General features: G+C 45.3%; 49 protein-coding genes and 1 other annotated feature (2 of these 50 cut by a window edge). Of the genes, 10 read left to right on the forward strand and 39 right to left on the reverse strand.

Annotated elements, in window-relative coordinates:
• The 5 genes from ACFQ0C_RS18440 to ACFQ0C_RS18460 form a co-directional block, all read right to left on the reverse strand.
• A protein-coding gene (locus ACFQ0C_RS18440) for a bifunctional folylpolyglutamate synthase/dihydrofolate synthase (protein ID WP_379368484.1) crosses the window boundary here: on the reverse strand, positions 1–264 show its 5' portion. It extends 1,122 nt beyond the left edge of the window; the window shows 264 of its 1,386 coding nt (coding positions 1–264); the start codon lies at positions 262–264; its stop codon lies off the left edge, out of view.
• 5 nt (positions 265–269) lie between these two features.
• The gene (locus ACFQ0C_RS18445) at positions 270–2,927 is read right to left on the reverse strand and encodes a valine--tRNA ligase (protein WP_379368485.1); all 2,658 of its coding nucleotides are present in this window, start codon (positions 2,925–2,927) and stop codon (positions 270–272) included.
• A 97-nt stretch (positions 2,928–3,024) separates the two neighbouring features.
• Positions 3,025–3,356: a binding site (T-box leader), on the reverse strand.
• A 153-nt stretch (positions 3,357–3,509) separates the two neighbouring features.
• On the reverse strand, positions 3,510–4,586 hold the full coding sequence (locus ACFQ0C_RS18450) for a LysM peptidoglycan-binding domain-containing protein (protein WP_379368486.1): 1,077 nt from the start codon (positions 4,584–4,586) through the stop codon (positions 3,510–3,512).
• Between the two features lie 96 nt (positions 4,587–4,682).
• The gene (locus tag ACFQ0C_RS18455) at positions 4,683–5,561 is read right to left on the reverse strand and encodes an RluA family pseudouridine synthase (RefSeq protein WP_379368487.1); all 879 of its coding nucleotides are present in this window, start codon (positions 5,559–5,561) and stop codon (positions 4,683–4,685) included.
• On the reverse strand, positions 5,562–5,684 hold the full coding sequence (locus ACFQ0C_RS18460) for a hypothetical protein (protein WP_258211235.1): 123 nt from the start codon (positions 5,682–5,684) through the stop codon (positions 5,562–5,564).
• A gap of 238 nt (positions 5,685–5,922) precedes the next feature.
• Here ACFQ0C_RS18460 and ACFQ0C_RS18465 point away from each other — a divergent pair, with 238 nt between their 5' ends.
• Positions 5,923–7,629 (forward strand): phosphodiester glycosidase family protein, encoded by a 1,707-nt coding sequence (locus ACFQ0C_RS18465; RefSeq protein WP_379368488.1) that lies wholly within the window; start codon positions 5,923–5,925, stop codon positions 7,627–7,629.
• A 106-nt stretch (positions 7,630–7,735) separates the two neighbouring features.
• Here the strand turns inward: ACFQ0C_RS18465 and hemL are convergent, their stop codons facing one another.
• The gene (hemL, locus tag ACFQ0C_RS18470) at positions 7,736–9,034 is read right to left on the reverse strand and encodes a glutamate-1-semialdehyde 2,1-aminomutase (protein WP_379368489.1); all 1,299 of its coding nucleotides are present in this window, start codon (positions 9,032–9,034) and stop codon (positions 7,736–7,738) included.
• Between the two features lie 135 nt (positions 9,035–9,169).
• Between hemL and ACFQ0C_RS18475 the strand changes: the two genes are divergently transcribed.
• Entirely contained in the window at positions 9,170–9,832 is a 663-nt protein-coding gene (locus tag ACFQ0C_RS18475) for a Crp/Fnr family transcriptional regulator (RefSeq protein WP_379368490.1), read from the forward strand.
• Between the two features lie 81 nt (positions 9,833–9,913).
• Here ACFQ0C_RS18475 and hemG read toward each other — a convergent pair whose 3' ends face one another.
• The 15 genes from hemG to lonB all read right to left on the reverse strand — a co-directional run bounded on the left by hemG (position 9,914) and on the right by lonB (position 27,752).
• Positions 9,914–11,362, reverse strand: coding sequence for a protoporphyrinogen oxidase (hemG, locus tag ACFQ0C_RS18480; RefSeq protein WP_379368491.1), 1,449 nt, complete (start codon positions 11,360–11,362; stop codon positions 9,914–9,916).
• A 6-nt stretch (positions 11,363–11,368) separates the two neighbouring features.
• Complete coding sequence (gene hemH, locus ACFQ0C_RS18485; protein ID WP_379368492.1) at positions 11,369–12,304, reverse strand: ferrochelatase; 936 nt, start codon at positions 12,302–12,304, stop codon at positions 11,369–11,371.
• Positions 12,305–13,369, reverse strand: a complete 1,065-nt coding sequence (gene hemE, locus ACFQ0C_RS18490) for a uroporphyrinogen decarboxylase (protein WP_258211240.1) — start codon at positions 13,367–13,369, stop codon at positions 12,305–12,307.
• 319 nt (positions 13,370–13,688) lie between these two features.
• Entirely contained in the window at positions 13,689–14,687 is a 999-nt protein-coding gene (gene hemB / locus ACFQ0C_RS18495; RefSeq protein WP_258211241.1) for a porphobilinogen synthase, read from the reverse strand.
• Positions 14,688–14,738: 51 nt separating this feature from the next.
• Positions 14,739–16,271, reverse strand: coding sequence for a uroporphyrinogen-III C-methyltransferase (gene cobA / locus ACFQ0C_RS18500; protein ID WP_379368493.1), 1,533 nt, complete (start codon positions 16,269–16,271; stop codon positions 14,739–14,741).
• 5 nt (positions 16,272–16,276) lie between these two features.
• Positions 16,277–17,215, reverse strand: coding sequence for a hydroxymethylbilane synthase (gene hemC, locus ACFQ0C_RS18505; protein ID WP_379368494.1), 939 nt, complete (start codon positions 17,213–17,215; stop codon positions 16,277–16,279).
• Between the two features lie 35 nt (positions 17,216–17,250).
• Positions 17,251–17,964 (reverse strand): precorrin-2 dehydrogenase/sirohydrochlorin ferrochelatase family protein, encoded by a 714-nt coding sequence (locus ACFQ0C_RS18510; RefSeq protein ID WP_379368495.1) that lies wholly within the window; start codon positions 17,962–17,964, stop codon positions 17,251–17,253.
• Positions 17,965–18,078: 114 nt separating this feature from the next.
• Positions 18,079–18,903 carry a cytochrome c biogenesis protein gene (locus ACFQ0C_RS18515; RefSeq protein ID WP_258211245.1) on the reverse strand — a complete coding sequence of 275 codons (825 nt, stop codon included), beginning with the start codon at positions 18,901–18,903 and terminating at the stop codon, positions 18,079–18,081.
• Between the two features lie 21 nt (positions 18,904–18,924).
• On the reverse strand, positions 18,925–20,319 hold the full coding sequence (hemA, locus tag ACFQ0C_RS18520; RefSeq protein WP_258211691.1) for a glutamyl-tRNA reductase: 1,395 nt from the start codon (positions 20,317–20,319) through the stop codon (positions 18,925–18,927).
• 165 nt (positions 20,320–20,484) lie between these two features.
• Complete coding sequence (locus ACFQ0C_RS18525) at positions 20,485–21,015, reverse strand: S-adenosylmethionine decarboxylase (protein ID WP_379368496.1); 531 nt, start codon at positions 21,013–21,015, stop codon at positions 20,485–20,487.
• Positions 21,016–21,144: 129 nt separating this feature from the next.
• Complete coding sequence (gene speD, locus ACFQ0C_RS18530) at positions 21,145–21,546, reverse strand: adenosylmethionine decarboxylase (RefSeq protein ID WP_258211247.1); 402 nt, start codon at positions 21,544–21,546, stop codon at positions 21,145–21,147.
• A gap of 346 nt (positions 21,547–21,892) precedes the next feature.
• Entirely contained in the window at positions 21,893–22,480 is a 588-nt protein-coding gene (locus ACFQ0C_RS18535) for a non-ribosomal peptide synthetase module (protein ID WP_379368497.1), read from the reverse strand.
• 331 nt (positions 22,481–22,811) lie between these two features.
• Positions 22,812–23,447: a ribosome biogenesis GTP-binding protein YihA/YsxC gene (yihA, locus tag ACFQ0C_RS18540; protein WP_379368498.1), complete on the reverse strand. Its 636-nt coding sequence runs from the start codon at positions 23,445–23,447 to the stop codon at positions 22,812–22,814.
• A 40-nt stretch (positions 23,448–23,487) separates the two neighbouring features.
• Positions 23,488–25,821 carry an endopeptidase La gene (gene lon / locus ACFQ0C_RS18545; protein ID WP_379368499.1) on the reverse strand — a complete coding sequence of 778 codons (2,334 nt, stop codon included), beginning with the start codon at positions 25,819–25,821 and terminating at the stop codon, positions 23,488–23,490.
• A 227-nt stretch (positions 25,822–26,048) separates the two neighbouring features.
• A complete protein-coding gene (gene lonB / locus ACFQ0C_RS18550) occupies positions 26,049–27,752 on the reverse strand; it encodes an ATP-dependent protease LonB (protein WP_258211251.1) in 1,704 nt (567 codons plus the stop codon).
• Positions 27,753–27,981: 229 nt separating this feature from the next.
• On the opposite strand from lonB, the gene ACFQ0C_RS18555 reads away from it, so the two are divergent.
• Complete coding sequence (locus tag ACFQ0C_RS18555) at positions 27,982–28,680, forward strand: N-acetylmuramoyl-L-alanine amidase family protein (protein ID WP_379368500.1); 699 nt, start codon at positions 27,982–27,984, stop codon at positions 28,678–28,680.
• A gap of 38 nt (positions 28,681–28,718) precedes the next feature.
• Here the strand turns inward: ACFQ0C_RS18555 and ACFQ0C_RS18560 are convergent, their stop codons facing one another.
• The 10 genes from ACFQ0C_RS18560 to ACFQ0C_RS18605 form a co-directional block, all read right to left on the reverse strand.
• On the reverse strand, positions 28,719–29,495 hold the full coding sequence (locus ACFQ0C_RS18560) for a divergent polysaccharide deacetylase family protein (RefSeq protein WP_379368501.1): 777 nt from the start codon (positions 29,493–29,495) through the stop codon (positions 28,719–28,721).
• A 202-nt stretch (positions 29,496–29,697) separates the two neighbouring features.
• Positions 29,698–30,813: a flavodoxin-dependent (E)-4-hydroxy-3-methylbut-2-enyl-diphosphate synthase gene (gene ispG, locus ACFQ0C_RS18565; RefSeq protein ID WP_379368595.1), complete on the reverse strand. Its 1,116-nt coding sequence runs from the start codon at positions 30,811–30,813 to the stop codon at positions 29,698–29,700.
• 111 nt (positions 30,814–30,924) lie between these two features.
• Positions 30,925–32,190: an ATP-dependent protease ATP-binding subunit ClpX gene (gene clpX / locus ACFQ0C_RS18570; RefSeq protein ID WP_258211253.1), complete on the reverse strand. Its 1,266-nt coding sequence runs from the start codon at positions 32,188–32,190 to the stop codon at positions 30,925–30,927.
• Between the two features lie 11 nt (positions 32,191–32,201).
• Positions 32,202–32,795 carry an ATP-dependent Clp endopeptidase proteolytic subunit ClpP gene (gene clpP / locus ACFQ0C_RS18575; protein WP_258211254.1) on the reverse strand — a complete coding sequence of 198 codons (594 nt, stop codon included), beginning with the start codon at positions 32,793–32,795 and terminating at the stop codon, positions 32,202–32,204.
• Positions 32,796–33,440: 645 nt separating this feature from the next.
• The gene (gene tig, locus ACFQ0C_RS18580; protein WP_379368502.1) at positions 33,441–34,724 is read right to left on the reverse strand and encodes a trigger factor; all 1,284 of its coding nucleotides are present in this window, start codon (positions 34,722–34,724) and stop codon (positions 33,441–33,443) included.
• A gap of 144 nt (positions 34,725–34,868) precedes the next feature.
• Positions 34,869–35,786 carry a hypothetical protein gene (locus tag ACFQ0C_RS18585; RefSeq protein WP_379368503.1) on the reverse strand — a complete coding sequence of 306 codons (918 nt, stop codon included), beginning with the start codon at positions 35,784–35,786 and terminating at the stop codon, positions 34,869–34,871.
• Between the two features lie 157 nt (positions 35,787–35,943).
• Entirely contained in the window at positions 35,944–37,110 is a 1,167-nt protein-coding gene (locus ACFQ0C_RS18590) for a Ger(x)C family spore germination protein (RefSeq protein WP_379368504.1), read from the reverse strand.
• The gene (locus ACFQ0C_RS18595) at positions 37,107–38,573 is read right to left on the reverse strand and encodes a spore germination protein (RefSeq protein WP_379368505.1); all 1,467 of its coding nucleotides are present in this window, start codon (positions 38,571–38,573) and stop codon (positions 37,107–37,109) included. Before ACFQ0C_RS18595 ends, ACFQ0C_RS18590 begins: the two co-directional genes overlap by 4 nt.
• A complete protein-coding gene (locus tag ACFQ0C_RS18600; protein ID WP_379368506.1) occupies positions 38,557–39,651 on the reverse strand; it encodes a GerAB/ArcD/ProY family transporter in 1,095 nt (364 codons plus the stop codon). Before ACFQ0C_RS18600 ends, ACFQ0C_RS18595 begins: the two co-directional genes overlap by 17 nt.
• Positions 39,652–39,800: 149 nt before the next feature.
• Positions 39,801–40,145: a hypothetical protein gene (locus ACFQ0C_RS18605; RefSeq protein WP_258211260.1), complete on the reverse strand. Its 345-nt coding sequence runs from the start codon at positions 40,143–40,145 to the stop codon at positions 39,801–39,803.
• Positions 40,146–40,536: 391 nt separating this feature from the next.
• On the opposite strand from ACFQ0C_RS18605, the gene asnB reads away from it, so the two are divergent.
• Positions 40,537–42,381 carry an asparagine synthase (glutamine-hydrolyzing) gene (asnB, locus tag ACFQ0C_RS18610; protein ID WP_379368507.1) on the forward strand — a complete coding sequence of 615 codons (1,845 nt, stop codon included), beginning with the start codon at positions 40,537–40,539 and terminating at the stop codon, positions 42,379–42,381.
• 74 nt (positions 42,382–42,455) lie between these two features.
• Here asnB and ACFQ0C_RS18615 read toward each other — a convergent pair whose 3' ends face one another.
• The 3 genes from ACFQ0C_RS18615 to ACFQ0C_RS18625 all read right to left on the reverse strand — a co-directional run bounded on the left by ACFQ0C_RS18615 (position 42,456) and on the right by ACFQ0C_RS18625 (position 45,114).
• Positions 42,456–43,097, reverse strand: coding sequence for an XTP/dITP diphosphatase (locus ACFQ0C_RS18615; protein ID WP_379368508.1), 642 nt, complete (start codon positions 43,095–43,097; stop codon positions 42,456–42,458).
• Positions 43,078–43,842, reverse strand: a complete 765-nt coding sequence (gene rph, locus ACFQ0C_RS18620) for a ribonuclease PH (protein WP_379368509.1) — start codon at positions 43,840–43,842, stop codon at positions 43,078–43,080. The genes ACFQ0C_RS18615 and rph overlap by 20 nt, the downstream gene beginning before the upstream one ends.
• 225 nt (positions 43,843–44,067) lie before the next feature.
• Positions 44,068–45,114 carry a GerMN domain-containing protein gene (locus ACFQ0C_RS18625; RefSeq protein WP_258211264.1) on the reverse strand — a complete coding sequence of 349 codons (1,047 nt, stop codon included), beginning with the start codon at positions 45,112–45,114 and terminating at the stop codon, positions 44,068–44,070.
• A gap of 213 nt (positions 45,115–45,327) precedes the next feature.
• On the opposite strand from ACFQ0C_RS18625, the gene ACFQ0C_RS18630 reads away from it, so the two are divergent.
• Both ACFQ0C_RS18630 and ACFQ0C_RS18635 read left to right on the forward strand, forming a co-directional pair.
• Positions 45,328–46,209 carry a diguanylate cyclase domain-containing protein gene (locus ACFQ0C_RS18630; RefSeq protein WP_379368510.1) on the forward strand — a complete coding sequence of 294 codons (882 nt, stop codon included), beginning with the start codon at positions 45,328–45,330 and terminating at the stop codon, positions 46,207–46,209.
• A 58-nt stretch (positions 46,210–46,267) separates the two neighbouring features.
• Positions 46,268–46,789, forward strand: a complete 522-nt coding sequence (locus tag ACFQ0C_RS18635) for a phosphatidylglycerophosphatase A family protein (protein ID WP_379368511.1) — start codon at positions 46,268–46,270, stop codon at positions 46,787–46,789.
• Positions 46,790–46,958: 169 nt separating this feature from the next.
• Here ACFQ0C_RS18635 and ACFQ0C_RS18640 read toward each other — a convergent pair whose 3' ends face one another.
• A complete protein-coding gene (locus ACFQ0C_RS18640) occupies positions 46,959–47,747 on the reverse strand; it encodes a DUF1836 domain-containing protein (RefSeq protein ID WP_258211267.1) in 789 nt (262 codons plus the stop codon).
• Between the two features lie 261 nt (positions 47,748–48,008).
• Here ACFQ0C_RS18640 and ACFQ0C_RS18645 point away from each other — a divergent pair, with 261 nt between their 5' ends.
• Positions 48,009–49,319 (forward strand): hemolysin family protein, encoded by a 1,311-nt coding sequence (locus tag ACFQ0C_RS18645; RefSeq protein ID WP_379368512.1) that lies wholly within the window; start codon positions 48,009–48,011, stop codon positions 49,317–49,319.
• 80 nt (positions 49,320–49,399) lie between these two features.
• Positions 49,400–50,443 carry a sporulation integral membrane protein YtvI gene (gene ytvI, locus ACFQ0C_RS18650; protein WP_379368513.1) on the forward strand — a complete coding sequence of 348 codons (1,044 nt, stop codon included), beginning with the start codon at positions 49,400–49,402 and terminating at the stop codon, positions 50,441–50,443.
• A 47-nt stretch (positions 50,444–50,490) separates the two neighbouring features.
• Here ytvI and ACFQ0C_RS18655 read toward each other — a convergent pair whose 3' ends face one another.
• From ACFQ0C_RS18655 to ACFQ0C_RS18665, 3 genes are all read right to left on the reverse strand, one after another.
• Positions 50,491–51,429: a Ger(x)C family spore germination protein gene (locus ACFQ0C_RS18655; protein ID WP_379368514.1), complete on the reverse strand. Its 939-nt coding sequence runs from the start codon at positions 51,427–51,429 to the stop codon at positions 50,491–50,493.
• 544 nt (positions 51,430–51,973) lie between these two features.
• Positions 51,974–52,948, reverse strand: a complete 975-nt coding sequence (locus tag ACFQ0C_RS18660; protein ID WP_379368515.1) for an MBL fold metallo-hydrolase — start codon at positions 52,946–52,948, stop codon at positions 51,974–51,976.
• Positions 52,949–52,954: 6 nt separating this feature from the next.
• The gene (locus ACFQ0C_RS18665) at positions 52,955–53,695 is read right to left on the reverse strand and encodes a class I SAM-dependent methyltransferase (RefSeq protein WP_379368516.1); all 741 of its coding nucleotides are present in this window, start codon (positions 53,693–53,695) and stop codon (positions 52,955–52,957) included.
• Between the two features lie 290 nt (positions 53,696–53,985).
• On the opposite strand from ACFQ0C_RS18665, the gene ACFQ0C_RS18670 reads away from it, so the two are divergent.
• Positions 53,986–55,197: an ROK family protein gene (locus ACFQ0C_RS18670; protein ID WP_379368517.1), complete on the forward strand. Its 1,212-nt coding sequence runs from the start codon at positions 53,986–53,988 to the stop codon at positions 55,195–55,197.
• Between the two features lie 90 nt (positions 55,198–55,287).
• On the forward strand, positions 55,288–56,271 hold the full coding sequence (locus tag ACFQ0C_RS18675) for a formylglycine-generating enzyme family protein (protein WP_379368518.1): 984 nt from the start codon (positions 55,288–55,290) through the stop codon (positions 56,269–56,271).
• 240 nt (positions 56,272–56,511) lie between these two features.
• Here ACFQ0C_RS18675 and ACFQ0C_RS18680 read toward each other — a convergent pair whose 3' ends face one another.
• Positions 56,512–57,671: the final stretch of an S-layer homology domain-containing protein gene (locus ACFQ0C_RS18680; RefSeq protein WP_379368519.1), read on the reverse strand. The gene runs 2,113 nt beyond the window's last position; the window shows 1,160 of its 3,273 coding nt (coding positions 2,114–3,273); its start codon lies beyond the right edge, outside the window — the gene reads right to left on this strand; the stop codon is at positions 56,512–56,514.

Here is a 57,671-nt window from a genome sequence, read left to right on the forward strand (position 1 = left end):
AGAGGTGAAAGTTCCAACACCATAACCGCTTTGCTTAAGCACTTCCGTCAAGTAGGCACACACAGATCCCTTGCCGTTCGTGCCTGCAACATGAATGAACTTCAAGCGGCGCTCCGGGTTGCCGAGCAGCTCCATCAGTTTCTCCATCCGCTTCAATCCAGGTCTTACTCCGAATTTAACGAGATTGACAATCCAATCGACCGCGTCCGCCGCGCTTTGAAAAGAGACATTGGACTTCACATTCGGTTCATTGGTTCCGCTCATCTTACTCACCCTCTCAGCTCTGCCAGACGGGCAATCACTTTATCCCGCTTATCAGCGTAGTCAACAAGCTTGGCTTTTTCTTCCTCAATGACTTTGGCAGGGGCTTTCGCTACGAAGCCTTCGTTGGAAAGCTTCTTCTCAATCCTCTCCACTTCACCGTGAAGCGCCTGTAATTCCTTCTCTAAGCGGCCCAGCTCTTGCGAAATATCAATCAACCCCGCGAGCGGCAAATACAGCTCAGCACCGGTCACAATGGCTGTCATCGCTTTATCAGGCGTAGTCAGCTCCAAGCTGATTTCAAGCGTTGACGTATTGCTAAAGCGTTGAATATAGTCCTCATTCCGTTTCAAAACAGCCAAGACTTCAGCGCTCGACGGCTTAACCAGCAATTCTATCTTCTTGCTCATAGGAACATTGACCTCTGCACGGATGTTACGAACGTTGCGAATGATATCCATCAGAAGCTCCATTTCGCGAACAGCGTCTGCTGCTTCAAAGCGGCTCTCATACTCCGGCCATTTAGCCAATATGATGGTCTCGCCTTCATGAGGCAGGTGCTGCCATATTTCCTCGGAAATAAACGGCATGAAAGGATGTATCAATCGCTGTGTTTGGTCCAATACATAAGCAATTACCGATTTGGTAGTTTTCTTGGCTTGATCATCGGTTCCATACAAGGATAATTTACTGAACTCAATATACCAATCGCATAGATCATCCCAAATAAAGTTGTACAGAAGACGGCCGGTTTCTCCGAATTCATAGGAATCCATCAGGCGGGTTACGTCGCGAACCGTCTCGTTCAAACGGTGTAGAATCCAACGGTCTGCCGTATTTAGAGATCCGCTCAAATCAATCTCTTCCACTTTAAAATCGCCTAGATTCATTAAGGCAAAGCGAGAAGCATTCCATATTTTATTGGCAAAATTACGCGCCTGCTCTACTTTCTCCCAACGGAACCGCAAATCCTGCCCAGAGGTTGAGCTGGTAGAAAGCATAAAGCGCATCGCATCCGCCCCGTACTTCTCGATAACTTCCAGTGGATCTACGCCGTTGCCAAGTGATTTGGACATCTTCCTTCCATCCGCATCACGTACCAAGCCATGGATCAGCACGTCCTTGAAAGGAATTTGGCCTGTAAACTCAAGCGCGGTAAAGATCATTCTCGATACCCAGAATGGGATAATATCATAGCCTGTTACCAGTAAGCTGGTTGGATAGAAACGGCTCATATCCTCGGTTTCATTCGGCCAACCAAGTGTCGAGAACGGCCACAGCGCCGAGCTGAACCAGGTGTCCAGCACATCCTCATCCTGGCGAAGGTTCGTACCGCTGCACTTGGAGCAAACAGTTACATTGTCGTGCGCTACATGGATCTCGCCGCAATCCTCGCAATACCAGGCAGGAATCTGGTGCCCCCACCACAGTTGACGGGAAATACACCAGTCACGGACGTTTTCGATCCAATGCAAGTAACTTTTTTCAAAACGGTCTGGGACGAAGTTTGCCCCTTTATTCGAATTCTGGGCTTCAATCGCTTGCTCCGCGAGAGGTTTCATCTTCACAAACCATTGGGTAGACAAGTAAGGCTCTACAACAGCCCCGCTTCTTTCACTATGGCCCACTTGATGCAAATGATCCTCGATTTTTACCAATACACCGGATTCCTTCATATCAGCAACAATCTGTTTACGGCATTCAAAACGGTCCAATCCCTTATAGGATCCTGCATTGTCATTCATTGTACCGGACTCATCCATCACCAATATTTGTGGAAGATCGTGACGTCTGCCCACTTCGAAGTCATTCGGATCATGGGCCGGAGTAATTTTAACTGCACCGCTGCCGAATTCCCGATCAACGTACTCATCGCCAATAATCGGAATTTCACGACCGGTAAATGGCAGTAGAAGCATTTTTCCTATCAAATGCTTATATCGATCATCCTTCGGATGGACGGCAACCGCAGTATCGCCCAGCATCGTTTCCGGACGTGTAGTTGCAACAACTATAAATTCCCCGCTATCCTTGACAGGGTATTGCAAATGGTACAGATGTCCTTGTACTTCCTTATGCTCTACCTCAATATCGGATAATGCCGTACGTGCCGCTGGGTCCCAGTTAATAATGTAGTTGCCGCGATAGATAAGACCTTTTTCATAAAGCTTTACGAATACTTCACGCACCGCTTTGGACAAGCCTTCATCAAGAGTAAACCGCTCACGGGAATAATCCAAAGAGAAGCCCATCTTTGCCCATTGCTCATGAATGGATTCCAAATAAAGCTCTTTCCATTCCCAGACTTTTTCCAGAAATTTTTCACGGCCGAGATCGTAACGGGTTACACCTGACTCGCGCAGCTTTTGTTCAACTCTCGTCTGAGTGGCAATTCCCGCGTGATCGGAACCAGGCAGCCAGAGAGTGTCATATCCCTGCATTCTTTTGGTACGAATCATTATATCTTGAAGCGTGCAATCCAAAGCATGACCGATATGAAGCATTCCCGTCACATTCGGAGGCGGAATTACAACTGTATAGGTCTCCGCATCCGGGCGTTGTCCCGCTTTAAAATATTCACCCTTAAGCCAATAGTCATACCATTTTTTTTCCGCTTCCTTCGGATCATAAGTTGTCGGCATTTGAGTTGTTTTTAATTCTTCCATACTGAATTACCTCCATCATTCTACATATACCTACTCTAGAAGCGAGCAGTGAGTCTTGTTCACCGGACTTCTAATTAACACAAAAAAACCTTTCGCCGCAAAGGACGAAAGGAGCTGCTTCCGTGGTACCACCTTTATTCCGTAATAACCTATCTGCTCTTGTTAGCCGGCTTTATTAAAGCCCCAGCCAGAGTCATGAATCGGCTATCTTACGGCACTTAAACAGATAACGGCTGTAACCGGCAATGTCTATTACATACGGCATGTTTCCATTGGCTGCATAAGAGCACAGGGAACCGTGTACCACAAGTATTTTAACACTGCAACTCCAGGGCGACTTCGGCCAGTTACCTCCTACGGAACCTTTCAGCGTAACAATTCCGCTCTCTGATGGGTTGGCTGCCTACTATTCCCTATCCATGTTGATAAACAGTATAATTATTCCTATGATAAACAACATTAACCAAGGAGTCAATACGATAGCTGTCTACAAAGTGAAGATATGATTCATTGTACCCAAAAAACACCCCGAGCAAACCCACTGGAGTTTGTTCGGGGTGTTCGAATTTCTGAAAACATCCATCATTTAGGGATATAGACTACTTGACCTTCTGTTAGATTGTTCTCTCCCAATCGATTAAACAATGCGATTTCCCGTGGGTTCAATTCATAACGCCGGGCAATGGTCTCAAGCGTCTCTTCCTTTTGAACAATACATAGGCGCACCCGCCGAAATTCTTGCTTCTCATTCATTGTACTCAGCAGCAGCTTTTTCCATTCCAGCTTTTGGCCCGGAGCCGAACTTACAGCTTGTGCCCCTGACTCAAGTTTGTCTTGAGCCCTGCCATCATGCTTGCCCGTTGTGCTGCCTAATAGTGAAGCCAAACCGTTCGCCGTATATGCCTTCTCTTCCTGTGCCTTTTTTCCGGTAAAAGCGATTTTCAGCTCTTTCTTCTCATCCAACAAAGCCAATGACTCATTCGACGACTGGAAGGTTTCAAGCGACTCTGATACCGATTCTTCCTCAATCTCCCCAGATGATTTCAGATTACTTGGAGCATGTTCCTCTGAATGTAATTGCTCGTCTCGTGGAATTTGCCCGGAAAAAGCAGCATTCTCATCCATTACTTGCTCGTTCTCGGGCGAATGTACCGGCTCAGACGCTAACCATTCCTGCTGTGGCTGCTCCTGCTCCTGTTTATTAATGATATCACCATACTCGGTATTGCGAGGAACTTGGTGGACGAACACAACCTCCTCCTCGGTCTCCCCCCATCCCTCAACTTGTGGAGATGGGACGACTTCAAGCCCATTTAGTGATAATACTCCTGTAATATTCAGGCTCCTCGCAGACAGCAGGTCCACATCAAAGTTCTCAATCTCAACTGCGATGTCCTCCACCCTATGAACGCGATTCATAGGCAGCGTAATTTCAACCGGAATAAGATGCTCCAAAGTCCGGTTTATTGCATCCTGCTCATCGACGTAGGTTCCAGACAAGAGCAAATTGCCTCTTAACAGAGCTTGATCCCCGTAAGGCAATACCTGTATGTGAGGTACCAGCTCAACGTCCTCCAGCTCTTTAATTCCTGCAACCCCTTCAGACAAATGCACGCGTTCATAAATATCAAATCGTAATCCACCCTGATGCTCAACCAATGTTATGTCCTCCCTCCGGAAACTAACTTATAAACGTTATGGATGGTTAATTTCATTTGTCTATAAATTTATATGGTTTGCGTGGAAGGAGCATGACTATATTTTTTTCAAAATCGAATACAGTTGTTCGAAATCCGATGGCCAGGGAGCCGCTACCTCAAGCTTTTCACCTGTAAACGGGTGGGCGAATACGAGCTTTTCGCCATGCAGTGCCTGTCGGGAAATAATTCCGGAAATGCCTCCATAAAGCGTATCTCCGTAGATTGGATGACCCAGGTGGCTCATGTGCACACGAATTTGATGAGTTCTACCGGTATCGAGCTGCAATCTTACAAGCGCTGCATCCGCCAGTTGTTCAATTACCTCGTAATGGGTTACAGCATATTCGCCAGTAACGGACACTCTCCTTCGTGCAGCATGATGCCGATCTTTACCTATAGGAGCTTCAATTGTACCTCGGGAAACAGCCAGTCGTCCTTGAACAATAGCGACATAGCTTCGGCCAATTTGCTTCTGTCTCATCGCTTCGTCCAATACAAGCTGCGACCACTCATGTTTTGCGTATAATACAGGGCCCGTTGTATCTTCATCCAATCTATGAATATGACGAACCTTGCATCTTTGTCCAGTAGATTCATAGTGGGAAGCAACGACATCAGCGAGCACCGGATTTCGGATGCCAGGGTCAGAGCCGTCGCCATGGACTTTGAGTCCTGCAGGCTTATTGACAAGCAGGCAGAAATCATCCTCATAGAGCACTTCTAGCGGCATCCATTCCGACATATATTCTACGGATTCATTCGGAAATATATGTAAGCGGATACGCTGGCCTTTAATGGAAATGTCGCCTTTTTGCTGCAATTTCCGCAAGAATCCATCCGAAATGCTCATATAGTTTTTCAATTCTTCTATCGAAGCAAGCGGTTGCGGGAGACGCAGCTCCAGCCACTCCCCTTTTTTCTGCCAAGGTACCATTTATTTAGGCTCCTTTTTTCCATAAAACAAACTGTACAGCACGATCCCCGCGAAGATAACAAAAAATGCAAACATAACTACAATCATTTCAAGAGTAATGCCATAAAAGCTATATCTGTTCATAACGACCGCTCCAATTCATTAAGCAATGATAAAGTTCCCAAGCCCCAACTTCTATTTCTAATATTAGCAAAAAGTAATCCTCATCACAAAAATCCATATCATTCCTAATTCCGGTTAAGGTAGGAAGTCTATCAAAATGGATGATAATATGATAAAATAATTTAGATATTTGTTGATAGATTTTAAGAAATAAATTTAGGGTCGTCATTGCTTAATTGATAACAGGAGTGAACTTAATTTGAGTACAGCCATACAGTTTTTTAAATCGACGAAGAAACAGATGCTGGATTTTAGTTGGATCAAGCGCACGCTTTTAATTATTGCAGTTTTGGCTTTTCTTGCATCAAGCTTCTTATTTTTAACATCTCCTGGTACTACCCTGCGTATCTGGATGGCTGAGACAGTTATTATTACTCAACATCGTGAATGGGCCTGGATTTTCGTCGGTGCGGAGCAGCGCGATGAGATGGTTCGCAACATGCACCAAAATATTGAAAAGAATGCGGAAGAAAAGCAAGATATGGGTCGTATTCAACACAAAGTATATAAAAAGAATCGTTCGATTGATGAACTAATTAAAGTTGAAGATATTTCCGGCCCGCTGTGGAAAGGCAAAAGGATGTACGTCTTCGACCCAAAATCAATCAGAGCTATGACGCCGGTCAAATCCGGAGAGGGTGAACGGATCAGCGCCATGGTAAAACGTACCGGAGCTGTTGCAGGCGTCAACGCCGGAGGCTTTGACGATCCTGAAGGACTTGGCAACGGTTTTGCTGCATTGGGAGTTATCGTGTCTGGAGGAGAAGTTATTTTCACCGACCAGGATGAAACAACCCCGCAGCACATCGTCGGATTCACCAAAGATGGAACTTTGATTATTGGTAAATACAGTATGACCGAGTTAAGAACAATGGGAATTTCGGAGGCTGCTTCCTTCTATCCCCGCGTTATTGCCAATGGTAAGCCGCTGCCAATCAGTGACGGGAGCCGCGCTCCAAGAACTGCAGTTGGTCAAAAGGAAGACGGAACTGTAATTTTCATAGTAGTTGACGGACGTCAGGCTCATAGCGTCGGTGCTACTCTAAAAGAAATTCAGGAGCTGTTCCTAGCTGATGATGTTGTTAACGCCGGTTTCCTTGACGGTGGCGCTTCATCAGAGCTGGTTGTAAACGGTGAATTGGTCACGAAGCCATCCAGCCGGTATGGCGAGCGGCGTTTACCTTCAGCCTTCCTTGTATACGATCATCCGGAGGAAGCTGTTGCGAACCGAGTTTGGGATGGTATTAATAAAATAGACGCAGGCGGATCCTATGACCATCCGGACTTCTTAAGGGAGCAGGCTGAGATTAAGGCAAGACAAAAGAACAATCCGACGCCAGCAACTCCTCCGGCCACACCAACTGCACCTACTACTGTAAACAAGCCAGAAACGGATAAAACTGAGAAAACAGATAAACCTAAATCGACAGAACCAGGTAACGGATCAGGTAATGGGACCAATGCAGGTACTGGAAATGGAAATGGATCAGTCAAACCTAACGATCACACTAAACCTCCTGTGACAGAAGGTAAAGAAACGGATCCCACAAAAAATCCACCATCTACTTCAAGTGGAAACAAAGAGTCAACAACACCTGCTGCACCTACAACTCCGGGCAGTACGCCGTCAGGCAGTACGGGAACCGAGACAGGTAAGCCAGCCGGTGGGACCACAGGAAATAATGGTACAACCGTACCTACTGGCACAACTCCTCAAGGAGGAAATCCAGCCGGTTCAGGAACACCTGCAGCACCTACCACACCAACTACACCAGTTCCTAAAGATACTGCACCAAATTCAACTACAACACAAAGCACGGGCAGCAGCACTAATGTAAATCCTCCTGCCCAAGTAACTCCTTCAACACCTGCGGTACCAACTACACCGGTGAATAAACCAAACTAATTATTTACATGTAAAGAACTAACCTTTATCCCAAACATAAAAGCAACCCATTCCGCTACTCAGCGATATGGGTTGCTTTTATGTTTGGATCAGGTATGCGAAAGACCTATTGTTTCAATGCTTTATAATGCGCAGCTATAGTAGCGGCTATATCTTCATCCGTATGCGCCGTTGATACAAACATACCCTCAAATTGAGATGGCGCTATGCTAACTCCATTATCAAGCAAAGCTGCAAAGTACCGGTTAAACAACTCCAAATCAGTTGTTTTTGCTGTTTCATAATCGGTAACATGCTTATCCGTGAAGAACGGACAAATCATCGAGCCGACTCGATTGATCGTACTGGCAACCCCTAGCTCACGTGCATTTGCTAAGAAGCCTTCCTCCAAGCGAGCCGACTTCCGTTCCAGCTCCTCGTATACTCCCGGTTTACCCAACAGGCTCAGAGTCACATACCCGGCCGCCATCGCAAGCGGATTGCCAGAAAGTGTACCCGCTTGATAGATCGGGCCACTTGGAGCAATCAACTCCATAATCTCACGTTTACCACCATAAGCCCCTACCGGCAAACCTCCGCCGATTACTTTACCTAGACAGGTGAGGTCTGGAGTGATGCCGTACAAGCCCTGTGCACTGTTTAAACCAACGCGGAAGCCGGTCATTACCTCATCAAAAATAAGCAAGCTTCCATATTGGAGCGTTAGATTTCGCAACCCTTGCAAGAAACCGGGCTGTGGAGGGACTACTCCCATGTTCCCCGCAATCGGCTCCACAATAACCGCGGCAATTTCTTCACCGAAGCGTTCAAAGGCTAATCTAACGGAATCAATATCATTATACGGTACAGTGATCGTATTAGCTGCCACACTTTCAGGAACACCCGGGCTATCAGGCAGTCCTAAAGTCGCCACACCAGAGCCTGCTTTAATAAGTAATGCATCAGCATGTCCATGATAACAGCCTTCAAACTTTAATATTTTGGAACGCTTAGTATAACCTCTAGCTAAACGCAACGCACTCATTGTAGCCTCTGTACCGGAATTCACCATACGTACCAGCTCTATCGATGGAATCCGTTCAATGACCAAACGGGCCATTTCCGTTTCCAGTTCGGTCGGTGCCCCGAAGCTTGTACCGGATTCAGCTGTTTTCTTGATGGCTTCCACCACTTCAGGATGTGAATGACCAACAATTAGCGGCCCCCATGAGCCTATGTAGTCAATAAATTCATTCCCATCTATATCAAATACCCGTGAACCCACTCCACGCTCCATAAAAAGCGGTGTCAACCCAACCGACTTAAAAGCTCGAACCGGACTGTTAACACCACCTGGGATTACAAGCTTCGCTTCCGCAAAAGCCTTCGTTGAGCGTGCATCTTCTCTTTTCCTTATATTAGCCAAAACTACCCCTCCTTAGAGCTCTAGTGCTTTGCAAATAATGTCGACTTTTCCCATATATTAACTTGAAAACCAGCGTAAACCGATATATAATTATTCGGACTATGGAACCATCATCCATTGAAACGAGGAGAAACCATGATTGATTTCTTGAGCAAAGTTCCCTTATTTATCAATCTGAATAGTAGCCAGTTAACATCCATTTCTAACATTTGTTCGAAAAAATCATTTCGTTCCGGGACCATTCTGTTTAACGAAAAGGAACTGGGTTCTGTATTTTACATCGTGTTCAATGGCTCTGTAAAAATATACAATACCTCTACTACGGGTGAGGAAAAAATTCTTTCCTTATTCAAAAGTGGGGACAGCTTCGGTGAGCTTTCATTAATCGATGGCAAGCCTCGTTCCGCCTCCGCCCAAACTTTAGAGGACAGCGTCCTTATCGCCCTCGATGCCAAGCACTTTTTGGAGCTGTTAAAAAACAATTTCGATATTTCCCTCTGTATTATGCGAGAGCTGTGCAACAGGCTGCGTGATACGAACCAGCACGTATACGATTTAACTTTCCTCGATGCCAGAACTCGTGTTATCAAGAGCTTGATCAAGCTCGCTAATAAGAACGGAACCCGCAATGGAAATGTTATTACAATAAAAATGATGCTTAATTATGATGAGGTTTCACAAATGGCCGGCGTTCAGAAGCCCATCCTTATGCAAGTTATGCGTGACTTCCAGGAGAGGGAGATTCTGGTGTTTGACGGTCCGACAATGAAGCTTGACCTCGCGAAGCTGCGGGGGTAGTTATTCCCTCTGTCCTTCGGCTTCTGGCCTTATGAATTGAGTGATCCCCATACATGGATAAGCCCGATTATTCGGGCTTATTTATTTGACAGTCAGCTGCGAAACAAGCGCTAGCGCCGTTTCCTTCCCTTGCCGGATACAGTCGGGAAGCCCCACTCCATGAAAAGCAGCTCCGGTAACATGAATGCCTGGCATTTGCTCAGCCAAACCGCTGCGAACACGTTGCACCAGCTTCAAATGCTCAACCGGGTACTGAGGCATGGAACGCGGCATTTTGGTAATTTCCGTAAACAATGGTTCTGCAGTAATACCCAGCAGCTCCTGTAAATCCCGCCGTACCGCTTGGATCATTTCTGCTTCAGACATCTTAAGCCAACGCTCGTCACCGGAACGACCGACATAACAACGCAGCAGAACTTTTCCCTTCGGTGCAGTGTGCAGCCATTTAGAGGAAGTCCACGTACATGCAGTAATAAATCGATTTTCGCTTCGCGGAGCCAACAGCCCGCTTCCATCCAGCTCACGTACCATATCGTTCGCATTGAACGCCAGAATAACGTTGGCAACCGATACGTAATCAATGGTCATCAATTCTTTTGCAGCAGGCACTTCATTAAGCAGAGGAGCAATAGCGTAAGCAGGCAGAGCTATAATAGCACCGTCTATTCGCTCTGTTAGTCCGCCTCCATATACCAATTCATAAGAACGCCCTGATTCATCCTTCGACTTCAGCTTATGGATAGCATTAACCTCGGTGTCCTTCATGAAATGAACATCATCCAGAGCATCTACGAGGCCATTCACTATGGTTTGCAAGCCTTCCTTGAAGGTCAGGAATACCGTGTTTTTCGCCACCTCGGGCAGCGTCTTGCTTTCCTCTCCACCCTGCTTGCGGTTCCGAGTCATCCCAAGAATTAAGCTGCGATGCTTTTGCTCCAGTGCGTGAAACTGAGGAAACGTTGCCTTCACGCTCAATGCATACGTGTCACCTGCATAAATGCCCGCTAACAGCGGTTCGGCAATTTGCGTCAATACTTCCTTGCCCAGTCTGCGTTCCAAAAAGGCGCCTAGTGATTCATCATCCGTACTTTGTCGCTTAGGCAGCAGCAAATCCAACGCAGCACGCGCTTTACCTGCAAATGACAACAAGCCTGTTTTCATAAAAGGGCCAATCTCCGTTGGAATTCCGAGAACGAGCCCTGGAGGCATGCGATGCAACCGATTGCCATGTAAAATGTAAGTTTTTTTGGCATTCGGATTTGTGCCTGTTAGTTGATCCTCAAGCCCAAGCTCCTTGGTTAATTCAATCATAGCAGGCTTACGCGCCAAAAAAGAGTCCGGACCTTTTTCAATAACAAAGCCGTCCTTCTTTAACGTGTGAATGCGGCCCCCGAACGAACCGCTTTTCTCAATCAAGGTTACTTTAACAGCTTCACCCTTTTCAGCCATTGCTTTTTTCAAGTAATAGGCTGCGCTTAAACCTGTAATGCCGCCGCCGATAACGGCCACATGTCTCGGTTCATTCCCCATCTTGCATCATTTCCTCTCGCACTGTGCATATACAACGTCACTCAAAGCGCCCATATACAAGGGATCCGTATTTAAGGAAGGAGTACGCTCCAAGTGGATACCCAGCTCACGTGCCGTCTTTTGCGCTTCAATATCAAGATCGTACAAAACTTCCAAGTGATCGGATACGAAACCTATTGGACAAACCAGTACGTGCTTAAATTGCTTTTCAGAGCTAGTCGTCTGAAGTACATCCAATATATCAGGACCTAACCATGGCGTCCCTGTCTGTCCTGCACTTTGCCACCCGAATTGCCAGTTGCTTATTCCTGTCTGAGCCGCAATAGTACGTGAGGTTTCCAGCAGCTGCTCAGGATACGGGTCTTTCATCTCAAGTATTTTCTCCGGAAGGCTATGTGCTGTAAACACTATGCGAACTTCGTCCCTGGAAGTATCGCCAAAACGTGTTAATGTGTCCGTAATCCGTTGTGAAAGTGCCTCTAGTAATTGTGGATGCAGGTGATAGCTTTTCACAAAATTAATTTGCAGACCCGATTCAGCCGCTTTATCTTGTGCGCGCTTGATATAGCCGCCTACGCTCATTGTTGAATAGTGAGGTGCCAGTACGACACCGACAGCTTGCTCAATACCGTCTTTAACCATCTGCTCTACACCATCCTCGATGTAAGGAACAGCGTGCTTTAAGCCTTGATAGCAAGTAAACGAAATATCCGGGTGATCCGCATTTAGCCGATCTTCCAATGCTTGTACCTGCTTATTTGTGTTCTCTCTTAACGGAAAAAAACCGCCGACAATCGCCTCATATCGATCCGTCAAATCCTTTAGCTGCTCTGGCGTAGGAGGGTGCCCGCGGCGAATATGGGTATAATAGGCTTCCACCTGGTCCAAGCTCTCTGGAGTTCCATAGGACATCACCAGAACACCAATCCGCTGTTTAGACATTTACACACCACTTTCTTGTTTCGATTTAGCTAAAGCTTCCTTGGAATATACATGAATGAATTCCGTCAGCTCCCGCAGTTTATCGAGTGATGCTTCTGGGAACAGTCCATGTCCAAGGTTGAACACATAACCTGGCTGTTCAATACCTTGATCAATAATAGCTTTGGCATGCTCCTTAATAACTGACATTGGTGCTGTCAATACATAGGGATCAAGATTGCCCTGAACCGCGAAACGTGAACCTACTCTTTTACGTCCCTCTGCGATCGAAACACGCCAATCGAGTCCAATCACATCTACCTCCAGTTGTCCCAAAAGCGGGAGCAATTCTCCGGAGCTAACGCCAGGGAAATAAATTTTGGGCTGTTCCAAATGTTTAAGTTCGTCAAAAATACGTGTTATGGTCGGAAGCACAAATACTTTGAAGTCATTAGGTGAAAGCGCGCCTACCCAGCTGTCAAACAGCTGTACAGCTTTTGCCCCTGCAGCAATATGCGATTTCAAGTACGTAATAACCATATCACCCAGTTTATCCATAAGCTGGAACCATACTGCCGGCTCGCTATACATAAGCTGTTTGGTTCGTATGTAGCTTTTGGTTGGTCTTCCTTCGATCAAATAACTGGCGATTGTAAAGGGCGCGCCCGCGAAAGTAATAAGTGGAACCTGAAGCTGTGCTGCCAAAATTTCGATTGTTTTGATAATATGGGATAAGTCCTTCTCTACTTGAATAGGGCGCAATCTTTCCACATCGGCCGTCGAACGGATCGGGTTGTGAATGACAGGGCCCACATCTTTTACAATATCAAAATCAATCCCAAGCGAAGCAACAGGGTTCATAATATCTGAGTAAAGAATTGCCGCATCCACACCTAATTTATGCACAGGCATCATCGTAACTTCAGCTGCCAGCTCCGGCTGCTGACAAATTTCGAGCAAGCTGTATTTTTCCTTAATTTTGCGATAATCCGGATCGTAGCGTCCCGCCTGTCTCATGTACCATACCGGGAGCGTATCCACCGCTTGCTTCTTACATGCTTTAATAAACGTATCGTTATAGCTCATTTAATTTTCCTCACTTCCGTATACTCCTAAAAACTTCCTGTATGGAAAGTTTATTTCGTAAGCATAAACTGATCTACTCATTATTATGCCCTATTTGGCAGCTTGTAACAACTGATTAGCATCCAAGATTCCGACAAAAGTATGACAAGAAACGCTCACGATTTTACCCACTGTAAGCGTTCTCGTATCGATGATGGTCCAGAAAAGAAAGTCCACTCATCAGACAAAAAATAGCCATAAATGCGAGGAAGCCATCCTCTTGTTAAAGGACAGCTTCCCTGACTTCTATTTGCTTTCATTTCGGACATTCATTATCCGCTTATTGACTTTCACGCAGCCAACCAGCAACATCCTTGGCAAAATAAGTGATAATGAGATCTGCTCCTGCACGCTTAAAGCCGATCATCATCTCCGAAACAATGGAGCGTTCATCGATCCAGCCCTGCTTCGCAGCGGCCTTCACCATAGAATACTCAGCACTGACGTTGTAGCAAACAAGCGGCAAATCGAATTGATCACGAAGTGTCCGAATGATGTCCATATAAGCCAAAGCAGGCTTAACCATCAAAAAGTCTGCACCCTCTACAACATCGGCTTCAGCTTCTCTAAGCGCCTCACGAGCATTAGCCGGGTCCATCTGGTAGGTTTTGCGGTCGCCAAACTGCGGAGCGGAATGAGCCGCATCGCGGAATGGACCATAGAAAGAAGAAGAATACTTAACGGCATACGACATGATAGGTACTTGATCGTAACCAGCTGCATCCAATCCTTGGCGGATTGCATAAACAAATCCATCCATCATATTGGAAGGAGCGATTATGTCTGCCCCTGCTTCGGCTTGAGCAACAGCTGTTTTAACAAGCAGTTCGAGTGAAGGATCGTTGAGAACATCTGCGCGCTGCTTAGACTCATCAAAATGTACCACACCACAATGGCCATGGTCGGTAAACTGGCACAAGCATGTATCAGCTATGACGAGCAGTTCAGGATACAGCTTTTTAATACTGCGGGTTGCTTGCTGTACAATTCCATTATGATCATAGGCAGAGGTTCCCAGAGCATCCTTATGTGCAGGAACGCCAAACAGGAGAATGGCTTTAATGCCCAAGGCAACAACCTCATGGATTTCTTCTTCAAGACGGTCCATAGAGAAATGGTATACTCCAGGCATTGATGAAATCTCATCTTTGATTTGCGAGCCATGAGTGACGAATATTGGGTAGATTAGATCATTAACCGTAACGTTGTTCTCTCTAACTAAACTGCGCAGCCCATTTGAACCGCGTAATCTCCGATTACGAACGATAGGAAAGCTCATTGTTGTACCTCCAGAAGTTTTTCGTAGACCCTGTATTAGAGTAAAAACTGCTTACTTGGCTTTATATAAACTGTCCACTAAAGATTCAACGGTTGCTTCTTCAGCCAAATAATCAACTGAGAGTCCAGCTTCTTTAACCGTTTGTGCTGTCATTGGTCCGATGCAGGCAATCTGGCAGGAAGCCAGCAATTCCTTCGGATTAGCTGTTCCAAGCTCCTCAAGAGCGCGAATTAAATTCGTTACAGTAGATGAGCTGGTAAAAGTAATAATATGAATAGCTTTTTTCTGCAGCAGCTCAATAACTTCAGTGCCTCCGTCTGTTTCCAGAACGGTTTCGTAAACATCTACCTCTGTTACATTAAGGCCCTTTTCACGCAGTCTGGCGGGCAAATATTCCTTGGCAATATCCGCTGTTGCTAGTAGTACGCGTTGTCCTGGCTTCAAATCCGCTTCAATTGATGAGAGCAGCTCATCTCCTTGAAACTTCGCTGGAAGCGCCTCAGCCATCAGGCCGCGCATATTTAACGCTTCGGCTGTTTTGGGTCCGACGGCCGCAATACGCGCTTTTCCAAGTGAACGAACATCTATGCGGCTCAGCCGCAGCTGCTCGAAAAATTGCTCTACACCGTTAACGCTTGTAAAAATAACCCAATCGAAATCATACAGTTGGTTTAAAGCCTGGGCCAACGCTTCCTTAGCAGCGGTCTTGGTTGGTGCCTGTGTCCGGATAACCGGAAATTCAACCGCTTCTCCACCGAGCTCTTCAATTAGATTTACCAAATCACTAGCCTGACTGCGGGCTCTTGTAACAAGAATACGCCGTCCAAATAACGGCTTCTTCTCGAACCATGCCAGCTTACTGCGCAGCTTTACAACATCTCCGACAATAATAACGGCGGGAGATTGAAAGTTCGCTGCTCTAACCTTTTCAACGATATCGGTAAGAGTCCCTGTCAGCGTCTCCTGCTCCATCCAGGTTCCCCAACGGATTAATGCAACCGGCGTCGTGACGGACTTACCGCCTTCAATTAATTTGTTCCTTATAAATTCCAGATTCGCAACACCCATCAAAAAGATAAGTGTTCCTGAAGCCTGGGACAAGTTTTCCCAATTTACACTGCTGTAGGTTTTGTTCTGATATTCATGTCCGGTCACGATTGAAAATGAGGAAGTAAAATCACGATGAGTAACCGGAATGCCCGCATAAGTTGGAACTGCAATAGCTGAAGTGATACCAGGGACAATTTCAAATTGGATCTCATTGTCCGCAAGCAGCTCTGCCTCTTCCCCTACCCGTCCAAACACGCTAGGGTCCCCGCCTTTTAAGCGAGTTACGGTCTTTCCTTGGAGAGCCAAGTCAACCAGCAGCTGATTGATCTCTGCTTGCTTAAGCATATGCTTGTCCGGCAGTTTGCCAACAAATATTTTCTCCGCACCCGGCTTCATATGCTTCAGAAGCCTTGGACTTGCCAATCGGTCGTATACAACGACATCAGCGCGCTGAATCGCTTCCAGTCCGCGAACCGTTATAAGCTTAGGGTCGCCCGGACCTGCTCCAACGAGATATACGACACCTTTATTCATCGCACTCATCCCCTCACTGTGGCCAATATATCAGCGGCTCCTCTTGCAATTAATGCATCCGCCAATTCGCTTCCCAACTTGACAGGATCTGTCCCGGTCATTGTGTCCTTAAGCATCTGACCGCCATCTGGCGAACCGACCATCCCGGTCATTGTGATGGTAGTGCTGTCAGCCTCGGTGCTGATAGTTGCATAAGCGCCGATAGGCACTTGGCAGCCACCGTTCAGCTTGCCAAGAAAGCTCCGTTCTGCAGCTACAGCAATAGCTGTAGGCTCGTTATTGTAGTGCTTGAGCAGCCCAAGCACCTCTTCATCTCCGCCCCTGCATTCGATGCAGAGCGCCCCCTGGCCTACGGCAGGCAGACATACCTCCGGCGGCAGGTAAGCACTGATGCGATCCACCCAGCCGACCCGGCGTAAGCCGGCGGCTGCAAGCAGTATCGCATCGAAGCCCTCGGATTCGAGCTTCTTGAGCCTCGAATCAATGTTGCCGCGGATCGACTCAATCTTAAGATCAGGGCGATAATACTGCAATTGGGAAGAACGGCGCAAGCTGCTCGTGCCGACCTTTGCCCCTTGAGGCAGCTCATCAAGGCTCGCAGCCCCACGCGTGATCAAGCAATCCCGTGGATCCTCACGCAGAGGCACAGCTCCGATTACAAGTCCTTCTGGCAGCTCCCAAGGCATATCTTTCATGCTGTGCACAGCCATATCGATCTCGCCGTCCATGAGTGCCTGTTCGATTTCTTTGACGAACAACCCTTTGCCGCCTACCTTGGACAAGGTTACATCTAGAATTTGATCGCCTTTAGTAACGATCTTCTTCAATTCAAACTCGCATTCGATACCATGCTCCCGGCATAATTCGCGCAAGTGATCCACCACTTGTCCCGTCTGCGTCAAAGCCAACGCGCTCTGTCTAGTGCCAACTACAATTTTACGCAATACGCTCAGCCCCTTACTTTTGTAGGTAATAATCTTTATTCAAAAAGCTCTCGGATCCATTTGTCCAGCTTCTTTATTCCAGCCAATGTTGGTTCAGCTTCAATACGTTGCATAAGGTCTTGCTTTGAAGAGGATATGTAGCTTCCAGAACGAATCCAACCAAGCAGGTCCCATTCCAGCATCGATTTAAATATCGCTTGCCTCTCGATCGTATCCTTTACCTTCAATTTTATTAACGAACGAAGCTCCTGAAGAAGTTCCAAATACACCTCATACTCTTCACCATACGTCTTCTCCAGCTCCTGGCGTACCCGCTTAGCCACAGCAGGACTTGCTCCAGTCGTAGATACTGAGATCACGAGCTTACCCCGACGTACAACGGCAGGCACAATAAAACCGCTTCGCTTCGAATCATCCGCTACTGTAACAAGCTTGCCCAATGCCTCCGCTTCCAAACGCACGGCCTCATTGATTTCCGTTTGATCCGTTGCCGCGAATATCAAAAGTGCTTCCCGCAGCTCTGTCATCCCTGTTTGGAAATGCTTCTTTATTATCGAAACATGTCCTTCTAGAGCCCATTCTTCAAGCTGTTCCGTACAAGCAGGACTTATCAAAGTTATCGTGGCGCCCGCTTCAATTAAAGATTCGGCTTTACGCTGCGCTACTACGCCCCCTCCAATGATTACACAAGGTTTCCCAATTATGTCAAGCATCAAAGGATAATAGCTCTTATTCCTTCGCTCCTTCAATTGAAACCTCCTTAGAGCTTCGCTTTGGCGCAACTTTCTTCGTAGTTGAAGTGCCGTTAGTTGCAAAACTATCATTTTGCTTCTGCTAGATTTCACTTCCAATATTGCAAACATTTATGACCATTGATGGAAGGTGGAATAGAAGTTGGCAAATACGATGTTCAGAGCAACGATGAAAAATGCAGCCAAATTCCAAAGCGCAAGCTTATCTCCGGGCGTTTTTAGAAGCAGCCGTTGAAATAAATAAAAGCCATAAGCCAAAAGTACAAACCAGGAATTTATTACTTTAGAGTCGAACAGCAGCTTCATATCTCCCTCTAACACAATCCAAACGATTCCTAACGATAGGCCCAATAATAATAAAGGTGCACCCATAATGACTGAAACATAGGCATATTGATCTGTTCTATCTAAACTAGGCAGCCGCTGCATCAGCTTGGACCACTTTTTCTCCTTAAGCTGGCGATGCAAGAACCAATACATGAATGAAAAAACGGCTGCAATAGCAAATGCGGCATAACTGGCGATCGATAGGCTTATATGGATAAAAAGCAGCTCGTCGCTTATTTTCCACGAAGCTAACGTTGGCGATACTTTCGGATTGCTGAAAAAATTCAAAGCCAACACGGCAAAACCGATCACATTAACAAAAAAAACAAATAGTTCTATACGAAAAAACCGATTTATTATTAATGATACCGTAACAAGCAGCCAAGATAGCATAAATAACGTTTCGAACAATGAATATGCATCCGCTCTATTATGCTCGATCAAACTATAGATTAAGTAGAACGTTTGCAAAAGCCATACAAAAGAAAGCAACCCTGCACCCATCCGTTTTGCACTTCGATTCGAACCAACAAAGTCCGAGAAGTAAAACAGGAGGCTCAGGGCATATATATAAATTATAGCATCATATAACCAGCTTTTCGTAACCATAGACCAATGCACCTCTTCCGATTACGATTTGGCCAAGGCATCGGCAGAATTCATTGGAACTTTCGTTAGTTGTTCTTCCTTCCAACGATCATGGGCACTGTCAGCTGCAAGCTGACGCGCTGTTTGCTCCTCATGCTCCCGCTGCGCCAATTGCTCCTCAAGCGCAAATATTTTGGTGAAATACTCCAAAGCCTCATCACCGTGTTTTTCGGCTGCCATTTCTTTGATGCGGTTAACGGGATCACGAAGCATTTGGTTAACTATGCTTTTCGTTAATTTGCGAATGACTTTCAGCTCTCGCTCTTCCAGATCGGGAAGCTTCTTCATCAAGCTGTCCATCGTTTCCTCATGGATCAAACCGGCTCTTGCTTGCAGTGCTTGAATGACTGGGCTAACACCGAGTGTCTTGGTCCATTGTTCAAATGCCTGCTTCTCCTCGGTGATCATTTCCTCGATGATAACGGCTGCTTTGCGTCGTTCTTGCAAATGGTTATTCACTATCGATTGCAAATTATCAATATCATATAAAAATACGTTCGGCAGCTCTCCGATAGCTGGATCCAGATCCCGCGGAACGGCAATATCTATCATAAAAAGAGGTCTTGAACGGCGCTTTTGCAATACGCCTGCAACTTGCTCACGGGATAACACCAAGTCGGCTGATCCGGTCGAGCTGATTACGATATCCACTTCCTCCAAATATTGAAGCAACTTGTCCATGGAACAGGCCACGCCTCTAAACTTATCCGCAAGCTCTTGGGCTCTGCTTAAAGTCCGGTTTACAACAATAACCTTATCCGCACCGTTAGCATACAAATGCTTGACGGTTAGTTCACTCATTTTACCTGCACCTACAATCATAACCTTCTTATGATCATAACTTCCAAAAATCCGTTTCCCTAATTCTACTGCCGCATAGCTGACCGAAACCGGATTATCGCCGATACCTGTCTCTGTATGTGCACGTTTTGCCATCGTTACAGCCTGCTTGAACAATGTGTTAAACATTATTCCGGTCGTCTTCTCCTGCTGTGCAAGCTGGAGAGCATCTTTGACCTGACCTAATATTTGCGTTTCCCCAATAACCATCGAATCAAGCCCGCTCGCTACATGAAACAAGTGATCAATTGCTTTCTCATTTTCATATATGTACAAATGCTTATTGAATTGATCCCGTGGAATACCAAACCATTTCTCAATAAATCCACGCAAATAATGATCGCAAATATGCTCACGATCGGAAACAACATACAATTCTGTCCGATTACAGGTGCCGACGATGACACACTCCATAACGCATTTCGTTTCTTTAAGCTCCTTCAACGCTTGCGCAAGATCTCCATCGGAAAAAGTAAATTTCTCGCGGACTGCTACCGGCGCTGTTCGGTAATTTAAGCCTGCTACAACGATTTGCATAGGTGTCACCTGCCCCTCCTCTTAAGTTTCTGAAAACAGTATAGCATATATTGACGAACTGCTCCGACAAATTTTTTGAATAATATGTGAAAGCAGTTTTTTATCAATCACTCTATTTTCAGCTTTTTTTAACTTCTTTATACCGAATCTGGATCAGTAAGCAATTTACTGCAGCAGCTTTTTCTTAATCAGCTCTGTCATTGCTTTATCCGTTTTGATTAATCGTTCATTTTGTGAGGAAACTATCTTGTGATCTGTTGACATTAGTTTCCCATAAGCATCATACAAGTCCGCATATTGCTTACGAACTTGCTCCAGAGTCTGTGATTCATCCGCCTTCAAAGGCCGCTGTCCGCCAATCTGAAGACGAACCACATATTGCATTAACTGTGTAAGGCCCTTGAACGGTACCAATTCATCTTCCCCGAATGCCAGAACAAGATGTTCATGAGTAAAATTAGCTGTATAAATAGCTTGACGAAGCATATCCAAGCCTTCTGTACCTTGAGACTGATTAGCATCATGCAAGAAGCTTCCAAGCAGCTCCATCTGGAATAAGGAAACTTGATATAACAGCTTCCCCGCGTCCTGCTTCTCATTATGGCTGCCCATAATTAAGCTATTGATTTGATACAATGACCAACAGCCTGCCAACAACAAAAACACATAGAAGAGCAGCTTTCTTCTGCGTCTCACCTGACATCCCCCCATTGAACACATTAAATAATCCAAGCCTACTTGATTATTGTATGGGGGGATATTATAACAAATAACCACGGATAAGCTCCGTGGTTACCATTACTCATGAACGAGTTAATATTATATTTATTTAGTCAATTGTGCCTGCTTCATAACCGGTGTTTCCACTACGAGCTCGCCCATACCACGTATCAGCTTCTTCGCATGCGTCGTTTCCGGTTTCAACACGGAGACCATGTAATCGATAGCCAACTGAGGATCAACTGTCTCGCCGCAAGTATAACAATCTAATGCAGCAAAACCTTTCTCAGGATAAGTATGAATGGATAGATGACTTTCCGATAATAATACTAACACTGTTGCACCTTGTGGTTCAAATTGTTTGGATTGAACCGACATTACGGTCGCCCCACATGCCTCAGCAGCCTCCACCATTTGCGCTTGTAACCATTCTGCATTGTTGAGAAGATCAAAGTCGACCCCCCAAGTATCTACAGCAACGTGTCTTCCGAAAGTTGAATATTCCATCCTTCGGTTCCCCCTTCCTAGGAATAAAATGTTTGAAAAATTTCATCCGCTAGGACCTACGTCATTCACTTCCCGAGGGAGTTATCTCTCGCAACATTCAATGTCCTGAGTGAATCCTGGTTCCTATTTTGTTTTCAACGAGAATAAAAATAACATCTATTCACCAAAAATGCAACACTTTTTTTAAGAATCTCTCATTTTACCATTACACCTTATCTAAACCACTGTCTAGCATATGTAAACAACGCACCTTAAGTGTATAAAAATTTGGTGGACAGCATAAAGAAATACTCCTCCGCTGCTTGGAAACAACGAGAGGAGCTTGTATTTGAAATAAGATATATAATTAAGCTTCGAGTACGAACAATTCATGTGCCAGCTTCTGCAAGCGGGCATCGATTTGTTCGCGTACGGCAAGTTCTTGAATGTCATTTCTTAAATCAAGTAAATGGTTGATTTGGAGTCTTATTCGTCCAATCTCTTGTTCAACTTCATTTCTAAGGAATAGCTTGTTAAGCTGGCCGATGGTGTCCTTGTATTCATAAATGACTTTATCGGTGCCTTCCTTGTATTCCACAATTTTAACTACCGTTCCGTGTTCATATTCGTAGATCATGGTGTATGTTTCATAAAGTCGATGCACAGTTGCGCTTCCTTTGAAGGAGGAAACAGCTTTTCTCATTAAATTGACTAAATTTTTGTTTGTAATCCTGCATGAGCCTTGGCAAACATAAACGCCTAACTTTCTTTCGAACGAGAGGACAATCTCTTGACCTGCATCGTCCAGCAGTACCACCTCTTGGTTTCCGTTTTCAAGCACTCTTACTTGCAGAGAAGCTTGATGGTCAACAAACATTTGAATAAACATGGCCATTTCGGCTTCCGTCAGTTGTAGGCAGGTTTTGACGTATTCGGTCGCTAACCTCATTGCCATAAAAATCCCTCGATTCTTTATTTACGAACCTTGAAGCCTAACTCTTATTCTACTGTGCTATATACATTATACTACATAAATATTTAATATTCCTGCCAGCTTTTCATTGAATTCCGTTGAATTCCAGAAAAAAACGCTTTTTCCTTGAAAGATTTCAAGATTATATTTAAATCCCTCGCTTTCCCTTATCAAGTTCTGCGAATCCCTGCCATAATCGCAAGATTAGTTTACTTTTTTTATTATTACATCATGAACTAGAATGCGTATGTTTATTCTAATTAATGTATGAAAAAAGCTGTATGGCTCAGGTGGCCATACAGCTGTATAAGGCTTACTCGATTATGTCTGTTGGTGGAGCAGGCTCAGGTTCTTCCTCAATCCCCCAGCCTATTTCCTGCTCAATGACTTGCCATAGCTCGTCCTTTCCCACACCGAGCTCGGACGAAAACAATACAAGTCTCTCATGCTTTTCCATGCGCAGCGTCTCTCTAACAATTTTTACATGCTTTTGCCAATGGCCTTTTGTGATTTTATCGGCTTTCGTTGTAACCACACACATAGGTACTCCGTTATGCTTGAGCCAATCATACATACTCTGGTCATCTTTGGAAGGAGGGTGCCGCAAATCAATTATTAACAATACTAACTTTAAATACTCGTGATGCATTAAATATTGCTCAATAAACTTTCCCCAGATTTCACGTTTGGATTTGGAAACCTGAGCATATCCGTAACCTGGTAAATCGACGAAAAATAAGTCCGAATTTATTTTATAATAATTGAGCTGCTGGGTTTTACCCGGCTTGGAACTGGTTCTCGCAAGATTTTTACGCTGGATCATCCGATTGATCAGTGATGACTTACCGACATTCGAACGCCCTGCCAGAGCAATTTCCGGCAAGGCATCGGGAGGGTACTGGCTCGGACCAACCGCGCTGATAACAAACTCAGCTTGATTAACCTTCATTGTGACCTTCACTCTTTCTTTGGTTGAAACTTTATTCTCATTATACTTGAACCTGCTTAACTAATGCATGCTCAAGAACTTCGTCCATATGGGAAACCGGGATAAAGGTAAGCTCACGACGAACGCTCTCCGGCACTTCTTCTATATCCTTAACATTGTCAAAAGGGATAATGACCCTGCGAATGCCTGCACGATGCGCGGCTAAGCTCTTCTCTTTCAAACCGCCAATCGGCAGCACACGGCCACGTAAGGTAATCTCACCTGTCATCGCAACCTCACGGGAAACCGGAATATTCGTCAATGCCGAAATTAGCGCGGTTCCCATTGTTATGCCGGCTGAAGGTCCATCCTTGGGTATAGCACCTTCGGGTATATGGATGTGAATGTCCACCTTCTCATGGAAATCAGGAGGAATCCGAAGCTGCTCTACGCGAGAACGCGTGTAACTGAACGCTGCCTGTGCAGACTCCTTCATTACATCCCCCAGCTTACCCGTAAGCGTAAGCTTGCCGTTGCCGGGCATTACCGTAACCTCAATGACAAGCGTGTCACCACCAACTTCAGTCCATGCAAGTCCGGTAACCGCCCCGATCTGATCGTATTCCTCAGCCATTCCATAACGGTACTTGGAGGGTCCAAGGAATTCCTTTACATTATCCACTCGAACCTGAACGGAGCTGACTTGGCCCGAAACCAGCTGTTTTGCAGCTTTTCGGCATATAGCAGAAACCTGCTGCTCCAGATTTCTTACGCCTGATTCCCGTGTATATTCTCTAACTATCCGCATTAAAGCCTGCTCTTCTATGTTCAATTGCCCATCCTGCAGACCGTGATCCTTTTGCTGTTTGGGAAGCAAATAGTTGTTGGCAATATGCAGCTTCTCGATCTCAGTATACCCTGGAATGTACAACACTTCCATTCGATCGAGCAATGGCCTAGGGATATTATGCACTGCATTCGCCGTGGTAACAAACATTACATTCGACAAGTCAAATGGCACTTCAATATAATGATCGCTGAATGTACTATTTTGCTCCGGATCCAACACTTCCAGCAGCGCGGCTGAAGGATCTCCACGGAAATCCATCGCCATCTTGTCTATCTCATCCAATAAAAAAACCGGATTAGAGGTTCCTGCACTCTTCATTCCTTGGATGATCCGACCTGGCATGGCTCCCACATAGGTGCGTCGATGTCCGCGAATTTCCGCTTCATCCCGGACGCCTCCTAATGAAATTCGGACAAACTGGCGACCAAGCGACCGAGCAATTGAACGCGCAATCGAAGTTTTACCTACTCCTGGAGGGCCAACGAGGCATAGAATAGGGCCTTTTAGCTTCTTAACCAGCTTCTGTACAGCCAAGTACTCCAAAACTCGTTCCTTCGGCTTTTCCAGCCCGTAGTGATCCTCATTCAAAATTTCTTCCGCTCTATTAATATCCAAGTCATCCTCGGTAAAGGTACTCCAAGGGACACCTAATAACCAATCGATATAATTGCGAATTACGCTTCCCTCAGCTGAGGTTGCCGGCATCTTTTCAAGCCGATCGATTTCCTTTTCAATCTTTTCTTTAACTTTTTCCGGCACTTCCGTACTGAAAAGCTGGGATCTAAGCTCCTCTACCTCACCTGCACGGCCTTCTTTGTCGCCCAGCTCTTTTTGAATAGCCTTCATCTGCTCGCGGAGATAATATTCTTTCTGTGTTTTCTCCATTTGCTTCTTGACGCGTTGGCTGATCTTACGCTCCAGCTCCAAAACTTCACGTTCGTTATTCAAAATGCTGAGCAGCTTCTCCAACCGCAGCTTCACATCTATAGTTTCCAGTATTTCCTGTTTATCCTTAATCTTCAAAGACAAGTGGCTGCAGATAACATCTGCCAATCTTCCCGGTTCATCAATGTCAGAAACCGCCGCTAACGTTTCGGGCGTTACCTTCTTCGACAGATTAATATAGTGCTCAAACTGATTTAGAACCGTTCTCATTAATGCATCAATCTCTGGGTCAGAGGTTTCCTGCTCGGGCAGTTCTTTAATCTGCACTTCATAATACTCATCGTTATTTAAAAATTCGGTAATTTCCGCACGGACGACACCCTCAACCAGTACTCGAATTGTGCCGTTCGGCAGCTTAAGCATTTGCCTAACCTTTGCAATGGTACCTATTCGATATATATCTTCTGTTGATGGCTCTTCAATATTCACTTCCGACTGTGAGCATAGAAGTATCATACTGTCGTCCACCATGGATTTCTCCAGCGCCTTCACCGACTTCTCTCTGCCAACGTCCAGATGCAGCACCATACTCGGATAAACGAGCAACCCGCGCAATGGAAGCAAAGGCACACGCCGCACCTTCATTTTGTTCGATCCCATCTTGGAGCACCCCCTCTAGAACTTTGCTTTAACAAAGTTTACTTCGTAAGCATTTGCCGTAACTTTGCTTTAGCAAAGTTTTACTTCGTAAGCACAAGTTGAGTTATACGAAAAAATAACCCGTTTGCTATAATTTACATTTTATCAAAATTAATTTCAAAACACCAATCGGCTCCTATCGTATATTGACATCATCCATACAATGAGCCGAATAATTGGTTAGAAGCTCATTCAAGTCCATCAGCGTGCAGGACGGTTACAGAAGCTGTAGGAAGCAAATCAGGCTGTACCGTTGATGTAGTCGGAAGCACCGTTAGCTCAACACCCAACGCAATGGCAAGGACTTCTTCAACGGATTCAACCGGTATAACCTCAAGCCCGTTTAAGCCGCTAAATATTTCCTGCCAGTTCTCTTTGGGTATGATTACTTTGGTAGCTCCTGCTTGGAAAGCAGCCTCAACTTTTGCCACCACACCGCCTACAGGCTTCACCTTTCCATGAATACCAACTTCCCCGGTCATGGCTATGTGATTATCGACTGGTATTTGTTTAATGGCAGAGGCAATCGCAGTCGCCATAGACACTCCCGCAGAAGGACCATCGATTGGCGTTCCCCCTGGAAAATTAATATGCAAATCATAATTATACGGATTTATTCCGAGACGTCGCAGCACTGTCAGCACATTTTCAACCGACCCTCTCGCCATGCTCTTGCGACGGATCGTTCTGGAGCCTCCGCCCATCTCTTCCTCATCGACAACTCCCGTAATAGTGAATTTGCCGGTGCCAGCTTGTAAAACAGGTATTGCAGTGACTTCAATCTCAAGCATCGTACCCAAATTAGGACCATATACAGCCAATCCGTTTACAAAACCAACCTCAGGCTTCGTTCCGATTTTCCGTTCAGGCCTTGGAGGAATTTGTGAGCTGTTGACAACCCATTCCACATCAGAAACCGTCATTTCTTTGCGACCATCCGTCAAGGCCATACCCGCTGAAAGCTGAATAATATTTACAGCCTCGCGTCCATTAGTGGCATGCCTTTTAACAACCTCCACTGCCGCCGGATTATCCGGGAATCCAATTTTCACCAAAGCGTTGATAGCGATTTTGCCGATCTCATCAGGCAGCAGTGGACGGAAGAAGATTTCCATGCAACGGGAACGTATAGCTGGCGGTAACTCACTAGGATTACGTGTTGTTGCGCCAACGAGGCGAAAATCCGCGGGCAACCCATTTTGGAAAATATCATGAATGTAGCCTGGTATATTCGTATCCTCTGAATTGTAATACGCACTTTCCAGATACACCTTGCGATCCTCAAGTACCTTTAATAATTTATTCATTTGATGAGGATGCAATTCACCAATCTCATCAATAAATAATATTCCGCCGTGCGCCTTGGTTACAGCACCTGCCTTCGGCTGTGGAATACCTGCTACCCCCATTGCTCCCGCACCTTGATAAATAGGATCGTGAACAGACCCGATTAATGGATCGGCAATACCGCGCTCGTCAAAACGTGCTGTGGTAGCATCGACTTCGGTAAATTTAGCATCCTGACGGAAAGGCGACTCCGCATTCTTCTTAGCTTCCTCCAGCACCACTCGCGCTGCCGCAGTCTTACCGACACCTGGCGGACCATAAATGATAACATGCTGCGGATTGGAGCCGCACAGGGAGGCCTTTAAGGCCCTTAATCCTTCTCTTTGGCCAACGATGTCCATCATAGTACTGGGTCTTGTCTTCTCAGCCAAAGGCTTATTTAAAGAAATGGAGCGCAGCTTCCTAAGCTTTTCAAGCTCCTTTTTCGATTCTTTATCAACCGCCGTTCGATTAGATTGCTGATTGCGCAGCAAATTCCAAAAATACAACCCGATTACAATGGCAAAAAACAATTGGATGATCATCAAAATCACACTGATATTCATAGGTAAAACCTCCTGGAAATTTTAGCGAATAATTACTATACCTGTTCCAACTGAACTTTTATTTAAAAGACAGCTCCACAAGCACAGTTTACAAGTTATATCTTCCTGGTAGTATTCCCCTCTTAAGGTAGCATTAATCCCTTACTGAGAAAGTTTTCAATCATGAATGAGATTAAGCCACTGGAGAACGATATAGTATAGAAAAATCATTGAACGGGGGAATTTGGTCATGCGTCGCAAAATGCTTTTAATCGTTCTAATCTTATTACTTGGTACAGTAAGCATAAGCCAGGTCGTAACTGCAAAGGATGTATCAGCCCCTTATCCGGTCCTTAGAAACCCTTTCGTTACAGATGTGGATGTGTTGATTGATGTAGGACATGGCGGAATTGATAGCGGCACTTTGTATGGAAACATCTATGAAAAAGACATCAATCTGGAAATGGCCCAGCTTACTTATAATCTGCTTCGTGAAAAAGGGCTGACTGTCCTGGTTAACCGAATGAATGACTACGCGCTTAGCGAAGAAAACGGATGGCTGCGGGCTCGTTCAAGGCATCTGAAAGATCTGGCTCAACGAAGCCACCTGGCCAATGAAATTCACCCCAAGGTGCTTATTAGTCTTCATGTCAACTGGTCTAAAAACAGCTCCATAAGAGGTCCACTTGTCCTCTTTCAAAAAACAGCGCCTAGCCAGAGGCTTGCCGAATCTATACAACGTTCGTTGAATAACATGTACGGTACGTCAACTGAAGCTGTTCTTGGAAAACCCTACTTCTTGCTTAAGCATGTCCATGTGCCTGCTGTCATAGTTGAGATGGGGTTCATTTCTAACTCCTTAGACCGGGAACAAATGATGGAGCCTCAGAAGCAGAAAAAATTGGCGGAAGCTATAGTAACCGGTGTTACCAATTATTTGAAAGATTAATGACACCAGCTTCCCACGCATAAAAAAAGCTGCACCCGTTAAGGAGTCAGCTTAGAAATGGTCACAAATTGAGCTAGCTCCTGTATAGCTGGAACTGACTGTTTTAATACGGAAGCCGTGTTTTTCCCTGGCGGGCCTACATGACCGATGACAATGGTTGAATCATTATCTTTTACATGCTTTTGCACCTTTACGGCTTGTTTTGAGATATGATTACGCGTATAAACATCATCCATGAAGATATTGTTTTCTACTATTTTAACTCCCAGCTCAGCGGCTACAGGCTTTACTACACTCTTATGAGTCGTTTTGCTATCCAGATACAATAAATTCTTTTCCTTACAAATCTGCAAAATAATTCGCATTATCCTTGCATCAGCTGTCACCTTGGATCCCATATGATTGTTCATTCCGATTGCAAAAGGGACCTCGTCAATGGCTGCCAAAACTCTTTGGCGTATCTCTTCATCAGATAAATCGGCCGTGATAGCACCAGGCCCAAGCCAGCTTTTTTTCCCATGAACAGGCTCCATCGGCATATGAATAAGCACGTCATGTCCTAATTGGTGAGCCCATTCAGCATCTCTCCGCGTAGTTGGCAGAAATGGCATCACAGCCACAGTAATTGGAACCGGAAGCTCCATCATTTCACGGGTGCCCTGCTGGTCGTTGCCAAAATCGTCGATTACAATAGCTATTCGCTTAGTAGTGAGCATTCCTTCTTCAGCAATCGCTTGCGAAGTACTGTTGTAAGACGTCATTGCCATAAATAGGGTTACTAAAAGCATAACCAGCCATTTCTTTTTCAAGTACATTCCAATCTCCTCCTAATTGCTTTTTGTAGCGACTTCTCTTAATCATGCTCATGCGATTTAGTAAAACTTGTATCGTAAGCGGATGCTTTTCCTTTGTTATTTGTCAATAGCTTGAATCATATTCATCCTTGATGGAAATAAAAAAAAGCAGCGAACCCGATTTGGGGAACGCTGCTTTAAGTTTATAAAATTTCGATATATTTTAAGCTTGCTGGGGTGCGTGATGCTTTCTACCTGGAATCTCGCCAGTGCGGGTAAAATGCTCCACAATGACATCAATTTCTTTCTTCAATTCGTTTAACAGTTCAGCTTCAGGTACTTTACGAATCATTTCCCCATAACGAAACAGCATGCCTTCGCCGCGCGCTCCAGCGATCCCAATATCCGCCTCTCTCGCTTCTCCAGGACCGTTAACCGCACATCCCAATACGGATACTTTGATTGGGACTTTAATTTTGGATATATATTCCTCGACTTCATTAGCAATGGAAAATAAGTCAATATCTAATCGTCCGCAAGTAGGGCAAGAAACTAATGTAGCAGCATTAGTAATAAGTCCGAATGTTTTAAGCAGCTCACGCGCAACCTTGATTTCCTCTACTGGATCAGCACTCAAAGAAATTCGTACCGTCGATCCAAGTCCCATGCTTAGCAAGGCGCCAATACCTGCCGAGCTTTTCACCGAGCCTGTAAAAAGAGTACCGGCTTCAGTAATTCCCAAATGCAGCGGATAGCGGAAAGCAGCCGCGGCTTTGGAATAAGCAGCAATAGCCATCGGTACATCGGAAGCTTTCAAAGAAACAATAATATCCCGGAAATCAAGCTCTTCCAAAATATTAATGTGATATAGCGCGCTTTCCACCATCGCCTCAGGCGTCGGGTAGCCATACTTCTCCAGCAAATGATTCTCAAGCGACCCCGCATTAACACCGATCCGAATCGGTATTCCGCGTTCCTTGCACGCTTTCACAACGGCCTCAACCTTCTCACGACGACCGATATTGCCAGGATTGATCCGTACCTTGTCAATGCCGTTCTCTATGGCTAGAAGAGCCAGCCTGTGATCGAAGTGAATATCGGCTACTAACGGAATGCTGATCTGCTTCTTAATTTCCTTAATAGCTTCAGCAGCTTCCTTATTGTTGACGGTAACACGGACAATCTGGCAGCCGGCATCTTGCAAGCGGTGAATTTCCGCAACGGTAGATTTTACATCCGCCGTTTTCGTGGTGCACATGCTTTGCATGACAACCTCGTTGCTGCCGCCTATAGTCAGATCTCCTACTTTGACAGGAATAGTCTCCGTTCTATGGAACATAGCTTCAATCGCTCCTATAATACCAAACATCCTCCGCTCCGTCATAAAGCCTGGGTGGGCTTAATATTGGATTGGAGGTTGTTATGGTTTAGTTTATTCAATTGAGAGTGCTTAAGCACTCTCTTCTTTTTTCTTAACGGATTTTTCATCCTTCGATGTGATTTCAGGTGCAGTCTTTGCTTGAACCGCTTCCTTGGTCACGACACAATTGGAAACTTCCGTACGAGACGGCGCTTCATACATCACTTCCAGCATGATGCTTTCAATGATAGCACGCAAGCCACGAGCTCCCGTATTACGTTTGATGGCTTCACGGGCAATTTCATCCAAAGCTTCCTGGTTGAAATCAAGCGTTACATTATCCATCTCTAGCATTTTTTGGTACTGTTTGACTAATGCATTCTTCGGCTCTGTCAAAATCCGCACCAAAGCAGCTTCATCTAACGGCTCCAAAGTTGAGATTACTGGCAAACGTCCTACAAACTCGGGAATTAACCCGAATCTTAACAAGTCTTCAGGCAGTACCATGGTCAAGTACTCACCCGGTTTCAAATCAGCTTTCAGACCATCGGTACCGAAACCAATGACTTTCTTGCCGATTCTGCGTTTGATAATTTGCTCCAGCCCATCAAATGCACCGCCGCAAATAAACAAAATGTTGGTTGTGTCGATTTGAATGAACTCTTGATGCGGGTGCTTACGCCCGCCTTGTGGTGGAACGGAAGCAACCGTACCCTCCAAAATTTTCAAAAGGGCTTGCTGCACACCTTCACCGGACACATCACGTGTAATAGACGGATTTTCCGATTTACGTGCTACTTTGTCAATTTCATCAATGTAGATAATACCACGTTCAGCCTTTTCTACATCGTAATCCGCAGCTTGAATCAGCTTCAGCAGAATGTTTTCTACATCCTCGCCCACATAACCCGCTTCAGTTAAAGAAGTGGCATCAGCGATTGCGAACGGAACATTCAAGATTTTGGCTAGCGTTTGAGCAAGCAACGTTTTGCCGCTTCCGGTAGGACCAAGAAGGACAATATTACTTTTTTGAAGCTCAACATCTTCCAGCTTGGATTGCTGGGAATTAATCCGTTTGTAGTGATTGTAAACCGCTACAGAAAGCGATTTTTTGGCTTGATCTTGACCAATGACGTACTGATCCAAAATATTGCGGATTTCTTTCGGTTTAGGAACGTCCTTGAGATCGAGTTCTTCTTCGTGACCCAACTCTTCCTCAACGATTTCCGTACAAAGTTCTATACACTCATCACAAATATAAACACCTGGTCCGGCAACCAGCTTACGAACTTGTTCTTGCGACTTGCCGCAAAAGGAGCATTTGAGTTGACCTTTTTCATCGTTAAATTTAAACATGGGATCACTCCTTATCCATTCAGTTCATTACGAGTGATAACTGCATCAATAAGCCCATATTCTTTGGCTTCTTCCGCACTCATAAAGTTGTCACGATCCGTGTCGCGCTCAATTTTCTCTAGCGGCTGACCCGTACGTTCCACATAGATCTGGTTTAGTTTATTCTTGGTTTTAATAATCCACTCCGCATGGATTTTAATATCCGATGCCTGGCCTCTAACTCCACCCAGCGGCTGATGAATCATCACCTCGCTGTTAGGCAATGAAAAGCGTTTACCTTTGGCTCCGGCTGTCAACAACAACGAACCCATACTAGCTGCCATTCCGACGCAAATCGTTGATACGTCAGGCTTGATGAACTGCATCGTATCGTATATACCCATTCCGGCTGTCACTGAACCACCCGGTGAATTGATGTATAGATGAATATCCTTCTCTGCATCCTGCGCAGATAAAAAGAGTAACTGCGCAATAACGAGGTTGGCAACATCATCGTCAATGCCAGTACCGATAAAAATAATTCTGTCCTTCAAGAGGCGGGAATAAATATCGTACGAACGTTCCCCGCGTCCTTCCTGCTCAACAACCATAGGTATCAGACCCATTGTTCCAACCCCTTTGCTCCAAAATGTATTACGATTTTCATTGTATCACTTTTAAAATCATTTCGCTAACTGGGAGGTCATCCCCCTAAATCCCCCCTTCTCCAAGGGGGGACCCCAAGGGGCTGCGCCCCTGGACCCGCTTAAGGGAGGTCTAAACCCAAGCCTATGTACTTCAATGTTACTTTATGTGGTGAGATCGCGTCTGTCCTGGCCCGACCTACGGTCGAGGCCAGGACACGCTTTACGTTTGTGGCCGGGTTCAAACCCACGCCTATGTACTTCGATGAAACGTTATGTTGTGGAATCGCGTCCGTCCCGGCCCGACCTACGGTCGAGGCCAGGACACGCTTCATGTTTGTTAAACCGTAAAGCGTGTCTGACATAGGCGCCCCCAATAATTGGGGCGCCTCGTCAGACGATAAGCGAGCACCTGCACATAGGTAAAGCGTGTCAGAATGTCAGCCACTCGTAGAGTAGGCTGCATTCTGACAGACGCGTGTACCTGCGCCAAATTTAATCCAACTGCATATGTATTTAATCGTGGTCCAGGGGGCGAAACCTCTGGGGTCCCCTATAAGGGGATTTAGGGGTGACTTCTGTAGCTACAGAGAAGGGCACGTATAATCACGTGCCCCTTCCACTATATTACTTGCTGTTTTCAAGCAAGAAGTCAACTGTTTTCTTAACAATAAGATCATGCGTCAAATCGCCCAGATTGCCATTAGCACTCAGGATAGCACGAAGCTCATGAGCAGGACGTTGGTACATCTTGGACATGTTTTCCAATTCAGCATTGATCTCCTCTTCGGATGCTTCGATGCCTTCAGCTTTAGCGATCGCTTCAAGAACCAAGTTATTACGAACGCGCTTCTCAGCGTCGCCGCGCATTTGGCCTTTCAACAATTCTTCGCTTTGACCAGTAAACTGGAAGTACATTTCAAGATTCATACCTTGAGAGCTCAAGCGGCTTTCGAATTCCTTAACCATTTGTGCGGTCTCGTTATCGATCATAACTTCAGGGATCTCAATTGTTGCAGCTGCAGCGGCTTTTTCAACCACTTCTGCTTCTTTGTTGCGTTGAAGCTCGGATTCTTTGCGAGTTTGCAAGTTTTTGCCCAAATCGCTTTTGAACTCTTCCAATGTTTCAAACTCACTGACGTCTTTTGCAAACTCATCGTCAAGAGCAGGAAGGTTTTTGCGTTTGATGTCATGCAAATGAATTTTGAAAACAGCTTCCTTGCCTTTCAAATCTTCGGAATGATAGTTCTCAGGGAAGCTCACTGTAATATCCTTGTCTTCGCCCTTGTTCAAACCTATAACTTGCTCTTCGAACCCAGGAATAAAGCTGCCTGATCCGATTTCAAGAGAATACTTCTCTGCTTGGCCACCTTCAAAAGCAACGCCATCCACGAATCCTTCGAAGTCGATGGATACAGTATCGCCGTTCTCAACTGCACCTTCTTCTAAAGGAACGAGTTCCGCATGACGCTTTTGCAGCTTATCAAGCTCTTCATTGATTTCCTCTTCAGTAACAGCCGCTTCTTTCGCCTCAAGCTCAATGCCTTTGTATTCGCCCAGTTCAACCTCAGGCTTAACAATAACCTTAGCTTTGAATTTCAAAACTTGGCCTTTACCAAATTGCTCTACATCAACTTCAGGACGGTCAACCGGGTGAATTCCAGTTTCTCCAACTGCTTCTGTGTATGCTTCCGGAACAACGATATCAAGAGCATCTTGATACAAGCTTTCAACGCCAAATTTCGATTCAAAAATGGAACGAGGTACTTTACCTTTACGGAATCCTGGAACATTTACCTTTTGAACTACCTTTTTAAATGCTTTGTCCAGAGCTACTGCTACTTGCTCCGCTTCAACTTCGATTTCAAGAACGCCAACGTTCTTCTCTATTTTTTCCCAGCTTGCTTTCATTTTATGCTTTCCCCTCCAAAAATTATCCATAACTTTTTCACGTTCTGACGATATTGGGAGGATATGTTGTCCCAAATCGTCAATATAACCATTCTATTATAACATACCCTTTTTTGTTTTCAAGTAAAGGAAAAGGAAATATATTCACTCTCCCTGACTTCGTGAAAACGTAGAAGAAGCAAACGACTGCATGACCCGATATGCTTGCTCCCATTGGAAAACAAGATCATTCGTAATCCCATACAGGTCAAGGATTTCTTCTTTATCCCCGCTGTTGAACACTTTCTCAAGCAGAACGAAATGAAAAGCTGCAGCCCAAACATCCACACAGGCCTGCTCTTGTCGGAGCATCTGCCGGTACTGTGCAGTACCATATATGTAAGCTAAAAATTCATTCCATGTTTCTTGAGCAAAATAAGCTAAAGCCGGCTGAACCGTTTGACTCATATCTTGTATTCGCTCAATAATCTCACCGATTGGATCCGGAAAATCGCTAAAAGTAACGGGGGTGTCCTCAACGTCAACAACAATCGTCTCTCCCTGCTTCGACAATTTCAGCGGCCCTGTCACTCCGCGGAGCTTGAGAGTTTGGAGAACCTTATACTGAATGATGGGATGCTGCTCTTGTTTTGTGATGAATTCCCCAAGCTTTTTATTGATTTCAGGATGCTCCAGAAATGCTAATTGATCGAGCGCCAGCAATAAGTTTTCGACAGATTGGGGCTGCTTGAGCAGGTCCAGGAGCCTTTCTGTGTAGCCGCTATCAGCCCGTTCCTTCACAGCCAAATGCTGACGAAACATGTCGGCTTCAGACAATTCTTCCTCTTCCTCACTATCCGGGGTAGGAAATATTTGATCAGGAAACATCGTTTGCAGCCACTGCAGCAGCGCGTGCCACTCGTCCTCTATCCTCTCGTCTTGATTATGGCAAGTAAGCAAAAACTCCAGCATTCGGATGGCTTCGCCATAACGTTCTGTTTCCAGCATTCGGGTCAGCTCAAATTGGTAGTATTCAACAGTTTTAGGAAAAAGAATGACATTATCGTTCGGCTTCTCGGTCAAAAACACACCGCCTCCCCTAAGAGTTTCGCTTAAAGCGAAACTAACTTCGTAAGCATTTGCTGTCACTTCACAAGCTTGCTCTTTGAAAGCAGTGTACCCGATTCGAGGTCGGAAAGCAAAACCAGCGGCTATTCTCCCCTATCCTGTTGCTAAAGTGCTAATCCTTGTACATACGATATGTATACTTACCTGCCGTAGTTATCTCTACCTGTACCTTCACATTACCCAAAGAGTTTGACTCCAAAACGAATTGATCTTTATCCTTATCGTACTCCCGGAAACGTTTCGCCCCTCGAACATACAGATGCTTTTGAAGTTCAAGCAGATCTACTTTCAGCTTCAGTCCATTTTCATAGGTCTCCCGAATTTCCTTTTCGATTATTTTTTCAGCCTGCCTGCAAAGAGTTTGCTCGGAAACCTGCTCGTTCAAATCCGTGATAGCTCCATCCACTTTTACATGAAGATCGAACACAGGCTTGCTGTTCTCCTCCCTGATCTTAACCGAGTAATGCGGCCTCCTCATCCGCAGATTAGCGAGCTCCTTTCCTTTTTCGATTACCGAAACCGGTGCTCTGTTAGTATTTTTCTCGACCCATCTTAGCCCTTTTACCTGTTCCAAAGGCATAAAGCCTTCGCTTTTATTTTGCCTAAAAGGGAAAATTCCCTCAAAGCGCATCGATCCCAACGGTTCGTCATTTCTGCGCCAAACCTCTTTACTGACGGAAACAGCTGGCAACAATAGTGTTTGTACAGGCTCATAATATGTGGCAATGAAATCATTGAGACGCATCGGGGTTATGTACGAGCGCTGTTTAAAGTTGTCTATAGGCTTATGGATCAGCATATTCAATCGGGATTGTTCAAAGTTCGGGGTTGCGATAAAAAGCTCATTCAGCTTGCCGCGTGTTCCATAGACCCACATTGTATATCGGAGCTCATAAAATCTGAAAAAGGTTTGCAGCACATCCGTTATATCTCCTTTAGCCAGCAGCCCCTCTCCCATAACCAATGCCGTAACATGTCCCCAATATAAACGTTTTTCTGACTCCAAAGAAATATTTCCGACTGCATCCACATAAGTTTTACCCTTGCCGATTCCAATCCATGCCGGGGTGGAGGTGCTTTTGTTCCCTGTATCTGTTTTTGCAACCTTTTCGAAGCTAAGAAGCTGTAAATAGACGGTAAATTGTTTCTCCTCTTTGGAATAATCAATCCCGATTGCATTCACATAATCCAAATTATCAATGTCCGATGCATTCCAGCAGCCGCTCAAAAGGACGGCGTTGACAAGCAGCATGGCCGCAAGAAGCAAAGCTCGCCTCATTGCGATTGCCCTCCTCTGCGTCCCGTATGATCCTTCTGAGGAGTCAGCAGCTCAGGCTTGGTTTGGCGTCTGCCGCGGGGGTGCAGAGTTAATACATACCATAAGTCCCTCCAATTAACTGGTGAAAAAGGGGCCAAATAAGGTACACCAAAAGATTTTAAATTGGACATATAAATCAATATTGAAAATACGGCAGTAAAAAATCCGAATAATCCAAAAAAAGAAGCAAAGAGAAAAATATATATTCGCAGCAGCCCAACACTTATGCCGAACAATCCCCCAACCAATGTAAACTGGGCTGTTGCAGAAACAGCGGCAATAACTAGTGTGGCAGGCGAAGTCAATCCCGCTTTAATGACCGCATCCCCGATAATCAAACCTCCAACAACAGATATAGAAGGCCCTAATGCTGAAGGCAGCCGACTGCCCGCCTCTAAAAAAAATTGAAACAAGAGTGTCATCAATAATATTTCCATCGGTCCTGAGAGCGGCGTTCCTTCGGTAGCTACCGCAATAGTTGCGAGCAGTGGGAAAGGAATTTGATCCTGATGATAGGAGGTAAGGGCGACCCAAAAGCCCGGCATCAAGAGCGTAATTAAAAGCCCCACTCTCCTCATGATCATTTCAATATACAGGAGCGGCAGAGGCGTATGCATATCCTCACCAACAGTCATTGCGTATGAGATATTAACCGGTGCTATGAGTACGGTGGGGTTGCCATCCATCATGATCACAAATCGTCCTTTTATAAGACTGTCAGCAACCATATCCGTGCGAGTCGTCAAATTCATTAGCGGAAAAAACTCGCCTTTTGTTCTTGTCAACAATACCTTCAGTTCTTCTTGGCTTAAAACCGACTCGGTTTCAATATTGTACAATTTGTCCTTTACTTCGCGTAAGGTCGCATCTACCAGTACATCACTTAAATACAAAAGACCTATCTCGGTTCTGCTGCGGCTGCCAACAATATGCTTCTCCACACATAAAGTATTGCTGCGAAGACGTTTACGAATGAGAGCAATGTTGACATTCAAATTTTCTATAAAGCTATCCCGAGGTCCATTGATGGTCATTTCCGAGCTCGAATCCTCAGGTTTACGTTCGGGACGATTAGCCATTTCAACATAGTTCAGCTTACCGCTGGATATTTCGAATACAAGAAGATTTCCTTTGAATAGCTCATCCATAACATCTTGATCCGATGCGTCCGCCTTAAAAGTTGATTTCAGCATGTTTTGCCAATCTGCATTATCATTTTCATTGCTTACAATTGTTTCCAATCCAGCTTGCAGTCTCGGCAGCAAAGTGTTCTGCAGCGCTTTAGTGTCGCATAACCCCTCACAATAGACTAGAAGCAAGCTCCTGCGTTTCTCGGTTTCTGCGGATTCCGTTATTTCAATAAATTTAACATCATCACAGCGTTCGAACATCTCCCGAAGAATTCTCTCATCCCATCTTGTCACGTAAACTCCCTCCTTTTTTGGAAAAGAACGCTACGATTAATAAGCTCAAAGTAAGAACAAGGTAGCAAACCAAGGTACTCGGTAAATAACGGTATTTAAGCCAATCGTAAAATTGGATATCGCTAATGGGAAGCAGCATAATAAGTACCAACAGAACGGACAACGCAATGAGAAAGACCGGCTTGCTTTTCTTGCCTTTGAAGGGACTTAGTTCGGTTAATAAATACATAGCAACAGAGACTCGTACGAACGCTCCCGCAAACCACTGATAAATAGAAAAGAAGTCAACCCTCTCGATGAATCTTTGCACGATAACCAGTTTCCATTGTTCAAATGCAGGATACCGATGTTTGGCGGATTCTACAGGTCCGAACTCGGCTATGGAACCTGTAGTCGGCCCCAGTGTTAAGCCCGTAATCAGCACCGCCAGTAAGGCCAGATGCCACCATTTGATTCGCGTGCCGATATGCTGCTGAATTAAGAGCAAAAGCATCAGCTCCGCAAATCCGGCTCCAACATGGATTATGCCTTCGAGCAGCGGCCCCATCCCAAGCTCCAAAATAGGAAACAGCCTTGTGTAATCCTTGTTGACAAAATTCGCGGTCATTACAAAGTAGCCTAACAGCACAATCACCGGAAGCAAGATACCGCTCATAATGGCGATGCAGATAATCCCTGAGCGCGCCGCAAAGTAACAGAGGCTGACGAGGAGCAAAGCCAACGCAAACGTCGGGGTCTCGGGCAAATAAGACGCGACTGCCCAGGTTACCGTATCTTTTATCGTGATAGCTGCAATCAGCAGCAATAAAATACCGAATATGAGCTTATGTATATTTGAAATTCCTTTTCCGGCTATTGATTGTATCCATTCAAATAACGGCTGTTGGGCGCTTCGTTTCACAATCCATTGGAGCAGAAATATCCAGAGTATGAACGGAAAAAAAGCAACTGCAGCTGACAACCAAGCATCTCGATCCGCTACATCCAGCAATATGGGAATGATGATGACATGATTCAACAATCCTACTGAGCATAGAACAATCATGGATGCCTGAATCATGTTGATAGACCTGGACATAGACCTCACCTATTTTCGCGAAAGATTTTCACACCTAGTTCTCGCATATTGCCAAATTAGGTTGCCCTAAACCAATTAAAAAATCCTTTCTGAACCCAAAAAAACAGCGATGGGGAAATCCCCACCGCTGTTTCAAAATTCATATTTTATTAATTAATTTTCATTGCCGCTTGAATTAATTTGGCTTTGATGCTTGGATCCTGATCAATAAAAGCATACATCTTATCAACAGCATCCTTGTTTTGCAAGTAATCCTTCTCGCTTTGAATAGCTTCATGCGACCATTCCAGCAATGATTTCTCAGCAATACCCAGATCATTCAATGCGTTGTGCAGGCCTGTATCTTCAATCAGTTCTTCAACTTTCTCCTGGGTAACTACTCCGAGCAGCTTGACGGTTGCAAGCTTATTTTGAAAAGCCGCATTCGCTTTTTCAAAGCGTTCTTTGGCCTCTTTGTATTCACTTTGTTGCTTGGCTAGTTTTGTTTTTTTCATACGTATGACCACCTCTTCATCTTGATTGGTTCGGGCCTGGCTACTGACCCATTGTAATCCTTAATCAACAGCTATCTACATAGCATAGCGCAGGACAAGAACATTTTCAAATGTGTGAAACCACAGAATTTTAATTACTATAAAAGCTGTTATCCCTCCAAGCCTCTCTTTGATTAGAGTGGGATAATCGCTCTTGTTCTATTCATCCAATATGGTCATCATCACAAACCGTTACCGCATAGTGTAAACGCTAATTTGTATTTTGTCTATCTTTTCCTGTTGACGGGACAGACATTTTCTGTTTTGCCTATGCATAACCTTTATAATCACGCTGTCACTGTCGAAAAGTTTGATAGTTGTCGACTAAACACACCAAGAAGGGATGAAAGCTATGTGCGGGATAACGGGATGGATTGAATGGAACAAGGATTTAACCCAATATCCGTCCATTCTGGAACATATGACGGATACTTTGTCAGATCGCGGTCCGGATGCTTCAGGTACTTGGATCACTCCGCATTGCGCGCTTGGACACAGACGTCTTTGCGTTATGGATCCGGCTAATGGAATACAGCCAATGATTCGAAATTACGGTGAAAACACATTTACCATCGTCTACAACGGAGAGCTCTATAACGCTCCTGAGCTAAAAAAAGAGCTGGAGCAGCGCGGACATACATTCACTACCACATGCGACACTGAAGTACTGCTCGTATCCTTTATCGAATGGGGGCGTTCCTGTGTAGACCGTTTAAACGGCATTTTTGCATTTGCCGTCTGGAACTCCATTGACCAATCCTTATTTCTAGTACGAGACAGACTCGGCGTAAAACCGTTCTTTTATTCGTATGAAAACGGCAGGCTGCTGTTCGGGTCCGAGCCCAAGGCTATTCTCGCTCATCCCGATTTTCCCGCTCAAATTAGCGGTGAAGGGCTAGCAGAAATATTCGCCATCGGTCCTGCTCGTACCCCGGGGCATGGAGTTTACCGCAATATGTCTGAATTGAAGCCCGGACACTGCATGGTCATGGATCGCAACGGCCTGAACATCCGGGCTTATTGGAAGCTGGAAAGCAAGCCGCATGAAGATGATGTGGAAGCAACAGCGGGGCGAATCCATGATCTTCTCCAAGATACGGTAATCCGCCAATTAGCGTCAGACGTGCCTATCTGCACCCTGCTGTCCGGAGGACTCGACTCCAGCGCATTAACTACGTTTGCGTCTAACTATTATAAAGAAAAACAGATGGGCACTATTCACACTTATTCCATCGATTATGTGGACAATGACAAACATTTCAAAGCGAATACCTTCCAGCCCAATGCGGATGCACCCTGGATTAAACGAATGACCGAGTTTCTCGGCAGTGAGCATCACTTCCTTGAATTCGATACCCCTGAGCTTGTGGATTCGCTCAAAACAGCCGTCTATGCCCGTGACCTGCCTGGCATGGCCGATGTGGACGGCTCCTTATATTTATTTTGCCGTGAGATTAAAAAGGACGCCACTGTAGCTATTTCCGGAGAGGCCGCCGATGAGATCTTTGGAGGTTACCCCTGGTTTCACCGCGAAGAAGCCTTGAACGCAGGCACCTTTCCATGGTCACTTGCCACCAAGGACCGCGTAGATCTGTTGTCACCCGATTTCGTACGCTGGGTAAAGCCTGAACAATATGTGAAAGAACGGTACAGTCAGGCGCTTTCGGAAGTGCCGCGGCTAGCCGGTGAAAATCAGGTCCAAAACCGGATGCGGGAAATGTCTTACCTTAACATTACCCGCTTTATGCCTACACTTCTTGACCGCAAGGACCGGATGAGTATGGCAGTTGGTCTTGAAGTGCGGGTTCCGTTCTGCGACCACAGACTTGTGGAGTATGTATGGAACATCCCTTGGGAAATTAAAACGTCCGGCGACAGGGAAAAAGGCATTCTGCGCCGTGCGCTGCGAGGCGTTCTCCCTGAGGATGTGCTTACTCGCAAAAAAAGTCCCTATCCAAAAACGCATAACCCGAGCTATTTGAAAGCAGTCCGATCCTGGGTGCTGGATATTCTGAATGATTCGAGCTCCCCGCTGCTGCCGTTTATTGATGTTCCAAAAATACGCAGCTTGGCTGAGGGAGATGCAAGCCAATTCAATCTGCCTTGGTTCGGTCAGCTAATGACAGGTCCTCAGCTGTTCGCCTATTTGGCTCAAGTGGATACTTGGTTAAGACACTATAAGGTTTCGATCCGTTGACTTGATTAATGAGGGTAGACAAGAAGAGGAAAGGTGACGCCACTTCCACAAGCACACTCTCATCTACCTCCGCTTTAAGCTTCAACAGCTTTCCATAACAGCCGGATGGCAGCTCCACGATGGCTGAGCCTATTCTTTTGTTCCAAATCAAGCTCAGCCATTGTCCTCTCTAACTCCGGTATGTAAAAAAGCGGATCATAACCAAAGCCGTTTGCTCCTCGCGCCTCTGCGATAATTACACCCTCACAGCCCGCTTCTACTTGAACAAGCGGATTGCCATCAGAGTCAACTAAACAGATCGCACATTTGAACCTCGCAGCACTTAAATAAATAGGCTCAGAAGCCGTCTCAGGAGTCTGCTTTAACAGGTTCCCCGACTTTTTCAATTCGTCCAGCAGCTTGCGGTTATTTTGCTCATCCGTTGCATGCTCTCCCGCATAACGCGCAGAAAACACGCCGGGCTCGCCATTCAATGTGTCCACGCACAAACCAGAATCGTCAGCAATGACTGGAAGGCTCAGAAGCCGCGCAATAGTACGAGCTTTAATTAAAGCGTTATCTGTGAAAGTTGCTCCGTCTTCCACGATATCCGGCATGTCGTCGAAATCAAGCAAGCTTTTTACAACAATCCCTTTGTCCAGAAACATCGAGGCAAGCTCTTTGACTTTGCCGGCATTTCGAGTGGCTACAATTATCTCAGACCCGGGCGGCAGCATGGGATGCACTCCTTATTCGTGCAGATATTTCAGGCCCCAAAGCCTTCTCCTGTTCACGGATCATGGCTTGAATACCTACTTCGGCCAAGGCCAGCAGGTCATCCAGCTCTTTGCGGGAAAACGGAGCATCTTCGCCTGTTCCTTGAACCTCCACAAATTTACCCATGCCTGTCATGACCACGTTCATATCAACTTTGGCTTTAGAATCTTCTTCGTAATTGAGATCCAGACAGGTCTTTTCATTAACGACCCCAACGCTGACTGAGCCTAGAAAATCGGTAATCGGGTACTTGGACAGCTTCTTTTCCTTCACAAGCGTATCAATAGCGATCGACATCGCTACAAATGCTCCCGTAATAGAAGTCGTTCGCGTGCCCCCATCCGCCTGGATAACATCGCAGTCTAGTGTGATGGAACGTTCTCCCAATGCTTCCAAGCTGACCACGGATCGCAGCGCACGTCCAATCAAGCGCTGGATTTCCATAGTGCGGCCTCCCAGCTTGCCTTTGGCCGATTCCCTCTGATTGCGCACCTGCGTTGCCCTTGGCAGCATCGAATACTCTGCTGTCACCCAGCCCTTTCCTTGCCCTTTCATAAAGGGCGGCACTCTTTCTTCCACCGTTGCCGTACAAATAACTTTGGTCTCCCCTACTTCAATCAATACCGAGCCTTCGGCATGCTTGTTATAATGGGTTGTAATAGAAACAGAACGGGTTTGGTTTTCCTGTCTCCCGTCTTTTCTCATGATTGATTCCTCCTAGGGGCTCTCCGTTAGAAAGCTGACATCATAACATTTTTGCTTGGTGCAGAATCTGCATGTAAGCACGGCCTGAATTATCGCTAACTGAATTTCAACCTTCCCATTGTACCAGAGCGGCGCTTCAAGTTCCAACAAAAGGAGGGAGCCTCGGCTCCCTCATCTAATGTATTCTTATCTAATTTGTGCTTTTTGGTTCAAATCATGTGTTTTTCACAACTTTATTTGGTTAATATTCGATGGACGGCTCACAGGCTTGCTGTAGCTTTGATTTTCACTGGTTGTAACCTTAGCTTCTCCATTGACTGTTATCTGTACCTTCGTTGCAGAGCCTGCGTTTTCGGTAAGTGAAAGCACTACTGCGTTCAAGGCTTCGGCAGGAGCCTTCTTATCTGGCCCCAGTACCTTTTCAGAGAAATCGACCGTAATTAAGTTTTCCGCCTTTTGAATTTTCTTCAGCTCTGCACCCGGTGTCATAACAGCGGCAAGCCCTTTCTTCTGATCCGGTCCCACAATTAGCTGCTCTATTACAGCTTTGGCGACATTGTCTGTCCGTTTAACCATACGGGTAACAGGTACATAATATTTGTAATTGTCATGATTTTGTCCGAGGAAGTATACCGTTACAGGGGTGGACTGACCGTATTCGACCCCCTCAGGCTTCTCTAGATTGATACCCAGCGCTCTTGTAAGCGGCTCATCAAGCGGCGTTCCCCCTTGCGGCATTTCTTTAAGAGCCTTGCCTTCAACGCGGAGCTGCACCTTTTCAACAGATGGGAAGCCTGTAAGCGTCCAAGTAATTGCCTCGAGAATTTTTCGCTCGTCTTGCACATTATAATCTGTAAATGCCTTGGAGAAATCCACTATGGCAAGCTTCTGATCCTTCACAATATTAATGCCCTTTACTGTAGTACCTTTAGAAATAATGGGGGTAAAACCAACTGGCAATTGCTTAGCCGATGCGCTGCCATCTACCATAGATTCCAAAGCTTTCTTAGCCACCTCTACGGATTTCTCTACGTTAATTCCAACTGGAGCTATGAAACCGTTAGTGTCCTTGGCATAGATGGTAATGGATGAGGGATTCTGAATCATGCTGCCGCTCACAGCCTTCGCTTCTCCTGCATTAGCGCCTGCACCGGTTGGCGGAGGATCGATCGATTGCGAATGTTCCTTCTTTTCTAATATGGAGCAGCCTGAAGTAAGCAACATAACGATGCCCGTCACTGCCACCCATCGAGTCCATCTGTACGGTTTCATAGATGATTCCTCCTTGAAAATATGGATTGTTTGTCCTTCTCTCTTAATCCAACTATACGAGGAGGAGACAAGTTTTATGACAATCATTTTTGTGAAATTCCAAACGATTACAGGACATTTTATTGCTTTTATCTCATTCTTATTTCTATAATGAGAATAGATCTAAATATCTACTAAGAGACACAGTCACTCCCAACTAATGAGGTGAGGGCGATGGATAATAACTACAAGGTTCAGGACATGTTTTTCCGGCAGCTGATCGACCATAGTGAGGATTTTATTCTGGCCATGGGTCTGGATGGATTGATTACGTACAGCTCCCCGTCATTCCAGAGAATGCTGGGATTACCTTCTGAGGAATTGATTGAAAGGCATGGCTCCAGCCATGTTTTCGAGCAAGATAGAGAGCGATTTCTGCAAAGCTTCAGTCAACTGATTGAAGACCACAAACCTTTTACACTCGAATTTAGGTACCAGTTAAATGATGGGACTTTATTGTGGGTAGAAGGTAAAGCCTGTTTGATTAAGGATGGAGGCGTTCCGACCGGTATCGGTATTATCTCAAGGGATATTAGCCCATATAAGTCTGTGGAAGAACACTTAGTCCGTATGGCCTACTATGATGCTTTGACAGGACTGCCGAACAGACGGCTGTTCCATGACCGTTATAACCAATCCTTGCTGTTAGCCAAAAGATATCAACGTAAGCTCGCTGTCTTTTATCTGGACTTGGATGACTTCAAAGCAATCAATGATAATTATGGACATGCGGTTGGAGACGAGCTTCTGCAAAAGGTAGCTGCGCGGCTCTTGCACTGTGTTAGGGATCCTGATACGGTCAGCCGTCTGGGCGGTGATGAGTTCGTTATATTGCTGCAGCAATTTGAAATGCCTGAAGATATTGATAAGGTGGCACATCGTGTAATTCAAGCACTTAGCAACCGATTTGTCATTGGACAACATGAAATTTCGATTACATGCAGCATGGGAGCAGCCCTGTATCCTCAGGATGGCAGCGGAGAAGATTTAATTCAATCGGCAGATAATGCGATGTATCAAGCTAAAAAGCATGGTAAACACTATTCGGAATTCTAATCTGCTTTCTCATCCCCAATTGACTTGATGAGACACTAGCCTTCAGGAGGAGATTTATATGACCTACAATTTGAATTCAAAGCTGGTTGCAGAGGCGGCGAATGACTGGCTGAAGCAGCGCGGCGTAACCATACAGGATATTGCGGAATTAACCTTTTTTCTGCAAAAGGGCTACTACCCGGGCCTGACAATGGAGGAATCGATTATAAGCGTCGAAGCGGTTATTCAAAAACGCGAGGTGCAAAATGCGATCCTGACAGGAATTCAGCTGGATATACTTGCAGAGGAAGGCAAGCTGCTCCCTCCTCTGCAGGAAATGATCGAAAACGATGAGGGATTGTATGGCTGCGATGAAATACTTGCCTTGTCGATCGTCAATGTGTACGGGAGCATCGGACTTACAAACTTCGGTTATGTAGATAAGCTGAAGCCTGGGATTCTCAAAATGCTCAATGATAAACACGGTGAGCATAAGCATACATTTCTCGATGACATCGTAGGAGCGATCGCGGCAGCCGCAAGCAGCCGGATCGCCCATCGCAAGCAAGCTGAGAAGGAAGAGCAGCAGTCTCAACCGTAACGCTTTCCCCTTAATTTATGACATTAGCGTAGATGAAATAAAATAGCCTCCCCCACTACTAGTGGTTAGGGAGGCTATTTTTGTATGCAGACCAACATTCTCTTGGTTCAAGGGTTTCTTTTCCAGCCATTTTGGTTAAAGCTCATTCAAACGCTTAGAATTTCCTTACTCACTTATCATTTGAGCCATGCAGGTTGTGAAGAAATAAAGTTCCGTTTAAATATCTTCTCGCTAAAGAATGAAAATAAGCGGTTTGCACGGAAACCATCGAAATAAACAGCAAATTGCGGAGCGCCTCTTTTTGTTGAGGATTCAAATGACTGAGATTGCATACATATTGGTCTGCTTTAAGCCGAATGGTCGATTCCGTTAATGCATCATAATTAGGTTTACCCGCACCATGTCCCTGCACATCAAGCAGCTGGTCGTTGTTAGCATCCATTTCTTCAAACAGGGTTGAGTAGGCAACATATAATTCGGTAGGCCCCAACAGATCATCCGCTTCATCTTCTGGCTGTTGGAACGTAATCTGGAATAATTTACGTATGGATTCGAAATCCAGACAGTTCTTCAGATCGTCAATAATAAACAGCATAGCGGCTTGATCTATTGAATATTTTTTCCCTTCCTTGGGCGATCCTAAAAAATCTTTAAAATCTCGTTTGACCCAATTTTGCATGGAAGTGATGGACACATTTGTATATTCTATTTGATTACCAAGAGATACTATATCCAGTAAAGAAAAGCCACCTACACTGTCGCTTTTGATCATTTTTTCCAGAACCGGAGGAAGATGAGTCGACAGGAAAGCAGATAAGGGAGTACCTTGCTCTACATCAGTTCGATGGTTTTTTTTCCAGGCTTCCCGTAAAACCATGATAGGGGTCTTAGTTGCTCTTCCTTTCATTGAGAGGAGCATAATTGCCATTTCTTTACGGGTAAGAGTAAAAGTTTCCAATATGAGCTCCTCCTTCTACCATTGCAGCATTCGTTTATATGATAAGTTCATTTGAACTCATCATAAAACTAAGGAAATGGTTTGTCAAAGGAGATATTTATAGATATCCCTAGTATTAGCGCTTGTAATGAATCAAAATGACCCCATTCTGATTAAAAAAGCGCTGCATGGCGTTTTATTATTCCTATGACATGTATTATAATAAGTTCATAAGAACTCATCTAAGATAAGTTCAAATACTTTTTACTGAGGACGGTTGATATGGGCTTAAATTTGTTTCTCGTGGCAGTTTTGATCTTGCTTTCTGCATTTTTTGTTGCAACGGAATTTGCAATCATCAGATTGCGTTCGAGCCGTGTAGACCAGCTGGTACTTGAGGGTCGCAAGAACGCAGTTGCAGTACAGAAAGTAATAAGCAATCTCGATGGCTACTTGTCCGCTTGTCAGTTGGGCATAACTATCACCGCTTTAGGATTAGGCTGGCTCGGTGAACCGACGGTTGAAAAGATCCTCCATCCCTTGTTTCAATCACTTAATTTGAGCGAGGAATTGAACGGAATTGTATCTTTCGTTATTGCTTTTGTATTTATTACTTACATTCACGTAGTATTGGGTGAGCTGGCTCCTAAATCATTAGCTATTCAAAAAGCTGAGCAGATCAGCTTGCTGACAGCAACTCCTATCATTTGGTTTTCTAAAATCATGTACCCTTTTATCTGGGCACTTAACGGCTCTGCGAATCAGTTAATTAAGCTGTTTGGCTTGAAGCCTGCAACCGAGCACGAGGAAGCGCATTCGGAGCAAGAAATTCAAATCATCGTCTCGGAAAGCTATCAAAGCGGCAAAATCAATAAAACCGAATATGGTTATGTAAATAAAATATTTGCTTTTGACGATATGTTGGCCAGAGAAATTATGGTTCCTCGTACCGATATGATTTGTCTTTTTTCAGACCGTTCACTTGAGGAAAATTTGAAAATTATTCGCCGCGAGCAATACACTCGCTTTCCTATCGCTCAAGAGAGCAAGGATAACATTGTAGGGATCATTAATACGAAGCATTTCTTCTTAAATTACGATAATAATCCGGAACAATTCGATTTTAAATCGTTGGTTCAGCCTGTTCTCACAGTCCCTGAATATATCCCGGTAAACACCTTGTTAAAAAGAATGCAAAAAGAACGCGTTCACATTGCGATTCTGGTCGATGAGTATGGCGGAACCTCGGGACTCATTACGATGGAAGACATTCTTGAGGAAATTGTTGGAGAAATTAGGGATGAATTTGATGCGGATGAAGTGAAGGAAATCGAAAAAATTGATGATAACAAATATATTTTTGATGGAAAAGTTTTATTGAACGAGGTTAATGATTTACTGGGCACCAACCTGATTAATGAGGATGTCGATACCATTGGCGGATGGTTGTATACTCAAGCTCCTGATCTGGAAGCCGGGAAAGCATGGAACTATGACGATGTTTCCTTCGTAATATTAAAAAAAGACAGCCACAGGATACGTAAAATTGAAATTCAGAAGCTGTCGCCTGCTTCATCTGTAGAAATGCCTTAACAGCTATAATTAGCAAAAATAGGGATAAAATGATTGGAAGCCGGGATCCATCCCGGCTTTATCTTTAAGGAGAGAACTTGATGCCTCTAAAGACGATTGTATTTGTTGTTGTATCCATCTTAGTACTGTATGGACTTTTTACAGTTGGCTTTCCTTTTCTGCTGGCCCTGCTTATCGCCATTTTATTGGAACCGGTAGTACTATGGACTATGAAAAAGCTCCGGCTCAACCGAATTGCAAGTGCTGCATTAACCTGCTCTTTATTGATTGCCGGGATACTTTGCGCCTTTTTTCTCATAGGGATGAAAATTTATTTGGAGTTTGTTGAATTCGTAGGGAAAATTCCCATGATACTCAATGAAGTGGATCTTTTCGTGAAGGAAGCCTTGACAGGTCAAGGGATTATCTATAGATCATTTCCTGAAGAATGGGCGGGCTATATTCAAAGCGGGCTGGTCATGGGAGTGGATTCCTTAACGGACGGCCTCAATCGTATTATCTCCTCCGCTTCGGGAATGATCTTGAATGTGGCTAAAACATTGCCTAATTTATTAATATTTTTCATTGTATTTATTATAGCGCTTTACTTGATCAGCATTGGATTGGAGCAAATAAAACGCACCTTCCTGTCTTTGTTTTCAGAGGGCACCCGCGGTAAAATGGAAAATGTGCTGGGTCATCTTCGCGAAGCGATTATCGGTTTTCTGAAAGCTCAAATCCTGATCAGCGTTCTTACTTACATAGTGACTTTAATAGGGCTGTTGTTTCTTGGAACAGGTTATCCTTTGGCGATAGCACTAATTATTATATTTGTTGATCTGCTGCCTATTCTAGGTACAGGCTCCGTACTAGTTCCTTGGGCTGCATTCAGCTTTATTCAAGGGGACTTGAATCTGGCTATCGGTCTTCTAGTTTTGTTTCTTGTTATCACTGTATTCCGGCGAATTGTTGAGCCCAAAATTGTGGGCGACGCCGTAGGGATAAGTGCTCTAGCCACTCTGGCCAGCTTGTACATTGGCTTTAAATTAATAGGTGTAGCCGGTTTGTTTCTCGGTCCGATTGTCATTATATTTTTTCAAGCATTGAAGAAGTCCGGGATTGTTAAAATTAATATTGATTTGTGATGAAAAAACGACCAGCCCCCTATATTGCGGCCGGTCGTTTTTTTGAATTATGAAATTAAACGAAGCCTGATAGCTATGTCTGCTTGTGAAAAAGCATGCCTCCAACGCTCCTGAGTCCAAACACCGCGGTAAAGAGAACGAACCGTTCGTCCAATATCAAGCGGATCTGTTCCTTGCAGCTGCAATTTGTGAACAAGCTCGCTCATACTTCGAGCCATGGGCGTCTCTGAGAGATCCCTTTTTAGCATCAGCTGATCATTTTTCCCTACTGTAACCGTAACAGCTGCGTTAATTCTGGGAGCTTTCAAATCTCCATTGCTGCTCCAATCTGTATGACAGCTTAGTCTTCGTCCGCCTGACTCCACTGTCTGTCCATCCAGACAAGCTAACAGCTCCAGCTCATCTGTATTTAAGAAGAGAGCAGGCCCACGACCACGCAGTACGGCAGCATTCACTTCAACACCTGCTGCGCCGCTGTCCTGGCTATGCATCCTCAAGTAAGGTACAAGGGTATCGTGCCTTCTATAGCCATCATCCCTACGCTGCTGAAACTGCTGCAGGCCACTTTCTATGAGCTGCAGCTCCGGCAGCCACGCCGAGGTCGGAGCTTGTTTCATAAACACATCAGCCGCGCCCTCGACCATCGCTATGAGAGGCTGCGGTTGCGGCCCATTCGGCGGCTGAGACTTCTGCTGAAGCAGCTTTCCGCCGTTTGGCAAGGTGCCATTCCGTTCTACAAAATCAGTACCCAGCAGAACAACCTGCGGTGCTTCTTCTGCTGCGCTTAACGCAGTTATTCCTTGCGGCAGGCTCGTCATCCTCACTTCCCCTTGCTCTGATACATCTACAGCTATTACCTGAGACGATGTGTTGGCTGCTGTGTCGGCCCATACAGCGGCTTTGGTTTCATGATTATCTGAGCATCCGGATAAAAGCAATAGCATTGCTGCAGCAAGCAGCAAACTTCCTCCATCGACCATCCTCATCCTTCTTACATCCTTTCCTAATAATCAAGACGGATGGTCTCATCGTTCCCAAATTCAACCATAATCATGCATGATTTCACAGTTGGGCATGTTTCAAACAAGCGTGAAACCCGGATGTTCAAAGGTGGTGCATAGCCGGGCAAGAGCAATTACGGACTTGCTAGAGGAACCCGGATGTCCCGATATATAGCAATGCTGCATCCACCGAAGCAAAGGACAATATCTCGGAAGTACTTGTTCCTTTATTAGCAGGAAAGCTCAAAAAACAGAGTGATAGCGGAACGGCTAGTTCCTTTATCACTCTGTTTTTGTGTATAGTTTCCCTATTTCCTTAGCTTAACGGAATTGCGACTTCCGCTATCGCGTTAAATTAGAGGCGGCAGGTGGAATAACGGAACTCACTGTTCCGTTTAAATCCTTCAGGGCTCATAGAAGCTTCACCGCTATCCATGTAAAAATCCCTCGTGATCATGGAACGTTAGAGATTTAAAGCTCTTGTGTAACTAAACCAGGTTGCTCGCTCATTGCATACCCTAATGCTGACTTATGCTTGAAAATATAGGCAAGCTTCCTGTTCTACTTGCTTAATCTTTCCCGACTCACGCATATAAATAAGATGCGCCAGCGTCTCGGAGAGAGCGAACCTTAGCTGGTGAAGCGTCAGCTTGTTACCGAAGGTATTCCGGCATACCTCGTAGGCCGTTAACGGTCGTTCAAGCAGCATCTCCCGCATTAGCTCCAAACGGGACTCATGATGCTGTATAAGCTCCTGCGTACGCAAAGAGAACTTCTCGAAAGGCTCCCGATGCCCCGGGTAAGCCCATGCCACGTCGTAGCGTCCGATTGCTTCCAGGCTCTGCAGGAAACTGCCCAGCGGGTTCTCATCAATGCCAGCTGGCAAATAGCTGACGTTCGGTGATATTTGCGGGATTACATGATCCCCGCACAGCATCTCTTTCGTTTCGGCCCGGTAGAAGCACACATGCCCCGCGGCATGGCCTGGCGTGTGCAGGGTTGCATACTCATGATCACCCAGCTTTATGCTATCGCCTATGGTCATAATCGAAACCTTCGGCTGCGGGGATACCAGGGAGACAAAGCTGTCCATATGATCCTGCATGGACAGCAGCATTTCCTCCGGCATTCCGTGACTGGTAAAGAGACGCAGCAAGGAAGCGGTCATTGGCTGCCCTTCTCCCCACAGCAGCCCTACCTGCTCGTAGCCTATGGCCGACATACGGACAGGTGCATCCGAGCGCTCCTGAAAATAACCGGCAAGCCCATAATGATCGGGATGGTGGTGAGTCAACACAATCTGCTCAATGTCCCGGAAGCCTATACCAAGCTCATGCATGGCTTGTTCCCAGAATTGCTCCGCAGCTTCCGTATGCAGTCCGGGATCAATCAACGTATAACCGTCCTTACCACGGATCAAATAGCTGTTGACCCAGCGAAGCGGGAAGGGAAGAGGCGCTTTGATCTGATATATTGATTCATTATGTAAGGTAAATAGGCTCATGTTGCATTAAATTCCTTTCCGTCGCCCAACGAAAATCATCCGTTTCGAATCGGCTTTATTGTAAGCAGAAGCATCGTAGCCTCCATACACGTGCTGCACTTCCAGTCCTGCATGATCCAACATCCTCAAGAAAGTATCGAGTCCAAACAGCTTTACTTGCTCTGAATAGGTCCGCTCCTGCGTGCCAGGCTCACGGATCACTATGCTTTTCCGCACAAAGCCATCCTCAATTTTGCGAGTTTCCTCTATTGTGCATTCCCCTTCCTCCCGCTTCGAAAAAGGAACCAAATTCGCCACAACATGATCCGGATTTAAAAAGTCTATAATAAACTGTCCATGCTCCGGTGAAAGCAGCCGGTGAATTTCCTTTAATACTTTCTCATTCTCGCCAGCCTCTTCAAAATAACCAAACGAAGTAAACAGGTTAACGACTGCATCATAAGTTTCGGTTAACGGTACTTCGCGCATATCCCCCTGCAGCCAACGAACCTTCTCTTCCGTATCCATCCGGACTGCTTCCCTCAGCAGCACATCGGATAAATCAACACCTGTAACCTTAAAACCGAAGTCTGTCAACGCCATCGAATGCCTTCCCATTCCACAGCATAAATCAAGCACCTCGGCCCCGGCTGGCAGCTGAAGCCACTCTATCATACGTTTGACCTCGTTATACGCTCCCTCAAGATCCCGGTGTTTATAAACTAATAAATAATCATCGCCAAAGCTTTTTTTATACCATTCCGACATGATCTTCTCTCCTTAGCGTTTCTGAAAATAAAACTATCCTATAGTAATGAACATTGATTAGTATGAATTTACAAATACAGCAATCTTATCTTACCAAATTTCGTATGGATGTAACAATCCTAATGGCTGATTCGCATATTTGTTCTATGGTTTAGAGATGATTACTGGTGTATAATGTAAGCTTAAATACAAGCTATACTACAATGTTTAAATAAAAAAGTAACATAAGATGCTGCGGGAAACTTTGACGTATAAGGCTTTCCGGGAATAAGTGGGGGTTACAGTTAACCATGCAGTTATTATCCATTCATGAAAGAATCGGCAGCCGCAAGCACAAGGAAATTTATGAGCTCATTCGGCGTCAAGGCACTGTTTCCAAAATTGATTTGTTAGAACAAAGCCAAATGACGGGCAGCACTTTGACTCGAACCCTTGAGGAATTAACAGCACAGGACTGGTTGGTCGAAGCTGGTTTCGGAGAATCAACTGGAGGCAGACGGCCGATTCTGTACCAGACAAATCCACTCGCTGGCTATGTATTCGGGCTTGACATCTCCCGGATGAGCTCCAAGCTGATTTTATGCGATTTACATATGAATAAACTGGAATCCAAAAGCTGGGTGATGGACGATAGTATGACCCCAACACGCCTCTTAATGGAAATTGCAGACACAACACTCGCTATGATGAAAGCTCACGGAATTGCTGCAGATGCAGTACTTGGCATGGGAATCGGTGCTGTTGGACCATTGGACCGTTTCGCAGGAGTTATTCTCGAGCCGCTGTACTTTCCGGCAGCCGGGTGGCGGGATGTTCATATAACCAGCTTCTTGCAGGAGAAGCTTGGGTTCCCTATTTCACTCGATAATGGTGCGAACACTGCAATTATTGGTGAATCCTGGTCGGATCGCAACCGCGACTATAGGCACTTGCTCTACGTCCATGTAGGCGTCGGAATTCGTTCCGCTATGATGTCCAATGGAAAAGTGGTTTATGGCGCTGTCGATATGGAAGGCTCTATCGGTCAAATGATTATTCAGACGGATGGCCCAAGGCTTGATGATCGCGGCAACTACGGATGCTTGGAAACATTCGCTTCCATTTATGCTTTGGAGCAGCAGGCCCACTCCCGGTTAAAGCAAGGACGTGAAAGCTCCCTTCGGTATATGGAGAAAGATCCGGATAGGGTCAGCTTCACGCACATGGTTCAAGCTTTGAAGGACAGTGATCCGCTAACCGTGGAAATTTTTTCACAAGCAGCAACCTATTTTGGCATTGGCTTGTCCAATCTGTTGAACATATTGCATCCGGAGAAAGTAATTCTCGGCGGATCATTGATCAGCAGCCATCCTAGCTTCTTTCAAATGGCAACCCGTGTTGCAATACGTAATACTTACCATTATCCAAATTATCAAGTCGTTTTCAGTCAAGGCCATTTGGGTGAGGAAGCGTTAGTCACCGGTGCCGCAATCATGGTCATTAATCAATTGACGGAAGTGTAAAACTAACATAATAAGTAAGCTTTTCTACGGCAACGCCCTGCATGTACTACGAAGTTGGCTTTCGGAAGGAACGCCCTAAGGAGGATAATTATGAACGAACCGACAAAACCATCCTGCTGCAGCTCAACGAGCAGATCGGCTGCACAAAGTATTAAGTTAGACAGTATCAATGGATCGGACACCTCTCCCCCTATCAGCAATCAATCCAATACACCTTCAACAGATGGAATGATTTATTTGCCGGGAGGCGAATTTCTGATGGGAACGGATGATCAGGAAGGCTTTCCACAGGATGGAGAAGGTCCTGTACGTTCTGTTTCCATTCGCCCCTTCTACATTGCACCTTACACCGTCACCAATGCGGAATTTCGTGAATTTATCCGTGCTACGGGCTACAAGACGGAAGCGGAGACCTTCGGCTGGTCATTCGTATTCCATTTGTTTGTATCCGCCGAAACCGCTGCCCAAGTTAAGCATGTTGTACAAAACACACCTTGGTGGTGGAACGTAGAGGGAGCCGATTGGGCGCATCCGGAAGGCCCCGATTCATCCATCGAGGATCGGCTGGATCATCCGGTAATCCATGTATCCTGGAATGACGCTTCCGCTTACTGCCAATGGGCAGGCAAACGTCTGCCGACGGAAGCGGAATGGGAATATGCAGGGCGGGGCGGACTTGTGCAAAAGCGTTATCCTTGGGGGGACTTGCTGAAGCCGGGCAGCGAGCATCTATGCAACATTTGGCAAGGCAAATTCCCTGACAAAAACAATCAAAGCGACGGCTACGCAGGAACTGCTCCGGTACATTCGTTTCAGCCGAATGGCTATGGTCTGTATAATGTGTCGGGCAACGTCTGGGAATGGTGCGCCGACTGGTTCAACCCAACGTGGCATCTTAACGGTCCTCGCTCAAACCCGCAAGGCCCGCAGCAAGGCGTGGCCCGTGTCATGCGGGGAGGCTCCTACTTATGCCATAAATCCTATTGCAACCGCTACCGCGTTGCCGCACGAAGCTCTAACACGCCGGACAGCTCAGCAGGAAACATGGGCTTTCGCTGTGCAGCGGACGCTTAGGAATAAAGATTAGAACATCAGCAACCAGAACTTTCCTGGATCAAACAATGAAGATTACCCCTCTTGCTCTTCCAAGAGGAATAATCTTCATTGTTTTTTTTGAATTTGCTTGCAATTGGAGAGTACAAATAAGACGATTAATAAGTGGTATGTTATATATAGTTAATCACCTTACGGTAACCCATATATAAACAGGCTATCCCGAACAACTTTGCGGGATAGCCCATTCACATCATTATTTTATTTTATTTTATTAAGAATCCGATACACAATAGTCGCAACTTCAGCTCTCGTTGCTTTTCCTTGAGGATTGACCTTATTATCATTACCTTCGATAATTCCAGCTTTCACAAGTGTTGCAACGCTTTCCTGAGCATAAGCCGCAATATCTTTAGCATCTGTAAAGCCATTCAAATCTGCTGCTGTGCCCGATGCAGTTATTTTTCCAGAAAGCTTCAATGCTCTAGCAGCAAGTACCATTAAATCTTGTCTGGAGATTTCGGCTAACGGATTGAACTTGACACCGTCCACTCCATCAGTGATCCCAAGGGATTTAGATATGCCTAATGCTTCATAGAAGTAATCACTCTTCGCTACATCTTCGAAATTGGATGTAAACTCTGCCTTTACACCTAAAGCTCTTACAAGCATGGTTAGGAAATCTGCTCTGGATATATTTTTATCCGGTTCAAAGGTTTGTTCCGAGGTTCCGTTTACAATTCCTTTTTCCTTCAAAGCTTTGATTGCCTCTTGAGCCCATGAATGCCCTGCAATATCGTTAAATATTTGCTTGCTGCCTTCATTTTGACCACTGTCAGGTTTAGTCTCAGGTTTCTTGGTTTCGTCTGGTTTTGGTGCCGTTGTATCCGGTGTGGCTGGAGTCGTTGTCGGTGGTGTAGACGATCCTCCTCCTCCTGAACTGCTGCCTTTGCTATTACTCCTTGTTCTAACTTGTATGCTAGCCTTCGCCTCGAAGTTTCCATCAACCGTTTTGACGGTGATTACTGTCTCTCCATTGGCTATTGTAGTTATTAGACCGTTCACATCTACGCTAGCAACAGTAGGATTGCTTGAGCTCCACGATACCATCTTATTAGTCGCATTATCCGGAGTTACTGTAGCTTTTAATTGAGCTGTTTCGCCTCTCCAGAGACTGATGCTGCTTTGATCCAAAACAACCTTTTCAACCAATATTGGTTTTACGGAAACATGTGCCACTGCGTTAATATTCGTCTCTTTAACAGAACCACGTACGTCAAAATCTCCCGGAGCTGAATACTTCAAAGGATCGATTTGCTCCCAAGTTACCTTAACCGGCTCTTCCTTATTGTCGCTATAGACTGCTGTTACGACCGATGGAAGCACAGGTGCTTTTCCGACACTCGTAGTAATGCTCTCAT

This window comes from Paenibacillus sp. GCM10027630 (genome assembly GCF_042676305.1).
Taxonomy (GTDB): domain Bacteria; phylum Bacillota; class Bacilli; order Paenibacillales; family NBRC-103111; genus Paenibacillus_S.

Excerpts from the sequence above, each read along its gene's own strand:
- ACFQ0C_RS18625 (WP_258211264.1), bottom strand. The coding sequence starts at position 45,114 with ATGAAACCGTACAGATGGACTCGATGGGTGGCAGTGACGGGCATCGTT.
- rph (WP_379368509.1), bottom strand. The coding sequence starts at position 43,842 with ATGAGAAAAGACGGGAGACAGGAAAACCAAACCCGTTCTGTTTCTATT.
- ACFQ0C_RS18455 (WP_379368487.1), bottom strand. The coding sequence starts at position 5,561 with ATGGTACCTTGGCAGAAAAAAGGGGAGTGGCTGGAGCTGCGTCTCCCG.
- ACFQ0C_RS18655 (WP_379368514.1), bottom strand. The coding sequence starts at position 51,429 with ATGAGGATGGTCGATGGAGGAAGTTTGCTGCTTGCTGCAGCAATGCTA.
- hemA (WP_258211691.1), bottom strand. The coding sequence starts at position 20,319 with ATGCAAATCGTTGTAGCAGGCTTAAATTACCGAACAGCGCCGGTAGCA.
- ACFQ0C_RS18630 (WP_379368510.1), top strand. The coding sequence starts at position 45,328 with ATGGATAATAACTACAAGGTTCAGGACATGTTTTTCCGGCAGCTGATC.
- clpX (WP_258211253.1), bottom strand. The coding sequence starts at position 32,190 with ATGTTTAAATTTAACGATGAAAAAGGTCAACTCAAATGCTCCTTTTGC.
- asnB (WP_379368507.1), top strand. The coding sequence starts at position 40,537 with ATGTGCGGGATAACGGGATGGATTGAATGGAACAAGGATTTAACCCAA.
- ACFQ0C_RS18535 (WP_379368497.1), bottom strand. The coding sequence starts at position 22,480 with ATGGCAATGAGGTTAGCGACCGAATACGTCAAAACCTGCCTACAACTG.
- ACFQ0C_RS18600 (WP_379368506.1), bottom strand. The coding sequence starts at position 39,651 with ATGTCCAGGTCTATCAACATGATTCAGGCATCCATGATTGTTCTATGC.
- ACFQ0C_RS18605 (WP_258211260.1), bottom strand. The coding sequence starts at position 40,145 with ATGAAAAAAACAAAACTAGCCAAGCAACAAAGTGAATACAAAGAGGCC.
- yihA (WP_379368498.1), bottom strand. The coding sequence starts at position 23,447 with ATGAAGGTTAATCAAGCTGAGTTTGTTATCAGCGCGGTTGGTCCGAGC.
- ACFQ0C_RS18670 (WP_379368517.1), top strand. The coding sequence starts at position 53,986 with ATGCAGTTATTATCCATTCATGAAAGAATCGGCAGCCGCAAGCACAAG.
- speD (WP_258211247.1), bottom strand. The coding sequence starts at position 21,546 with ATGGAATATTCAACTTTCGGAAGACACGTTGCTGTAGATACTTGGGGG.
- hemB (WP_258211241.1), bottom strand. The coding sequence starts at position 14,687 with ATGAGCTTTCCTATCGTTCGTAATCGGAGATTACGCGGTTCAAATGGG.
- clpP (WP_258211254.1), bottom strand. The coding sequence starts at position 32,795 with ATGGGTCTGATACCTATGGTTGTTGAGCAGGAAGGACGCGGGGAACGT.
- hemG (WP_379368491.1), bottom strand. The coding sequence starts at position 11,362 with ATGGGGAATGAACCGAGACATGTGGCCGTTATCGGCGGCGGCATTACA.
- ACFQ0C_RS18675 (WP_379368518.1), top strand. The coding sequence starts at position 55,288 with ATGAACGAACCGACAAAACCATCCTGCTGCAGCTCAACGAGCAGATCG.
- ACFQ0C_RS18515 (WP_258211245.1), bottom strand. The coding sequence starts at position 18,903 with ATGGTTACGAAAAGCTGGTTATATGATGCTATAATTTATATATATGCC.
- ACFQ0C_RS18590 (WP_379368504.1), bottom strand. The coding sequence starts at position 37,110 with ATGAGGCGAGCTTTGCTTCTTGCGGCCATGCTGCTTGTCAACGCCGTC.
- ACFQ0C_RS18635 (WP_379368511.1), top strand. The coding sequence starts at position 46,268 with ATGACCTACAATTTGAATTCAAAGCTGGTTGCAGAGGCGGCGAATGAC.
- hemH (WP_379368492.1), bottom strand. The coding sequence starts at position 12,304 with ATGTCTAAACAGCGGATTGGTGTTCTGGTGATGTCCTATGGAACTCCA.
- ACFQ0C_RS18645 (WP_379368512.1), top strand. The coding sequence starts at position 48,009 with ATGGGCTTAAATTTGTTTCTCGTGGCAGTTTTGATCTTGCTTTCTGCA.
- ACFQ0C_RS18660 (WP_379368515.1), bottom strand. The coding sequence starts at position 52,948 with ATGAGCCTATTTACCTTACATAATGAATCAATATATCAGATCAAAGCG.
- ACFQ0C_RS18665 (WP_379368516.1), bottom strand. The coding sequence starts at position 53,695 with ATGTCGGAATGGTATAAAAAAAGCTTTGGCGATGATTATTTATTAGTT.
- ACFQ0C_RS18460 (WP_258211235.1), bottom strand. The coding sequence starts at position 5,684 with ATGAACAGATATAGCTTTTATGGCATTACTCTTGAAATGATTGTAGTT.
- ACFQ0C_RS18475 (WP_379368490.1), top strand. The coding sequence starts at position 9,170 with ATGATTGATTTCTTGAGCAAAGTTCCCTTATTTATCAATCTGAATAGT.
- tig (WP_379368502.1), bottom strand. The coding sequence starts at position 34,724 with ATGAAAGCAAGCTGGGAAAAAATAGAGAAGAACGTTGGCGTTCTTGAA.
- ACFQ0C_RS18615 (WP_379368508.1), bottom strand. The coding sequence starts at position 43,097 with ATGCTGCCGCCCGGGTCTGAGATAATTGTAGCCACTCGAAATGCCGGC.
- ACFQ0C_RS18555 (WP_379368500.1), top strand. The coding sequence starts at position 27,982 with ATGCGTCGCAAAATGCTTTTAATCGTTCTAATCTTATTACTTGGTACA.
- ACFQ0C_RS18560 (WP_379368501.1), bottom strand. The coding sequence starts at position 29,495 with ATGTACTTGAAAAAGAAATGGCTGGTTATGCTTTTAGTAACCCTATTT.
- lon (WP_379368499.1), bottom strand. The coding sequence starts at position 25,821 with ATGGGATCGAACAAAATGAAGGTGCGGCGTGTGCCTTTGCTTCCATTG.
- ispG (WP_379368595.1), bottom strand. The coding sequence starts at position 30,813 with ATGTTCCATAGAACGGAGACTATTCCTGTCAAAGTAGGAGATCTGACT.
- cobA (WP_379368493.1), bottom strand. The coding sequence starts at position 16,271 with ATGAATAAAGGTGTCGTATATCTCGTTGGAGCAGGTCCGGGCGACCCT.
- ytvI (WP_379368513.1), top strand. The coding sequence starts at position 49,400 with ATGCCTCTAAAGACGATTGTATTTGTTGTTGTATCCATCTTAGTACTG.
- hemE (WP_258211240.1), bottom strand. The coding sequence starts at position 13,369 with ATGAGCTATAACGATACGTTTATTAAAGCATGTAAGAAGCAAGCGGTG.
- lonB (WP_258211251.1), bottom strand. The coding sequence starts at position 27,752 with ATGAATATCAGTGTGATTTTGATGATCATCCAATTGTTTTTTGCCATT.
- ACFQ0C_RS18445 (WP_379368485.1), bottom strand. The coding sequence starts at position 2,927 with ATGGAAGAATTAAAAACAACTCAAATGCCGACAACTTATGATCCGAAG.